This window comes from Paenibacillus sp. P36 (assembly GCF_045866505.1).
GTDB classification, from domain to species: domain Bacteria; phylum Bacillota; class Bacilli; order Paenibacillales; family NBRC-103111; genus Paenibacillus_E; species Paenibacillus_E chondroitinus.
Window position 1 is genome coordinate 7,117,137 of record NZ_AP038372.1, and the last position, 57,671, is coordinate 7,174,807.

General features: G+C 48.9%; 45 protein-coding genes (2 of these 45 cut by a window edge). 2 read left to right on the top strand and 43 right to left on the bottom strand.

Annotation, left to right across the window (positions count from 1 at the left end; all coding sequences use genetic code 11):
* From ACKTT9_RS31195 to ACKTT9_RS31275, 17 genes are all read right to left on the bottom strand, one after another.
* A protein-coding gene (locus ACKTT9_RS31195; RefSeq protein WP_407869070.1) for a family 78 glycoside hydrolase catalytic domain crosses the window boundary here: on the bottom strand, positions 1 to 64 show its 5' portion. It extends 2,129 nt beyond the left edge of the window; 64 of the gene's 2,193 nt are visible here — the first part of the coding sequence; its start codon is at positions 62 to 64; its stop codon lies off the left edge, out of view.
* Positions 65 to 109: 45 nt separating this feature from the next.
* A complete protein-coding gene (locus ACKTT9_RS31200; protein ID WP_407869071.1) occupies positions 110 to 2,335 on the bottom strand; it encodes a helix-turn-helix domain-containing protein in 2,226 nt (741 codons plus the stop codon).
* Between the two features lie 106 nt (positions 2,336 to 2,441).
* The gene (locus tag ACKTT9_RS31205) at positions 2,442 to 4,082 is read right to left on the bottom strand and encodes an extracellular solute-binding protein (RefSeq protein ID WP_407869072.1); all 1,641 of its coding nucleotides are present in this window, start codon (positions 4,080 to 4,082) and stop codon (positions 2,442 to 2,444) included.
* Between the two features lie 82 nt (positions 4,083 to 4,164).
* Positions 4,165 to 5,040, bottom strand: coding sequence for a carbohydrate ABC transporter permease (locus ACKTT9_RS31210; RefSeq protein ID WP_407873151.1), 876 nt, complete (start codon positions 5,038 to 5,040; stop codon positions 4,165 to 4,167).
* Between the two features lie 17 nt (positions 5,041 to 5,057).
* Positions 5,058 to 6,017, bottom strand: coding sequence for an ABC transporter permease (locus ACKTT9_RS31215; RefSeq protein ID WP_407869073.1), 960 nt, complete (start codon positions 6,015 to 6,017; stop codon positions 5,058 to 5,060).
* Positions 6,018 to 6,313: 296 nt separating this feature from the next.
* Positions 6,314 to 8,482 carry a glycoside hydrolase family 105 protein gene (locus ACKTT9_RS31220; protein WP_407869074.1) on the bottom strand — a complete coding sequence of 723 codons (2,169 nt, stop codon included), beginning with the start codon at positions 8,480 to 8,482 and terminating at the stop codon, positions 6,314 to 6,316.
* A 68-nt stretch (positions 8,483 to 8,550) separates the two neighbouring features.
* Positions 8,551 to 10,113 (bottom strand): ABC transporter substrate-binding protein, encoded by a 1,563-nt coding sequence (locus tag ACKTT9_RS31225; protein ID WP_407869075.1) that lies wholly within the window; start codon positions 10,111 to 10,113, stop codon positions 8,551 to 8,553.
* Positions 10,114 to 10,285: 172 nt separating this feature from the next.
* The gene (locus tag ACKTT9_RS31230) at positions 10,286 to 12,649 is read right to left on the bottom strand and encodes a helix-turn-helix domain-containing protein (RefSeq protein ID WP_407869076.1); all 2,364 of its coding nucleotides are present in this window, start codon (positions 12,647 to 12,649) and stop codon (positions 10,286 to 10,288) included.
* A 73-nt stretch (positions 12,650 to 12,722) separates the two neighbouring features.
* Positions 12,723 to 13,589: a carbohydrate ABC transporter permease gene (locus tag ACKTT9_RS31235; RefSeq protein WP_407869077.1), complete on the bottom strand. Its 867-nt coding sequence runs from the start codon at positions 13,587 to 13,589 to the stop codon at positions 12,723 to 12,725.
* Between the two features lie 54 nt (positions 13,590 to 13,643).
* Positions 13,644 to 14,612: an ABC transporter permease gene (locus tag ACKTT9_RS31240; protein ID WP_407869078.1), complete on the bottom strand. Its 969-nt coding sequence runs from the start codon at positions 14,610 to 14,612 to the stop codon at positions 13,644 to 13,646.
* Positions 14,613 to 14,868: 256 nt separating this feature from the next.
* Positions 14,869 to 16,401: a sulfatase gene (locus tag ACKTT9_RS31245; protein ID WP_407869079.1), complete on the bottom strand. Its 1,533-nt coding sequence runs from the start codon at positions 16,399 to 16,401 to the stop codon at positions 14,869 to 14,871.
* Between the two features lie 7 nt (positions 16,402 to 16,408).
* The gene (locus tag ACKTT9_RS31250) at positions 16,409 to 19,714 is read right to left on the bottom strand and encodes a glycosyl hydrolase (RefSeq protein ID WP_407869080.1); all 3,306 of its coding nucleotides are present in this window, start codon (positions 19,712 to 19,714) and stop codon (positions 16,409 to 16,411) included.
* A 244-nt stretch (positions 19,715 to 19,958) separates the two neighbouring features.
* The gene (locus ACKTT9_RS31255; protein ID WP_407873152.1) at positions 19,959 to 21,449 is read right to left on the bottom strand and encodes an extracellular solute-binding protein; all 1,491 of its coding nucleotides are present in this window, start codon (positions 21,447 to 21,449) and stop codon (positions 19,959 to 19,961) included.
* Between the two features lie 116 nt (positions 21,450 to 21,565).
* Positions 21,566 to 22,438 (bottom strand): carbohydrate ABC transporter permease, encoded by an 873-nt coding sequence (locus ACKTT9_RS31260; RefSeq protein ID WP_407869081.1) that lies wholly within the window; start codon positions 22,436 to 22,438, stop codon positions 21,566 to 21,568.
* Positions 22,439 to 22,450: 12 nt separating this feature from the next.
* Entirely contained in the window at positions 22,451 to 23,293 is an 843-nt protein-coding gene (locus tag ACKTT9_RS31265) for an ABC transporter permease (RefSeq protein ID WP_407873153.1), read from the bottom strand.
* A 326-nt stretch (positions 23,294 to 23,619) separates the two neighbouring features.
* Entirely contained in the window at positions 23,620 to 25,872 is a 2,253-nt protein-coding gene (locus tag ACKTT9_RS31270; protein ID WP_407869082.1) for a helix-turn-helix domain-containing protein, read from the bottom strand.
* 181 nt (positions 25,873 to 26,053) lie between these two features.
* A complete protein-coding gene (locus tag ACKTT9_RS31275) occupies positions 26,054 to 26,884 on the bottom strand; it encodes a phytanoyl-CoA dioxygenase family protein (RefSeq protein WP_407869083.1) in 831 nt (276 codons plus the stop codon).
* 193 nt (positions 26,885 to 27,077) lie between these two features.
* Here ACKTT9_RS31275 and ACKTT9_RS31280 point away from each other — a divergent pair, with 193 nt between their 5' ends.
* On the top strand, positions 27,078 to 27,917 hold the full coding sequence (locus ACKTT9_RS31280) for an AraC family transcriptional regulator (RefSeq protein WP_407869084.1): 840 nt from the start codon (positions 27,078 to 27,080) through the stop codon (positions 27,915 to 27,917).
* A 505-nt stretch (positions 27,918 to 28,422) separates the two neighbouring features.
* Here the strand turns inward: ACKTT9_RS31280 and hisD are convergent.
* The 20 genes from hisD to ACKTT9_RS31380 all read right to left on the bottom strand — a co-directional run bounded on the left by hisD (position 28,423) and on the right by ACKTT9_RS31380 (position 49,988).
* Positions 28,423 to 29,697 carry a histidinol dehydrogenase gene (gene hisD, locus ACKTT9_RS31285; protein WP_407869085.1) on the bottom strand — a complete coding sequence of 425 codons (1,275 nt, stop codon included), beginning with the start codon at positions 29,695 to 29,697 and terminating at the stop codon, positions 28,423 to 28,425.
* A 43-nt stretch (positions 29,698 to 29,740) separates the two neighbouring features.
* Positions 29,741 to 30,700 (bottom strand): aldo/keto reductase, encoded by a 960-nt coding sequence (locus ACKTT9_RS31290; RefSeq protein WP_407869086.1) that lies wholly within the window; start codon positions 30,698 to 30,700, stop codon positions 29,741 to 29,743.
* Between the two features lie 28 nt (positions 30,701 to 30,728).
* Positions 30,729 to 31,520 (bottom strand): phytanoyl-CoA dioxygenase family protein, encoded by a 792-nt coding sequence (locus ACKTT9_RS31295; protein WP_407869087.1) that lies wholly within the window; start codon positions 31,518 to 31,520, stop codon positions 30,729 to 30,731.
* Positions 31,521 to 31,562: 42 nt separating this feature from the next.
* Positions 31,563 to 32,579, bottom strand: a complete 1,017-nt coding sequence (locus ACKTT9_RS31300) for a Gfo/Idh/MocA family protein (protein ID WP_407869088.1) — start codon at positions 32,577 to 32,579, stop codon at positions 31,563 to 31,565.
* A gap of 32 nt (positions 32,580 to 32,611) precedes the next feature.
* The gene (locus ACKTT9_RS31305; protein ID WP_407869089.1) at positions 32,612 to 33,442 is read right to left on the bottom strand and encodes a carbohydrate ABC transporter permease; all 831 of its coding nucleotides are present in this window, start codon (positions 33,440 to 33,442) and stop codon (positions 32,612 to 32,614) included.
* Positions 33,443 to 33,459: 17 nt separating this feature from the next.
* On the bottom strand, positions 33,460 to 34,347 hold the full coding sequence (locus ACKTT9_RS31310; protein WP_407869090.1) for a carbohydrate ABC transporter permease: 888 nt from the start codon (positions 34,345 to 34,347) through the stop codon (positions 33,460 to 33,462).
* A 93-nt stretch (positions 34,348 to 34,440) separates the two neighbouring features.
* Positions 34,441 to 35,880 (bottom strand): extracellular solute-binding protein, encoded by a 1,440-nt coding sequence (locus tag ACKTT9_RS31315; RefSeq protein ID WP_407869091.1) that lies wholly within the window; start codon positions 35,878 to 35,880, stop codon positions 34,441 to 34,443.
* Between the two features lie 57 nt (positions 35,881 to 35,937).
* A complete protein-coding gene (locus ACKTT9_RS31320; protein ID WP_157319100.1) occupies positions 35,938 to 36,780 on the bottom strand; it encodes a PIG-L deacetylase family protein in 843 nt (280 codons plus the stop codon).
* Positions 36,781 to 37,002: 222 nt separating this feature from the next.
* Complete coding sequence (locus ACKTT9_RS31325) at positions 37,003 to 39,246, bottom strand: helix-turn-helix domain-containing protein (protein ID WP_407869092.1); 2,244 nt, start codon at positions 39,244 to 39,246, stop codon at positions 37,003 to 37,005.
* Positions 39,247 to 39,348: 102 nt separating this feature from the next.
* Positions 39,349 to 40,137, bottom strand: a complete 789-nt coding sequence (locus ACKTT9_RS31330) for an SDR family NAD(P)-dependent oxidoreductase (protein ID WP_407869093.1) — start codon at positions 40,135 to 40,137, stop codon at positions 39,349 to 39,351.
* Positions 40,138 to 40,201: 64 nt separating this feature from the next.
* Positions 40,202 to 40,993 carry an SDR family oxidoreductase gene (locus ACKTT9_RS31335; RefSeq protein WP_407869094.1) on the bottom strand — a complete coding sequence of 264 codons (792 nt, stop codon included), beginning with the start codon at positions 40,991 to 40,993 and terminating at the stop codon, positions 40,202 to 40,204.
* Positions 40,994 to 41,004: 11 nt separating this feature from the next.
* Positions 41,005 to 41,835, bottom strand: a complete 831-nt coding sequence (locus ACKTT9_RS31340; RefSeq protein WP_407869095.1) for an HpcH/HpaI aldolase family protein — start codon at positions 41,833 to 41,835, stop codon at positions 41,005 to 41,007.
* Positions 41,836 to 41,884: 49 nt separating this feature from the next.
* Positions 41,885 to 42,826 (bottom strand): Gfo/Idh/MocA family oxidoreductase, encoded by a 942-nt coding sequence (locus ACKTT9_RS31345; RefSeq protein WP_407869096.1) that lies wholly within the window; start codon positions 42,824 to 42,826, stop codon positions 41,885 to 41,887.
* Positions 42,827 to 42,840: 14 nt separating this feature from the next.
* Positions 42,841 to 43,650: an IclR family transcriptional regulator gene (locus ACKTT9_RS31350; protein WP_407869097.1), complete on the bottom strand. Its 810-nt coding sequence runs from the start codon at positions 43,648 to 43,650 to the stop codon at positions 42,841 to 42,843.
* A 21-nt stretch (positions 43,651 to 43,671) separates the two neighbouring features.
* Positions 43,672 to 44,430: an SDR family NAD(P)-dependent oxidoreductase gene (locus ACKTT9_RS31355; RefSeq protein ID WP_407869098.1), complete on the bottom strand. Its 759-nt coding sequence runs from the start codon at positions 44,428 to 44,430 to the stop codon at positions 43,672 to 43,674.
* A gap of 12 nt (positions 44,431 to 44,442) precedes the next feature.
* Positions 44,443 to 45,759: an aspartate aminotransferase family protein gene (locus ACKTT9_RS31360; protein WP_407869099.1), complete on the bottom strand. Its 1,317-nt coding sequence runs from the start codon at positions 45,757 to 45,759 to the stop codon at positions 44,443 to 44,445.
* A gap of 23 nt (positions 45,760 to 45,782) precedes the next feature.
* On the bottom strand, positions 45,783 to 47,279 hold the full coding sequence (locus ACKTT9_RS31365) for a M81 family metallopeptidase (RefSeq protein WP_407869100.1): 1,497 nt from the start codon (positions 47,277 to 47,279) through the stop codon (positions 45,783 to 45,785).
* On the bottom strand, positions 47,272 to 47,676 hold the full coding sequence (locus ACKTT9_RS31370) for a RidA family protein (RefSeq protein WP_157319109.1): 405 nt from the start codon (positions 47,674 to 47,676) through the stop codon (positions 47,272 to 47,274). Before ACKTT9_RS31370 ends, ACKTT9_RS31365 begins: the two co-directional genes overlap by 8 nt.
* A gap of 44 nt (positions 47,677 to 47,720) precedes the next feature.
* Positions 47,721 to 48,821: an alanine racemase gene (locus tag ACKTT9_RS31375; protein WP_407869101.1), complete on the bottom strand. Its 1,101-nt coding sequence runs from the start codon at positions 48,819 to 48,821 to the stop codon at positions 47,721 to 47,723.
* A gap of 12 nt (positions 48,822 to 48,833) precedes the next feature.
* Positions 48,834 to 49,988, bottom strand: coding sequence for an N-acetylglucosamine-6-phosphate deacetylase (locus ACKTT9_RS31380; protein ID WP_407869102.1), 1,155 nt, complete (start codon positions 49,986 to 49,988; stop codon positions 48,834 to 48,836).
* A 472-nt stretch (positions 49,989 to 50,460) separates the two neighbouring features.
* Between ACKTT9_RS31380 and ACKTT9_RS31385 the strand changes: the two genes are divergently transcribed.
* The gene (locus tag ACKTT9_RS31385; protein ID WP_407869103.1) at positions 50,461 to 51,984 is read left to right on the top strand and encodes a GMC oxidoreductase; all 1,524 of its coding nucleotides are present in this window, start codon (positions 50,461 to 50,463) and stop codon (positions 51,982 to 51,984) included.
* Positions 51,985 to 51,987: 3 nt separating this feature from the next.
* On the opposite strand, the gene ACKTT9_RS31390 is transcribed toward ACKTT9_RS31385, so the two are convergent.
* From ACKTT9_RS31390 to ACKTT9_RS31415, 6 genes are all read right to left on the bottom strand, one after another.
* On the bottom strand, positions 51,988 to 53,007 hold the full coding sequence (locus ACKTT9_RS31390) for a LacI family DNA-binding transcriptional regulator (protein ID WP_407869104.1): 1,020 nt from the start codon (positions 53,005 to 53,007) through the stop codon (positions 51,988 to 51,990).
* A 24-nt stretch (positions 53,008 to 53,031) separates the two neighbouring features.
* A complete protein-coding gene (locus tag ACKTT9_RS31395; protein ID WP_407869105.1) occupies positions 53,032 to 53,790 on the bottom strand; it encodes an SDR family oxidoreductase in 759 nt (252 codons plus the stop codon).
* Positions 53,791 to 53,814: 24 nt separating this feature from the next.
* A complete protein-coding gene (locus tag ACKTT9_RS31400) occupies positions 53,815 to 54,642 on the bottom strand; it encodes a phytanoyl-CoA dioxygenase family protein (RefSeq protein WP_407869106.1) in 828 nt (275 codons plus the stop codon).
* A gap of 126 nt (positions 54,643 to 54,768) precedes the next feature.
* Complete coding sequence (locus ACKTT9_RS31405; protein WP_407869107.1) at positions 54,769 to 56,307, bottom strand: extracellular solute-binding protein; 1,539 nt, start codon at positions 56,305 to 56,307, stop codon at positions 54,769 to 54,771.
* Between the two features lie 91 nt (positions 56,308 to 56,398).
* A complete protein-coding gene (locus tag ACKTT9_RS31410; protein ID WP_157319117.1) occupies positions 56,399 to 57,259 on the bottom strand; it encodes a carbohydrate ABC transporter permease in 861 nt (286 codons plus the stop codon).
* On the bottom strand, positions 57,253 to 57,671 hold the 3' end of the coding sequence (locus ACKTT9_RS31415; protein WP_397369575.1) for an ABC transporter permease. Its footprint extends 442 nt past the window's final position; the window shows 419 of its 861 coding nt (coding positions 443-861); its start codon lies off the right edge, out of view; its stop codon occupies positions 57,253 to 57,255. Before ACKTT9_RS31415 ends, ACKTT9_RS31410 begins: the two co-directional genes overlap by 7 nt.

Consider the following 57,671-nt stretch of genomic DNA (forward strand, 5'->3'; position numbering starts at 1 on the left):
CAGACTTTTTTACATTTATAAATGAATGATCAGTCAACCAATCTGCCTGCCACTTTGCTGACAACCGAACCATCTCCTCTTTAATCATAAGTACACGCCAGACTCCGTATTACAGTATTTTGTCAGTGAAACGTTTCTTCCGAAAATCGCTCGGCGGGAAGCCGGTCAACTTCTTAAACGCTCGGTTAAACGAAAAGTAGTGCTCATAACCAACGAGCCCAGCGATATCTTGTATCGAAGTGCCCGTTTCTTCCAAAAGCTGCTTCGAATGAAAGATGCGCAGCGCCGTTAAATAATCGATAAAATTTTCACCTGTTTCCTCTTTAAATAAGCGGCTGACGTAATTTTTACTTAATGAAAATTGTTCGGCAAGCAGCTGCAGAGACAAGTCTGCATTTGCGTAATGGGCATCAATATAGGCTTTCACATCGTGAATCAGCAGCCTGTGATTTTTAGTTTCACGCAGCTGCTTCCATAGCTCGGCAACGGTGCTGAGCCGTTCCAGAAGAATCTTTCTGATATCGTCCATCGTTTCGAATCGGTCAATTGCCTGGGAAATAGGAACGAGTCCCTCCACTCGCCATGACTCGGTATATTCACTGGGAAATTCAGACAATTCACGTGTAAACGTAAAGGTCATATAGTAAAGCAGGTTTTTCAACTCGTCCCGGGTATACAACTCGCGATTGATCGCTTTGAATAGAAAATCGAATTGGTTATACCATTCATCGTTTCCGCTTTTATACAACTGAACGATCGTGCGGATTAACTGTAAAATATCAAATATCTCAGTTTCCGTCTGCCGCGCAATGACCTCATAATGAATAACGCGATTATTTCCCAATGCGGAGCGGTACTGCACAGCCTTAACAGCCTGCTCGTAGGATTCGCCGATATCCTCCGAACACTCCGTCTTTTTCCCTACGCCGATCGTTACCGTGAAGGCAAGATTGGCTTCAACCCACGCCCGCATACTCTCACAAATGGCGCTAATATCGCTCATCGAAAGTTCGCCGTCCGCGCCAAACAGAATACTCATTTTATCCACAGATATCCATTCACTCCAAATACCTATTCCATACTGTTCAGCGGTTTCTTTCAACACATTCGACAAGACAAATTTCAGGAGCACCTGATCTCGCGTAGAGTAGCTTTCTGTAAAATCACTAATTCTATCGATCTCCAATTTAGCCGTATTGAAAGAATGCCAATTGCAAGGGAAGCCAAAGTTATGCATCTCTTCGATCAATTCGTCTTGGCTGATGGGACGATCCCCTGTCAGAAGTTCTTGGAAAAAATATTTCTGGCGATAAGGCAAATTTAAATTACTCTCCGACTGATAACGATCAGCGAAATCAATGATTTTATCTACAGCCGCATCGACAACCGAAATCAATTCTCCACCTGGCTGCCTGACGTTTAAATAATCGGATATTCGGCTCATACTCGCATCAATCGGTCTTGCATAGCGTTTGGACAGGTAGATAATTAAGGCTGAGGCAATCAGAACCATCACAACTCCGATAATGATCCAACTATAATAGAGCTCGGAAAAAAAGCCATAATGGTAGGATTCTTTTATCCCACTGTTGAACGTCCACCCTGTCTCCTCAAACTTCAAGTTAAGGATGTCCTTATTCGCTTTCACTTTACTTTGCCCGATTAATTGTCCTGCCTGATCGACTAAGGTAATTGAACTAATTGAGCTTACAGAGATGCTTTGCAGCCAAGAGGCCAGACTCGAAACATCGATATTCACGATAAGGATGCCGCTTGGCTCCGTCAGAAAAGGGACCTTTTTCACGAGGGATACAACTTGAGCGTCATAAGGTTGAGAAGGAAGAACTTTGTAGGTTCTTACATTCGTCCAAATGCTTGGAAGCGGCTGCTTCATCTGCTCCTGAACGAAATCGCGATCACCAAACTCTGCAAGTGGCAAGTACATTTCTGTGCCGAGCACCGTCATATCGATATTGCGATAAAAGTAAATGGATTGAATGAAGGGAAAACCCGCCTGGACCTGCCTGAAAAGCTCCGCCACCTTACTGCGCAGCAAATACGGGTTAACATCAGAATCGTGAAGCTGAAACATATACTGATTAAACTCCCTGTTATTCACGGTTGCCGCATTCACATTCTGATCGATGTTGCCAAGAATCGAGTTAAGCTGAAGCATGGTGTATCGCGTAAATGCTTCATTGGCACTCACAGTTTGCGTTTGGGACTGCTTATTCATTGTCATGAAGAAAACAAAAAACAAGATGAATACAAGCAAATAGACAATTGGCAGGTAGGTCGTGACCAAACGGTAAAACCAAGAATGTTTCTTTAACATGGCATGCTCTCCTCGGGCATCGAAATGAAACGGAGAAACCGTCTATTAGGGACGGTACGAACAAGGCTGTCGGCAGACATCCACCGACAGCATTCTTCGTACTCTTTTAGTTAAAATTCATAGAAAGTAAGTCGTTCTGGCTAACCATCGTATCCTTATTTTTCGTATACCAATCCTGATACCAGGCCTCCAGCTTATCGCCATCCGATTTTTTCCAAAGATTGATCGCATCCTGTTTGGCTTGAGCCGAAGTATACGAAGATCCGCTTACAATCGCTTTATTCCATAAGTCTCCAATCGGGTTGCTGGTGGAATCAAGCAAGTTCTTGGAGATGAACTGCATGTCAGCAGGAAGCGTGGGCATGAACCCGCCAAGCGTGATGCTGGCTAACGGGCGGTCCTTTGTAATGTTCAAGCTGAAAACGTCCTTGCCAAGATCGTAAAATTCCTTCTGAAGCGGAATGCTTTGATCAAAACCCTTCATCGTCGTATCAAACTCGTTATAAACATATTGGCCGCCTAACATACGGAAGTCGCCTAACCAATCAAGTTCCTTCTTATTTTTCTCCGCATTAATCGGAACTTCTTTGTTATTTTCAACTTTGTAATGTGTGCCTTCAATGCCGCTATAGGTGGTTTTGACCCACTCCGGTGAGCTCAAATAATCAATCATTTTGATGGCCGCTTCAGGATCTTTCGTTTTGGCGTTCAACACACCCGTCAACTGCACCGGTGGATTGAAATCAGGCGAAAAGCTGCCAAATTGGCTGGAAGGTAGTGCGATGGCCACCAGCTTGGCATCCGGGACATTTTTACGCAAGGTTTCGTATTGAGAAGTAAACACTTTGTATGAGCCTGCAGCTGTATAGATCCCTATTTTACCTGTAACAAAATCCTGCTCGGCTTTCTTTCCATTCTTATCAGTCAGAAAATCTTTATCGACGATGCCTTCATCAAAAAGCTTCTTGCGGAAAGCGTTCGCAGCCTCAGCCCGATCCCAATCCTTCACCCACTTGCCGTCTTTGAGAATCCAGGTCACATTCTGGAACATAGGGTCAATTAAGCTGCCACCTCCGGCCATATTCAAGCCGTATGTATCCTTCTTGCCGTTACCGTCAGGATCTTGCGTTGCAAACGCTTTCGCAACTTGAAACAATTCATCCGCCGTTTTTGGCACCGATAGTTTCATCTTATCGAGCCAATCCTGCCTAATCACCGTATAACTGTATGGCACATAGCCAAGAATACGGCCCAGGTCATAAATTTTCCCGTCATCCCTCGTGCTCAGCTTTTTGAGTAGAGGAAATTTATTCAGCAGCTGCTTGTAAGTTGTGCTATTTTTTTCAATCAAATCTCCGATGGGCATGATCTGTTTTTGTAAATACAGTTGATTGCGGAAGCCCACATCGTATTCTAAAATAACATCCGGCGCTGACCCTGACGCGACAAGGGTATTCAGCTTGTTAACGGATTCTGCACGCGGGACAGGGGATATCTTTAAATTGATTCCGGTTTTATCCTGGATGAATTTCGTCCAAATGTTGTTTTCGGCAGTCCCGAGATCAGGTGCAATCGTTCCCCGATCATAAAACGACATCGAGAGGGACATGGCACGCGCAGATGCCGAAGTAGCAGGTGTGGTTGATGTTTGTTGAGCTTCTCCCGTCTTACTGTCGGAGCAGCCTGCCAGTGACGTTGCCGTAAGCGTCAACGCAACCGTGGAGATGACTAGCGCTTTTTTGTTCATATAAGAACCCTCCTGTTTAGTATTGTATACAAGCATTCTTCTTTTAGGAAGAGCAGACTTGTCAAAAAATCAGATGTTCAACCTATCCTTTGACTGAACCAATCATGACGCCTTTCACAAAATACTTTTGCAGAAAAGGATATAAGATCAGCATTGGTACGATCATGACAAATACCCCTGCCGCTTTAATCGACTCCGGTGTGATGGATGTAAGATCTTCCGAAGACGTGTTTGCAATTTCCTGTAGCAGCTGCTGGCTGGAAATCATTTGCTGAATAAGTACAGCAAGCGTATTTTTACTGGAATCGTTGATGTAAATCATGACACTGAAAAAGGAGTTCCAGTAGCCAACACCGTAGAAAAGCGTAAGTGCGGCGAGTACCGGCAAGGAAAGCGGCAAAATAATCTGAAGCATCAGCCTGATCTCTCCACAGCCATCAATGCGGGCGGCTTCTTCAATCTCCTCTGGAAAGCCGTTAAAGAAGGAGCGCATGACCAGCATGTTATAAACGCTTATCAATCCAGGCAGCCAAAGTGCGCCATAGGTGTTGATCAATCCAAGTGATTTGATGACAAGATAAGTGGGAATTAATCCTCCATTGAAAATCATTGTAAACACAATCAGCATGGTGAAAAACTTGCGGCCGTACATAAATTTTTTCGATAAGGGGTATGCCCCTAATAAGGTGAAGAGCATGCTGAGGAACGTTCCGACCACTGTCACCTCGACACTATTCCGAGCCGCTTGCAAAATGCGTGTGCCTGTAAAAAGCTTATGGTACGTCTCGAAATTCCATCCGATCGGCCATAAGCTGACAAATCCGGATAAGATGGCATCATTGGTACTGAGAGACAAAGCGAGCATATGCAGCATGGGGAGTAGGCAGCTGACAGCGATAACGCCAAGAAGGACATAATTGATCAAGTAGAAGATCTTTTCTGTAGACGAAGCTTTAATGAGAATACCCTCCTTTTCTACCAAAGACTATTGCCTGTTCGTTTGGCAATTACGTTGGCTGCAATGACGAGCAATAAGGCCACCATCGACTCGAAAAAGCCCATTGCCGTAGCCAGACTAAACTGGCCGCCGTTAATGCCCACCCGAAAATTCCAGGTGGAGATGACATCCGAGACTGCGGATACCGCCGAATTTTGCAGCACATAAATTTGGTCGAAGCTGACCTCCATGAAGTGGCCAACCGATAGCACAAACATGATCGCAATGGTCGGCAATATGGCCGGTAGTGTAATGCTCCAAATTTGCCTTAACTTGCCTGCCCCATCCATGCTGGCCGCTTCATACAGCGACGGGTCAACAGCAGCAAGAGCGGCCAAATAAATGATGGCGTTCCAACCTGCTTCTTTCCATATCCCACTGCCTACAAATATCGCGATCCAACTGTTCTCTTTGTACAAAAAAGGATAAGGTGTATCTGACCACTGGGTAACAAAGTGATTCAGAAACCCTTTTTCCTGGGCAAACACGAGGGCAATAATTCCGCCAATGATGACCCAGTTCAGAAAGTGAGGCAAATACACAAGGGTTTGCACCAGTTTTTTAAACCACAACTTCCTCGCTTCGTTCAATAGAATGGCTAAGAAAATGGGGAACGGAAACCCGACAACAATTTGTAGGAAGCTCAGAATAATCGTATTGCGGATAATTCGCAGCATTTGAGGTTGCGAGAACAGAATCTCGAAGTTTTTGAAGCCTACCCAGGGACTTCCGAATACACCATCGCCAAAATTGTACTCTTTAAAGGCAATAACCAGGCCCCCGATAGGGGCATATCGAAAGATAAGAAAAAAGGCTAGCGCCGGTAAAAACATAAGCATAATGGGAACGTTTTGCCGGAAACGCATGCGATCGAATCCCCGTCTTCTATGGAGCTTTCCAGATACTGTCGTATTGAGCAGCTTTTCTATTTGTCTCACCTTCCTCAAAATTTGATATCCGTTCAATAACCTTGAACCGCTTTCCAAACTCTGGATTTATCTTATCTCGTGTTCTCCGCCCTCACAATTCACACATTTCCGAGTAGATCACATTTCTTACATAGCCATCTGATCTCACCTTTTTCACTTACCTCAACTTTTTCAATGTGGGAAAAGCTACAAAGACCAAAAACCCCCTCCATGTCTCACCTGGAGGGGGTTTGATACGAGAGAACGCTTCAAGAACGCTACCCGTTACTGGAAAAGAACGCTATAATACCGCTTCAAGAACGCTGTCAAGATGAGCCCAAATGGCGCTCCAGCTGCAGCACTTCAATGCCGGCAAGCAGCACAATACCGATGCCGTGCGTATCATTAAGCAGCCAGGAGAGATCATCTTTATAGTAGCCGACGCTATACGAATATCCCGAACCGCGGCACACACCGTACACGTTGCCGAATTTATCGATGGAGATGCGGGCCATTCCGTTCCAGCCCTTATGAATCGCTGCGATATACTTCTCCGTTTCTGTCACCCAGCCAAATCTGACGCCGCGAGCAAATGCATACAAGAACATGGAGGTACACGAGGTCTCCTCATACGAAGCAGGTTCTGTCAGCACTTGGTGCCACAGGCCGTTCTCCCCTTGCAGGCGCAAGTAACCTTCGCTCAGTTCATTGAAGAACTCCAGCAGCTCGTTGCGCTGTGCGTGGTCGTCAGGCAGCACAGCCAGTAATTCGGACAGGGAGAAAATGACCCAGCCATTGCCGCGGCCCCAAGCGATTTTCGTAGGTTTATCGATCCCGAAGTCATAGACGTGAGACATGATTTGCAGCTCAGGGATGTACAATTTCTTCTTAAATTGGATGAATTGATTAGCTGCATCTTCCAGGTAACGGATCTCACCCGTCCGCTGGTAGCTGCGGCACATGTACGGCACGCTCATGTACAAATCGTCGCACCACAACGTCGCGTTCGGGAAATCCACATGCTTCGGCTTGCGGTACAGCGATCCATCAGGCAGTCGATCCTGCTGATTGCTAATATAATTCGCAATCACATCGGCAATCCGCTCAGCGCCCTGAAGCGGCTGATTTTGCAGCGCCAGCAGCATCGTTGCTCCAAACGAGCCGCAATCATCCAAACTGTCCAGTGTCGCCAGCGTGTTCAGCACACCCGAGGCGCCGTACTGGGCTTTATCCCAGCCCGCATAGGTATAGAGCCGCGTGCAGGTTTCAATATGCTTGTAGACATATTGCAGCAAATCGTCGCGGCCGAGCAGCTTACCTGTCTGCAGCATCCCGTACAACGTCACGCCAAGCGGATAGTTCCACTTGCCGAACAAGGCATTCTCCGTGAACGGCCGCACCCACGTGTTTGGCTGATCCAGACGCCAGAACGTTCCACCCTCCTGCGTCTCCACCAAGGCAAACAGCGAAGCTTCAACATCAGGCATCACGTCCTCTGCACCGAACGGCCCTAGATACAGCCACTCGTCCTTCGCCCCATGTACAGGATAAGGCTCTACGAGCTCGATGCCAGACGAAAGCGGATCCAGACGAAAGCCTGCGCTCCCGTTCGCACCATAACATTGAATGACGAGGTTATGCTCACCGTACGCTAACTTCACCACGGCATGAAAAGCGCCTGTTTTGTCAATGCTGGCTTGCAGTTTCCCATCCACATAAATCGCAAGGCTTCCTTCCGCATGACCGCTCAACTCAACCTGCCGGGGTTCTGCCGAAAAGGAGCGAAGCTTCGTCCACGCGAGCACATACCCCTCGTTCAGTTCGCCGAAGATGCGGGCTACCGGGTTTTTCGCCTGCTCGGCAGCACTCCATGCCAGCTCCGGAAACCAAGCGACACCGTGATCCCCTTCCGTGCTTCCTTCGCCCGGGAGCTCGCTCCACACATGATCCTGCGGGGAGGTGTAGATCCAGCCTTCGTGGCCGAATCGCTCGGGTGAAGGTGCGAGGAAATGGATCGGGTTACTCTTATAGGAACCTGGCCCCAGAGAACCTCCACAGCCCGCTTCCGTTTTAGTAAACTGGAACACCAAGTGATTCCAGCCTTTCTTCATCTGAATCGTCACGACCGTTCTGCGTTTGGGATTCAGTTCATCGGCGATATTCGCTTTATATATGGGTTGCCCATTCGCATACAAAATGAGCGGACCATAGCAGTGCAAGATGAAATTGAGCGGTGTCTCCACGTCACTCCAATATTGCGACCATGCGTAAACGATCTGTCCGTTCTGAATCTCGGGAAACCGGTTTACAAAATGAAAGTCATAACTATAATCGTGATTCTTCAATATGCCATTAGCACAAAAAGCTCGGTATGCCATCGGATGAGGCGGGTTGTTGCCTACATATCTGTCGGCTACTGTAGCTAATATTTCGCTTACGCGGTCTCCACATTTCGTATAAATGCTCTCATTGATGTCAATATAACGCTCAGCCATGGTCTCTTCCTCTCCCATTCCAATGCAGAAAGGGGCGAAGTTTCCCCGCCCCTTGCCAGATTTAATTTTTATTTAGCCGCTGCGCCAGCGCTGCGTTTTTGGTACGCATCCGTCATCTCTTGGCTCATTTTCACCAAATCAGCATCTGTTTTAGCTTTTGTCACGAAATCGTCCCAAGCGGTAATTGGCTCACGGCCCAGAATGATTTTTGTTTTCAAATCTTGTACTTTTTTCTCAAACTCAGGCAGCAGCTTTTGCGCTGTTGGCGAGTACAGACCGATACTGATATCGGCTACGCTTGTTTTGGCACGATCATCTTGAATCTTCATAAACAGATCGTTTGCTTCTTTCGGGAAGTATACCTTCGTAGAGCTCGCATATGGATCGGCTACATAGACAATTTGGTTAAAGTCAGGACCATTATCTTTGGCCAGCTGCTCGGTGTTGATCACTTTTTGGCCATCTTTCACCGTGTAATCCACACCTTCGATGCCGTATTGCTGAATAGCGAATACATCGTCATTCATCCACGTATCGACCATTTTCAAGATGCGTTTCATTTTTGCTTCAGGCACGGATTTCGGGATTGAAATCATACCGGAGAAGCCAGGGCCTTTCGGATTGTATCCATTCATATTGGTCAACGGATAGAAATCCGTTGGCTTCATGTTCGGATCGATTTTCTTCAACAATTCGTAGTGATCGTTCATCGTGCCCGCTTTATCCATAATGATGCCCGCTTTACCGCCATTGAACAGGTCCGCTGCCTGTGACAGCTTGTAGGAGGCGAAATCTTCCGGCAGCAGCTTATCTTTGTACATTTTAGTCAAGTATTCAATGGAAGTGCGAGTTTCAGGCAGCAGCGCGGTATTGACGATTTTGCCGTCGACCAGCTTCCATTTATCGTTTTTCACGTTCGCGCCTGTGAAGCTGTTCTCAATCATCGCAAGCGTTCCCATATCGGCCGGAGGCGTCATGAAGGCCGCGAGTGCGGTTGTATCGTTTTTGCCGTTTTTATCCGGATCTTTCTCCGCAAAGGCTTTCATAACTGTGTACAGCTCGTCGGTTGTTGTTGGCACCTGCATCCCGAGATTGTCGAGCCAATCCTTGCGAATAATGAAGAAGGAATCGGCTTCAGCTGGGCGAGGACGCGGGATCCCGTAGTTTTTGCCATCCTGCATTTTCGTCAGGTCCCAAGCCGTTTTGGAGATTTTGGAATTCAAGTTCGGATAATCTTTGATGTAAGGAGTCAAATCCCAGAAAGCGCCTTGGGATACGGAATTACGGAAAACTGATGTGAACGGATCGTTAATCGTAATCAAATCAGGAATATCGCCGGATGCTAATGTCACATTCAACTTATCCGTATAGTTGTTACCTGACACCCATTGAATTTTCATTTTGGAGTTTGTCGCTTTTTCAATCGCCTGTTTGATTTTGTTATCATCTGCGGCCGGAGACGGCGTAAGCAAGATCGTCATGATGTTCACTTCAAGCGGTGCTTCCGTTCCGCCTGCGGCATTACTTTTTCCCGTATCCGCTTTGTTCCCGCATGCAGCCACGACACTGGATAATGCCAGCATCAGTATCATTGAGCCCAAGACAACTTTTTTGCTTTTTCTTACTTTCATTTTGTGATCCTCCCTTGTTATGAACTTCTGTGTATCGAACGCCTTAACAGAGCACAAGGTTGACAATAGTACATTCCACTTTGATCGACAATCGGACTTTTTTGTACCGCCATTTCAGCCATTCTAGGACTATCTTGCAGCTTGCACTTCGATGCACAAAGGCTCTAATCCCTTATTCCGTGCGGTTTACCTCGCGAAATTGACTTGGTGTAATGCCTTCGTACTTTTTGAAAAGCCGATTAAAATAACTATGCTGATAGCCGATCGCATCGGCGACTTCGTTGATCTTCATATCCGTTTCGACGAGCAAAGACTTGGCGTTGCTAATCCGAATATTCGTCAGGAAATCAATAAAATTAATCCCGGTTATCTGCTTAAAAGCCCTGCTTAACGTATATGGACTTGTGCCGAATAAATCGGCGCACGATTCAAGCGATAATTGCGTCATGTACTGCTCGCGTAAATGAGCGATGACTTGCTCGATGATCTGCTTGAAATGATAATCCTGACGGGAGATCATCTCCTGCACGAAAACCGCAATCACTTTGTGCTGAAACCACTTGAGCATTTGCTCAGGCTCTTTGATTTGCGCAAGCTGCTCGAACAAGTTCACACTGCCGAACAGCTGCACGGGATTCATCCCGGATTGCAAGGACGCATACCGAATGCTGCCCAAGAGCTGCAGCATGCCTTGCTGAAGCATAAATTCGGTCGAGCCGTTCGCCGCCAATTCCTTCATAAATTGACCGATCAAATCAACAGCGTCTGACTCCTGACCGTTGCGAATCGCATGAATAATTTCTTTATCCAAGGTGAACGGGTAGCCGGTTTCCTTGAAGACATTGAGCTTGGAAAGCTGCTCCGTCTTAATAATCTGATTTTCGTCAAGCAGATCTCGATATACCAACGCTTGCTTCACTTCCTCGAACAAATGTGGAATTTGTTTCACGTTGTGAACCCATTTGCTGACCGATATCGTAACCTGCATTTTCAGAATTCGGTTTATCGCGAGAATGACTTCTTGACACGCCTGCTCCAAATCATCCTCTAACCAGGTTAACGGGTGAGCTGCGGGAAAGGATAGCAGAACCCCAATCGAAAAGTTATGGAAATTCATGATTTCCGCTTGTTCATATTGGCTTGTGAACAACTCATCGATAATGTTGGCGGCGGCGAACGTCACAAGACTTTCATCGCCTTGCGAGAACCTTCCCTCAAGGTTGGCAAAACCCGTCAATTGAATCACAAGCGCTACAAATTGACGCTGCTCCGTTTCCCAGCCATAGCGCTTCATCCGCTCCTTCAAGTCGCTCTCTTGCAGAGAAATCAAGTAACCTTGCGCCAGCTGGAGGAAAAAACCCTCCCGCAATAGCGGCATTTGCTCTTTAAGTTTGTGCCGCATCGTCTCCGTTTCCTTGGACATATGCTGCCAGTGCTTCTCGATCATGGCGAATTCGTCCTTCACCTCAGCATTCTTTTCACCGGACAGCAGGGTCAGCAGCCGCTGTACGGGATGATAGATGCGGCGGGACACGAACCAAGAGAGCAGCAGCGCAATGAGCAAGCCAGAGAAACTGAGAATTAATATCCACTTGGAAATGGAAACGACCGGGGCTGTAATGGAAGATAGCGGCGCGGCGGAGATATACACCCACTTCTGGCCCAGCCGGTTAAAATGGCCGTACGAAACCGAATACGAAACCTTCTGATAGTCAAATAACAGCGATTCAGGCTTCGCGTCGTTCACCGCTGCTTCCCCTAAATCCGCTTGATGCTTCATGTAGGCTTGTTTAAGCGCTTGATCGAGTTTTGATCCTTCCGCCCCGCTGCTGCTGGATAAATTCCAGTTGTCCTCCTCATTGAACAGCATCGTAACGCCCTCATCATAAGGAGTTAGCGTTTTTAGCACCTTTAACAAGTTATCCTGATTCAATGTGGCAACAAGAGCACCGAAGGGTTCGGTGCTGTCGCCGGGAATTTTATTCACAATCGTAAGCTCCTGCTTGCTCGTTCCTTGTATCTTCGGAAACGTCCAGAACATCGACTTATCATGCTTAAGCAAGGTCTCGTAATTCTCGACATCCGCCGAATCACTTAGAAATTTGTAGCGTTCCGTTGTGAAGACAAGCGGACGCGGCTTGTCCAGAAACAGCTCTACTTTCTGCAGAAAAGGATGTGAGCTCTCAAGAGATAACAAGGTCCGGTACATATCCTGAACCGTCTCGTAATTATAGGCAAAATTAAGCGTCTTCAATTTATCGTCAAACTTGGAGTCGAACGCCCAATGCGATACCGTCATTTCGAGAAAAGCAAGCTGGTCGTCGATATTCGCCGCCCGATTGCTAATCTGATTCTGGTGAAGTCCCTGAAGCTCTTCCTCCACATTGTTCGTGGCGATCCAATAAATACTGAGACCGGTAATGAGCCCGGGAATGCTTGCCATAATGAGAATCATCGCAAGGCTTTTCCAGAAGAAGCGATTATTATATTTATATTTTTGAAAATAGCCGAGTAACGCGCCCCAAATTCCAGTCAAGATGCTCACCTTCCAATACCTATTTTTTTACACGATTCGACATCTAGAGCTGGAATCCCTCCCCTTCGGGTCGTTACCCTTTGACTGATCCTACCATGGCACCTTTGGCAAAATGCTTTTGCAAGAAAGGATATACCACCAAAATAGGAACCGTTGCAACAATGACTGCAGCCATTTTTAATGTTTCAGAAGGAGGCGGTACCGTGGAAACATCCATCCGCAGATCCGTGTTATTCGCATTGAGCAAAATGTTTTGCAGCATCACTTGCAGCGGCCATTTGCTGGCATCATTAATATAAATCAGGGCATTAAAGAACTGGTTCCAGTAAGCGACCGCATAAAACAACCCGAATGCAGCCAGCGAAGGAAGCGACAATGGCAATATAATTCGGAAAAAGGTCGACAAGTCGTTGCACCCGTCCATTGAAGCGGATTCCTCCAGCTCGGCGGGGATACTGTCGAAAAAGCCTTTCATCAAGATGACGTTCCAACCGCTCGCAAGTGCCGGTAAAATGAGCGACCACAGGCTATCGATGAGGTGCAAATTACGTACCAGCATATAGTTCGGGATCATACCAGGATTAAACAATATAGTGATTAGAATCGCGATCAAGGCGAATCGTCTGCCGCGTAGCCTTTTTCTAGATAACGTATACGCCAAGGAAGCGGTGAAGATCAAGCTGAGTGCTGTACCGACTAGAGTTACGTAGACGCTAACACCGATCGATTTCGGAAAAGCGCCTGTCGCCATCAGAAATTTATACGATTCAAGCGACCACACCTTCGGAAAGAGCACGAAACTTTCCTTCAAATATTCCGTGGGATCGGTAAAGGAAACGACAAACACATAATACAGCGGGAAAAAGGTGATGATGCCGACAAGACCCAGCAATACGATATTCCCTATGTTAAACAACCGGTTTCCCAATCCTTCTTTCATATAATTCCCTCCTAAGGACATTGCTATAGCTATGTCTCTCCATAGATATGGACGCTAGTAAACCCCTTCTTCGCCCATTTTTTTCGAAATCCAGTTTGCCACTACGACCAACACCAAGCCTACAATCGATTTGAACAAACCGGCAGCGGTACTGTAGCTAAACTCGCCTTGTTGAATACCGACCCGGTACACATACGTATCGAATACTTCTGCCACATGGGAAACAGCGCCATTGTACATCAGGAATACCTGCTCAAAACCAACATCGAGCATATGACCGAGGCGCAAAATGAGCAGTGTAATGATCACGTTGCGGATCGCCGGCAGGGTAATATGCCACATTTGGCGAAGTCGGTTTGCCCCATCAATTTTAGCGGCTTCATAAACACCTGGGTCAATGCTTGCCATCGCGGCCAGAAACAGAATCGTCCCCCAACCGCATTCCTTCCAGATCGATTGCAAGGTCAACATGCCCCAGAACGTATCTGGATTCGTTAAAAAATCAATCCTGGCCAAGCCCAGTCCTTCCAGAACTTTATTGACCAACCCTTCACCTTTGGCAAACATGAGGAACGTCAAGCCGGAAATAATGACCCATGACAAAAAGTGCGGCATGTAGACGATCGATTGAATGACCCGCTGATACACCACGCTGCGAAGCTCATTCAAGAGCAATGAAAGCACAATGGGCAGCGGGAAAAAGAGCACGAGGTTCAGCAAATTAATGGCCATCGTATTTCGGAAAAGCAGCATAAAGTCCGGATTGGTAAAAAATCGTTCGAAATGCTCGAACCCCACCCATTCACTGCCGGTGATGCCGGCAAACGGCGAAAAGTTCTGAAATGAAATGACGACGCCCCACATCGGGGCAAATTTGAATATCAGAAAAAACAATGCGCCTGGCAGGCCAAGCAAATACAAATATTTATCCCGCCTTAGATCTCTTATAATGCCCCTCTTATGCCATTCTCGGGACTTCGCTAATTGGTCAGATGCCGTAGATTCCGGTTGCATGAGTGCCATCCTCGCCATTCCCCTTTCTCATTTTTTTCTCGTATGCTTAACAACTTAGAATAAAATCTTACCGTTTACAATCAGACAATATTGTTCGGGTTTAAGGCAATTTTGTCGCAACCGGAATGGAAGGTGAGACTATTTTGCCGATTGAGACAATCTTGTGCAAGGGGTTAAAAAGCGCGCCACGTCAGGGATTACGTTCCGATATGCGCAAAAAGGGGCAGCCCCTGGTCAGTCATGACACTTGGGCCGCCCCTCATTGTTATTCCATTGCCGCAAGCCCATGCCGGTCATAAAAGACCGGGCCGCGGGACCAGACGCATGCCAAATGCATCAGAAGCTCCCCCGTCATGCGCTCACGAATTCTCGCATATTGTTCATTGTCATACACGTTATGCCATTCGTTAGGATCCACTGCCAGATCATACAGCTCTCCTTGAAACTCGCCGATTCGGCCAATCGCCTCTCCGAGCTTGCCAGGCATGTACAGGATTAGTTTATAATCCTGTTTTCTCCACATTAAGGCAGGCGCCGAATGGTGCGGCTGCGCTCCTTTGCCATGGAATTCGCAGAAGGTCCCAAGACGCTGCGTCTCGCCCAGTAGATCGAGCCCGGGCAACTGCGGATTTACCGGCAATCCCGCTACCTTAGATAAGGTCGGTACAAGATCCACCAACTCGGCAGGACGGTCGTCGACAGACCCCCGCAGCCCTGGTGTCAAATAACTTCCGGCTAAGATCATCGGCACACGGACACTGCTATCATACAAACAATATTTGCTGAAGCGGTGCTGTCTCTCGCCCATCATCTCGCCATGGTCGGAGACGAAGACGATCAAGGCATTGTCCAGCCTCCCTTGCCGCTCCAACCGCTCCAAAGCCTTACCCAAGTAATCGTCAAGCCAGGAGCAATTCGCCCAATAGCGAAGTGTGGTCCGCTTGCGCTCCTCCGGCGTCATCGCTTCCCAGACATGCCGCTTCTCCCAATAGTTGCTCTGGCTGCTCTCATTCACAGCGTCGGTCGCGGCCAGATGCGTATTCTGCTCAAGCTCCCATGGCGGCTGAGCGATATGTGGAATCTCGTTGATATCGTATAAATCCTCGAATTCCTTCGGAACGTTGAAGCCGGCATGCGGTTTCAAGAAGGAAAGATAAAGAAACAGCGGGCGCGACGCGTCAAGCCCCTCATCAATAAAATTCAAACATTGTTCCGCCACCCATCCGTCACGGTGCCAATGATTCGGTATTTGACTCGTGCAGCCGATATAACCTTTTGAATTCTCCTCGCCGCCACCGTAGTCTTTCGTTTCTTCATAATAAGCGGCGAGCCCCTCCGGCTCGGCATCCCCCATCATGACAGCGCCATCCTCATAATGTCCGCTGTCATGTGACAATCCGACAGCCCGTACTTCGAAGCCGCGTGCTGAGGGAACCGGATTTTTCACACCGTGATTCCAATGGGTTTTCCCGAAGCCTGCGGTTTGGTACCCTGCTTTTCGCATCAATTCCGGAAGCGGATCGCTCGGCAGCTTGTCTTCGTCGTACAAGCCGCCGTGATTGGTTCGCACACCGAGCTGCGAAGGATAATAGCCGAACATCATCGAGGTGCGGCTAGGCACGCACATTGGCGCCTGACATACCGCCTGACTGTATGTGATTCCCTGCGCCGTCAGTTTATCGATGTTCGGTGTATGGATATGCTCGTTGTAGGCACCGATACAATCCCAGCGCTGCTGATCCGTCATGAAGAAGATAATATTGGGTTTGTTCGTTGCTTGTTCTGTGTTGTTTGGCATGAACGTCTTACTCTCCTTCCGGGTTCTGGTAGGACTGCACCCGCTTGGCTGTGTAAGCCGGCTTCAATTCGTGCTTCGCATAATCAAAATATTTCCCTTCCAGCAAGCCGATTAGCGTGTTAGTCACGCGAACTTCAATACGGTTTGTACCTTCCGTCAGTATGGAGGCAGGGCCGCTGAAGCGGTACGGCATCCAAGTACGGGCGCCAAGTGACACCTTGTTCACCAGCACTTCCGCCACGTCGTGGAACTCACGATCCAGTCCTTCAAATGTAAGCTCGAAGATATCCCCATCGGGCAATTGGCCAAGCTGAAGCTCACGGCTGAAGGTCATCGTTCCGGCAAAATGCGGATAACCCGCATATGGACTTGCCGCGAGCGGATGCTGCTGGACGACCGGACGTTTCAAGACAGGACGCTGTTCGGCGTCAAAGCCGGCTTGGAAGCTGCCCGTTAGATACAGCGCATCGATCAAACCATGCCAATCCTGCTCAATCGTCACCTCAGCTGAAATTTCATTGACGCCAGGCTGCAGATACGCTGTAATTTCACAACCTACGTTCATGTAGTCATACAAAACGTGTCTCGCGAAATCCACTTTCTGAAGACGATGGCCGTTAATCAAAATCGAGCCTTCTCCGGAAAGCGCTCCTTGATCCATCACGAGAAACACCCGATCCAGTTGGTTGTCCACGACGATGGTTGTGGAATACCGGGCTTGAAGCGGATAGGCCATACTGATGCGCATCGGCGTTCCGAACAATTGGCTCATCTGTACTGGCAGCTTCGTCGAAGCCGTCAAGTCCGCACATTGGTCAATGAAAGTTTTGACCTGAACCACGGGCGCGTCCTCCTCCGCTCCCGATGCCAAGCTGTTCACACCAGGAATCGAGAGGTGAAACGCATCGAGCCGAACCGCGTTATCCTCATCGGTTTGCATGGTCCATAACGTAGACTCCGACGCATCGACGGTGAGCTGCCAAGGTCGGTCTGGCAAGGCTTGCACAGCTGTACTCCGCGTGATACGGAAAAGTCTGGACTCGTAGGCACCCAGGAAAACCGGCAGCGTCCAGCCGCTATCCGTACGTTCAGCCTGCGCAGGCGCCTCGTCGCCGCGATCCAAGGATAGCTCTGTAAACAGAGCCGCATGATCCACATTTTCCTCCCAGAGAGCGGTTGAAATTTGCAAAGACAAATCACGCTCAGCCTCTTCTTGATTGCTTATGAAAACAAGGAAACTGTCCGCATCGATTTGGCGAGTTTGCAGGAGAATACTGCGTCCGCCATATGCCGGTTCAAGCTTCACCGCCAGCGGATGAAGCTCCTCAAGCAGCATAGACAGACTGCCCAGCACTGCAGCTTCGTCAGCGGATGCTGCGAATGGCAAATGATACGCGCTCGCAGCGCCTTTGGACCACACCGGCGCTGATACCGCGCCTTCGCTCCAGAAATGCTCTCCGCTTGGCTGCTGCAAACCGAACACGCTCGCTGAGGAAGCCGCGTCCAAGCCATTCGTTTCAATCGCTTGATACGGCAATTGTCCCATGCTGATGACCGTTCCACCTTGTGCCAGGAACAGTTCCAGCTTCGCCCATGCGCCACTTTCCAGATTCGTCATTGGCGGCACGATCACATTGGTATAGCTGGCATTGCCCAGCCTAATCTTACCGTCCTCCACCACCGCTTCTGCGAGCAGCCCTGTATCCAAATGATCATAATCTCTGCCACTGTAAGTCAGTTCGTTGCAAATGCGCGTCCACCAGGCCTTCAAGTCGTCAAGCTTGCGCTTCTCATCCGTGTTCTTACCGCCATAATCAAAATGGTGGAAGGGATTGCCCATGTAGGCCCACAGCGATGTTGTCGGCTGAAGCACCGCTGTACGAATATCCGCTTCGCCGCAGCTCATGACATAGCTGATCCGGCCGACGTAATCGCCGAGCTGCCTGAAATGCGTCCAATACGGATTTTGCAGGAACTGAGAAGGCGGCGCGTCATGCTTCATCAGCGCATCGAGCGTGTAGAAAAAAGCATGGAAGTTAAAAAAGTTCGTGCCTTGCGCAGCCATACGATCAATCATCCACTTCGCGTCCTGGAGCGTCATTGACCATCCGACACTATGGAAGCACTCAATCAAGTTGCGCTCGCGGCCGAACTGGCGGGCAATGGAACTGACCATTTTGGCGCTGGAACGAAAGCTTTCCGCCTGATTATTCAAAATCCAATCCAGCGAACGCCCGAGCTTTTCATGCGCGGTATCTCCACCTGGCACATGGCTGTACCGCTGTGTCGTATGCCTTACGGACGGCACTTCAGTCACGTATTGAAGCCCAAACCGTTCACACCAATCATGCACCTGCTTATGATAGGAGCTGAGCAGAAGCTCGTGAATCGCTTGATAGTAATCATAACGGATACGAGCCGACTGCTCCCCTTCTTCATACAAAAGGGCATGCAGATGTTCCCGTAGATCATAGCCGTTTTGCTCCATGAAAAAAGCCGGCAGCTGCGGCGACCACGGCAGCTTGCCCAAGAGCCCGATCTCGTCGGTAAACATGCCCTTGATCGTACCGCCGAAGTATTCGCCCAAGTGCTGCGCATACTTGTCGTGCGTTAATCGAATAAACGTGGCCATTGCCTCATGATGGCAAGGATCGACGAACGTCCCGTAATATTTGAAATCTTCGATTTCCTTCTCCTGCATGATCAGTACTTCCCAATCACCGGGAGGCGCCGTCCACTCCATCTTCTGAATCGTGCGGTACGTAAAGAAGCGCTTTTGGTTATAACTCGTCAAGCCCGCTTTCTGAAAAATCGGCTCCGCCTGAAAGTTCCCAATGGATGAACGGACATCCACCGCCTCGGCCCAAAGCTTCTCACCTTTCGAGTTGACAGGAATCGCTTTTGCATACAAAATACGCGCCCACGGCAGCTCCATGGACACATGCTCTCCGCCCTGCACCCGCTCGGCCCGATGCTCGAGTGTATAGTGCTTGGCCTCCGGATGCTCCAGCGTCACCTCGCCGCCGGCGATCCCGCTCGGATACGGGTACTCGTCGTAGAGCCACACCTGCAAATTGCGGCGTTCGGCCGCTTCGACTGCTACGCGTACTTTTTGAAACCAGGCATCGGATAAGTAAGGAATCTCCAGCCCCTGCCTCGCACAGACGAAAAATCCCCCCAACCCCTTGTCCGCCATTTCATCAATCTGATAACGAATCTGTTCGTCGTCCATTTCCCCATTCCAAAACCAAAACGGATGAATGCGATATTCCGCTTCCGGCTGTGCAAAAGACTGCGTATTAAACTGGGCCATGTAAGTTCATCTCCTCGGCATGTACGTATATGAAAATATTGCTTCCATCTATTGATCACTATAAAGGAAGTAACTTTGCCCTAACAATCGCACTATTTTGACGTGCCTAATTCGCTCTGCAACTATCTTGCCCGGTTTGCACATCCTTGCGAAATCAATGAATTCAAGCTAAACTTACCGCCCACATACGCAATAAGGCTGCCAAAAATTCCTGGCAGCCTTGTAGTATTCGTTTACACAGCAATTACTTCTTTTTCATTTCCTGATACACTTTCTTCTGTTCGTCCATGACCTCTTTACCGCCGGTTTTCATATAATCCGCAACCATATCGTCGTACAGTTTATCGAAATCCGCCGGTTTTGCCGTTACCGTCTTCACAAAAATCTCAATGGCTTTATCACCCAACGTTTGATTGTATTTAATTTGGGCTTCAATCGGTCTGTCAAAACGCGCCGGCAGCTGCCCGTCCTGATCGCCAACCTTAATACTATTCATCGTGAAATCCTTATATTTGGGATCAGCTGCGTTTGCTTTTAACGTTTTTTCCTGATCGCCCATATCTTTACCATTGATGAGCATGCTGTAATCCAAATAATTGTACATGACCTTTTTCGCATCATCAGAGTCCAAAATAACCGGAATGCCGTCATCGCCCTTCTTGTAAGTAACCCCTTCCGTTCCGTTCTGCAAGTCGAAGATCACCTTATAATCCGACATCCAGTTCAGAAACTTAATGGCTTCAACGGATCTTTTGCTAGCTTTCGGTATCATGAGATGAGCAGACAGCGGATGGTAAATCTGCTTCACATGTTTGCCTTCATAGTTCGTGAACGGATCTACAGGCAGCAGCGTAGCACTCGGAACATTCTTCTGCAGAGTGGAGTAATAAGACTGATAGACAGGTTCGTTCGTATTGGTGATTGCGAATCCGATTAATCCGTTCACCAGATCAGCCTGAAACTTTTTACCATCTTTATCCAGGGCAAAATCAGGGCTAATCAAACCTTCGTTATACAGCTTGTTCAAAAACTTATACCCTTCTTTATTGCCCGGTTTCATCAAATCTGGAAGCGAGTAATATTCTTCTTCCGTCATTTTCTTCCAAAACGTACGAACCAGAGGATCAAGGTTATTGTTATAGCGAATACCGTAAGGAATAACCTTACCACCCGTATTGCCAGGATCTTTCTCCTTAAATGCTTTCAACACAGCGTAGAATTCATCGGTCGTTGCAGGTGGTTTCATCCCCAGCTTGTCAAGCCAGTCCTGGCGGATGATTGGCGTCGAGCTGGCGATAATAATTCTTTTGGCCGGGATGGTGTACTGCTTGCCATCAAAATTACCATAGCTGAGAAGCTTATCTCCGAGATACTTTTTCAAATTCGCACCGTGCTGGTTGAGCAAATCACTAAGCTCGGTCAGCCCCCCCTGCTTCACCCAATTCTGAACTGCTGGATCACTATAGGTAAAAATAATATCAGGCGCCTCATTAGCCGACATCAGCACGTTCAGTTTCGGCACTTCCTCTGTGCGCGGAACGGTGACAAACTGCAGCTTAATATTATTTGGATCGCCGAACTTTTCCTGCATGTATTTAACAAAGTAACTTTCCGTAAGCGGCGGCGCGCCAGGCGGCGTATTGCCACGGTCGAAAAGCTCTATTTTCAGCGTTACGGGATCTCCCTTAGCCCCGCTTTCCTTTGCACCATCCGAGCTGGAGCAAGCTGTCATCATACCTGCCAATAAAACGGCTGCGAGTGAACTGTTAATTGTCCGGATCAGCGATTTTCGATTGCGCAAATCATTCATCTCCCTTTTTCATGTAAAATGGGACTCATCGTTAGAATCTTTCAACCCTTCACTGCGCCAATCATAATCCCGGAAATAAAGTACCGTTGAAGCCAAGGATATACGAGTAAAATCGGAATCGTCGCAAACATAATGCTTGCCGCTTTCAGACTCTCGGGAATCGGAGCCAAAGCGTTCATCCCTTCCGTTGCCGTCGCATCGCTCATTTGATTGCTGATGACCAATTGGTACAGCTTCAGCTGAATCGGATATAAATCTTGATTGGTAATATAAAAGAGCGCATCCATGAACCCGTTCCAACGCCCCACCGCATAGAACAAGCTTAAAGTCGCCAATACAGGCAATGAAAGCGGTAACACGATGCGAAATAACGTTCCGAAATGCGAGCTTCCGTCAATCCGTGCAGACTCTTCCAGTTCTTCGGGAATGGAGCTGAAGAAGGACTTCAGGATGATCAGATAAAAAGCGTTAATCATGCCGGGCAGTACTAACGCCCAGATGGTGTTCGTCAGCTTTAATGATTTTACAAGCAAATATTCCGGAATTAATCCCCCGCTGAAAAACATCGTAAATACGATGATAATCAAAAAGAAGTCCCGGCCTTTCAGCTTTTTCTTCGTCAGCGGATAGGCTGCGCAAATCGTCATGATCATGCACACTACTGTAAAAACAACCACAAGTATAATTGTAAAAAATAACGAGCTGATCATCTTGGCATCCTTGAAAACCGATTCATAAGCCAGTGTGTTCCACTCTACCGGGAATACCGTCACCTTATTTGATAAAATCGCCGCGTTGGAACTTAACGAGACGGCAATCAAGTGAAGGATAGGAACAAGGCAAATAAAGGACGCCACGGTTACAAGCAGGATGATAAAGCTATCGATAATCTTGTCGCTTGCACTAACTCTCATTTGACGCCCTCCTTACCAAATGCCTTGGTCGGTCACTTTTTTGGAAATATAGTTTGATGACAACAGGAAGATCAGTCCGACGACAGCCTGGAATAATCCAATGGCCGTAGCGATTGTAAAACGGGCTGAATTTATCCCGACCTTATAAACGAAGGTACTTATAACATCCGACACGTCAGTAACTAACGGATTTCCCAGAACATAGGGACGTTCAAAACCGATGCTCGCCATGTGCCCAATATTGATGATTAGCAAAATCATTATCGTTGGTTTGATTCCGGGAAGCGTGATGTTCCATATCTTAAGCAGACGCCCTGCTCCATCCACCTCCGCGGCTTCATATAACTCTTTATTAATGCCCGCTAAAGCCGCCAAATAAATGATGGTTCCCCAACCGGCATTTTGCCACACGCCTGATCCCACATAAGTGATCACCCAATAGACGGGGTCCGTCAGAAATGGAATCGCTTTCAAACCTGAGGACTTCAATAATATGTTTACCAGCCCTGTATTCGTGGAAAGCAGCTGATAAACCATCCCCCCGATAATGACCCATGAGATAAAATGTGGCAGATATAAGATCGTTTGTGCACCCTTTTTAAACCATTTGATGCGAATTTCGTTCAATAACACAGCCAAAACGATAGGTGCCGGGAAGGATACTAACAGATCCAATAGATTAAGCAGCACCGTGTTTCGTAGCACCTTGTAGAAATCCTTCATAAGAAATATTTCCCGAAAAGCATCCAGGCCTACCCAAGGACTCTTCCATACTCCCTGGAACATATTAAATTCTTTGAAAGCGATCGTTACCCCATACATTGGGATGTACTTGAAGATTAGGAAATACAGCATGGGCAAAAATAGCAGCGCGTACAACTGCCAATCCTGACTCGCGATAAACCTTTTGCTTTTCTTCAAGACTGACGAGCGAATAGTGTACTGAGCGACCAGCGTCTTATCCATTGCAGGTTCGTTACCAGGCATATGATCCCTCCTTTGCGTCATTGTCTTCCCACAATAATCCAAGTTTGGACAACGTTCAATTAACATGAATCGCCGCTTATCGAAATGTAAGAAAAGTGATTTTTCCTAAGTCCTAACCTTTTCTCACACCTTAACATTTCCGAATAAATGGGTGAAAGCGCTTGCTATTTTCTGTTTTAACGTGTCCAATCCGCTTATCCCTTGCTATTTACCTCCGTTTTTTTACGAAAGTCCCCTGGTGGAATGCCGAGCGCATTTTTGAAAGCCCGGTGAAAGGAAATGACATGAACATAGCCAACCCGTTCAGCAATCGTTTGTACCGGTAAATCGGTCATCAGGAGTAATCTTTGAGCTTCCTCCAAACGAATCCGCACCAAATAATCAATAAATTTCTCCCCAAACTCCTCTTTAAACAGCTTGCTTAAATACCGGGGATTCATTTCAAAATGGTCGCTTATCCTGTTTAAGGATAAATCGCAGTCGTAATAATTCGTTTCGATATACACTTTGACTTGGCAGATGAGTTCATGATTGTTCCTTGCGTAGCGGGCTGCTCGCACTCGGGGCTCAAGCTCGGAAAGCAGCATAACCAACCGTTCATGCCATTCTTCCAGCTTTTCAGAATGCTCCACCAAGGCTTCAAGCACCGGCTTATACTCCGTGGTCCACAGTTCCTGTGCCTCTCCGGTCATTTCCATGAGCTCTTTATTCAAATGATAAATCAAATAATTGGAAATATGGTTGATATCCCCTTGGGAGAACCGGCCCTTCTTTAGCGCATGAAAAAGCGAAATCATATGCGTCTGCCATTGCCCGTCGTCCGTCCGGAACGATTTGACGATGGTGCGAACCGATTGCAGATGAGGGAAAATCCGGCCTTCCGTTTTGGCATGTACATCTCTGCTTCCAATCAGTGAACCTAAGCCAAAAACCGGCTTGTAAGACAAATGTTTTTTGGCTTCCGCATAGCTTTGGGGTATGCCTCCAAGTGTCTGGGTCTCCGGCCCGATGCCAACGGACACCGTAAATTCAAGATTGGCCAGAATCCAATCCTGCAGTTTTTTCATGAAATCATAGACCTTATCGCCGTCATGTTCCTGGCTATCATTCAAGTAAAACATGACAGCCATTTGCTGTGGCTCCACCCATTCATTCCAAACAAAGATCCCTTCGTTCTGGGCAACCTCCTGAAGAACATTGCTAACGACAAATTTAAGCAAATACTGGTCACTCGAGCTATAGTCACTGATAAAATGAGCATAGCGATCGATTTCCATCACCGCCACCGCCAGTCTATCGAACTGGGAGGGGAGCTGTAATCTCGTTGTTTCTTTCCTCCACTCCGTTTCGTTCATCAGCCTATGGCCTTCCAACCAATCGACCAGCACTTGCCTTCTACGAATCAGTAGATCATCTTTATGCAGTTTTTCGTACTGGCTCGTCCTTTCCAACAAGTTATCGATGGCCAATTCGATAAATTTCAGCTCGTTGACCCCTGCCAGCTCACTGCTTTTTCGTTTCGTGTAATCATTGATCCTTACCGCGATAGACTGAATAGGCTTGTAATGTCGGTGGGTAATAAATGTAAACCAAAACACGCCTATGATGATCGTCGCTATGCCCACTATGATCCAAAGATCACTAAATTGGGACATCAACGATAATTTCTGATCTCTTTGTCCGCCTGGCATATACAGCCACCCTGTATAGTCAGAAAAAATTCGTTCCCTCTTTAGCTCTTGTACGGAAGTGCTTTGGCTCTGCAGCGCCATGTTTCGATCAAAAGGCTCCAGGTTAGCAGTAAGCAATCGAATGAAACCGGCATCGTATCGCGTCAAATCTTTGATAAACCCAACCAATGCCCTAACGCGGATGTTTACCACGACAGCTCCCTGTTTGATATCATCTAATGGGAAAAATTTGACTAATGACACCACTTGTTCCTCACTTGAATCATGAATGAATTCGCGATAGCTTCTCGGACTCGTCCACCCAGCCGGCGCCGTCTTCGAATGATAGGCAGCAAGAAGAAAGTCACGGTCCCCAAACTGATCCAAGTCGGATAACCCGTTTCTGGATAAAATTTTTCCGGATTGCTCATTGTACATATAAATGGAGCTGGAAAAAGGCAGCAAGGAAGAGAAATCATCCAGCTTATGCGAAATGACAAAGTAATCAAAAAGCGTTTTATCACCGGTCGTATACGTATAGAAATCTTTTAACTTCTCATCTGTAAAAATTTCTTTGATCGTCATTTGTTCGGAAGCCTTCAGATTCGCGTCGACGGCCTGCATCACCTTTCTCGCAATAGAGTCATCCGTCATCGCGATTTGTTTTTGTGCGGAGTTGTTTAATATCGAGAAAAAAGAAAAGATTAAGACGGAAATGACAACGAAAAATAGAGGAGCGTAAGACAACAGCATGCGATGATACCAGCTCATTTTCATCAAAATCAGTCCTCCTGCACCTATAACTTGATTGACAACAAGCAGAATACGATACTTTTCCGCCAATTTCCATCTATTTAGCATAGTCGATTAGAGTGAAAATTGTTGTCGAATCCTGTTTGGAACACCATGGACGAGACGCAAAAAAACACCGGAAGTTGATCCGATGTTTTTACGTGAATTAACATTCTGCTGAAGTCATCTCATTTGTAAAAATCCGCTTATACTCCCCGGCTGACATCTTCTCTGCCGATTTAGGGGCGTAGTGAAACTGCAGCGACCGACGGCGTTTCGAAGAATGATTATTCGGTGTGCCATGATATAACAGGCCATGAAAGAATAAAATTCCGCCCGGCTGGAGTGGAACGGCCACGTCCTTCTCTACCGGCACGTTCGCATCACAGATTTGCCAATCTCGCACCGCGTAATGCGGTGTGGCTCCATCCATATGAGAGCGTGGGATGACGTGCATGCAGCCGTTGTCGAGTCCCGCCTCGTCGAGTGCGATCCAAACGCCAACCACCGGCTTTTTCCATGTCAAGTTGTTGTAAGCCATATCTTGGTGCCATGGCTTTTCCGCTCCCCCGAAGGGTGGCTTGAGCAAAGCCTGGTCCTGCACAAGATTAGCTTCTTCGCCCAGCAAGCGTTCTACAACGGAAAGAATAGCCGGATGATAGGCGATCGATCGCAGCGACTCATCAAACTCCACGAAGTTGAAAAGCTTTCTTACCGCAAACTCTCGTTCCTCATCGGTCTTTAGCTCACTCTGCGGTTTGGTGAATTGCAGCTTAACCTTCGTATCACGGTTATGAATATTTTCCATAACAGCAGCAATCGACTGCCCAACTTCTTGGTCCGTTAATATTTGCTCTATGGCAATGAATCCAGCTTTCTTATACTGTTTGACTTGCTCGTCCGTAAAATCATTGATCGAAGCTAATGGCTGATGCACATTGTCAAACCGGTACATACGTTGGTTAATGTCTTCTGAATTTTGTACATTTGTACTCATTGAAACCCTCCTTCAAGAGTGATAAATCTACATCCATTACCCTAACAATACCGTTTTTCTTCTTGAATGAAAATGGACCTAGGAGCGACTTTTTTGTACAAATCTGCATGCATCAGACATTCATAAATTCGTTGCTAACAGCCTGTGCTTATGATTAAATGGAAACCAAACGTCACTTGAAGGAGGGTTTGCGATGATCACTTTCATTTACAATGGCTCCGTTGGAAAATCTCGTTGTGAGCCAGGTTGGGAATGGTCTCGTCTAACCCCCATGCCCGATTACGACCTATGGTATGCCATAGAAGGAAAAGGGCAAATGACAATCAACGGAGTCAGCTACCCGATCGCTAAAGGCTCCTGCTTCTTAATCCGGCCTGGCGATCAAGTGAAGGCCACTCAGGAACTCGAACATCGACTAACCGTCATTTTCATCCATTTTATCATCCAACCGGGTCTGGAAGTTGAGCTTCCCGAAAGACATGTGCGATTAGAGGACACGATTGTACCGGAAACATGCCTGCAGCGCATTGTTGAACTGCAGCTTCGGGAGGAAGACCAGCAGCAAGAAGAATTCGACCTGCTCGTGCGTCTTGTTCTACTGCATATGCTGCGCCAGCAAAAAAGCGGTGCTTCGTCGCCGGTCTCCCATATGCACAAACAGCTCATCCACAAAGTAATGGATGAGCTCCGCGACCAAATCGGCGAGAAGGCCATCACCGTAGCGAGCCTCGCCGAAAACGTCAATGTTTCTCCGCGCTATTTGAGCCAACTGTTCATGAAATACACTGGGTTTTCCTTAAGGGAGTACATAACCCGAGTCCGCATGGATCGGGCGCGATTTCTCCTGTCCGAGACCTCGATGAATATTACCGAGGTTGCAAGCGCACTCGGTTTCACCGACGTTTACCATTTCAGCAAAATGTTCAAGTCTCACAATGGCGCGCCTCCGTCCAGTTTTCGCTATAAAGGGCGGCCGGCGAAAAGTAATTATGGGGATTTAAAGATTCGGCAGGATATTGATTTTGTTGAATGACTGTGTTCCAAGCTCTCGTCCGTCACTGTTCCTGCTAGCAGCAGAATCGGCGTATTTGACAAGTAGTCAGTCTCATTCACGGTAAGAAAACATCGAAGCCTCCTACTGCGGAGACTTAATTAGCGGGCCCCCGCCTAACTGCTCACTCCAAGGGAACTAGCGTCCTCTATTTGAAGAAAAACGAGCATTTTCCTCGCCGAGCGGAACTACAGGCCCTTATTTGTTTCCACGGCGCCTTTTTCAGGTCAAATTGGTAAAATAGCGGACCGTAGTTCCCCTTCACGTGGAAAATGTGCTTTATCCAGGCGATAGCGGACTGTAGTTCCCTTCCAGCTGATAAAAACCAAAAAAAGCCCTCCCCAGTAGAAATAATCTACTTGAGTGAGAGCTCCTCGCGATAATCGACATAATCCTATGCCCCGCTTTTCACCGAAAAACTGAATCTGCGCAGCACTTCGCTTTGCTTATAATAAGACTCGACGCTTGCGCCTTCCTCAGGAGGACTTCATCCGTAACGCCGCACACGCAGATCGGCCTGTTCCTTATGGCCCATGAAGTTCTCAATGTCACACAGCCTGGAGACATATTCGCCAACCAGTTTGCTGGCGTCCTTCGTACAGCGTTGATACGTGCACGTTTTCAAAAATTTGCCCACCCAAAGCCCGCCCGTATATCTGGCAGCCCCTTTGGTCGGCAACGTATGATTCGTGCCAATGGCTTTATCCCCATAAGCCACATTCGTTTCGGGACCGAGAAATAATGCTCCGAAGTTTGTCATATTCGCCAAGAAGTAGTCCGGCTGTTCCGTCAGTACCTCCACATGCTCGTAAGCGAGCTTATCAGCTTCGATGAGCGCTTCCTCTATGCTGTCAACGACCAGCACGGTACCGTAATCCCGCCATGCGACACCTGCGATGTCTGCTGTAGGGAGTACCTGAAGCTGCCGTTCGATCTCAAGCAGCGTCTCCCTGGCTAGTGACTCGGAAGTCGTGATCAAGGCAGCCGGCGACGTAGGGCCATGCTCCGCCTGACCAAGCAAATCCACGGCGACCATTTCCGCATCCGCCGTATGGTCGGCGATGACGAGAACTTCCGTCGGACCGGCAATCAGGTCGATGCCGACTTTCCCGAACAACTGGCGTTTGGCTTCAGCCACGTAAGCATTCCCAGGTCCTACAAGCATATCGACGGGGCGAATCGTTTCTGTCCCGAGAGCCATTGCCGCCATAGCCTGAATCCCGCCAAGGACGTAGATTTCGTCGGCTCCGGCGAATGCCATCGCGCAAATCGTTGCTGCCGGTATTTCGCCTTTAATCGGCGGCGTGCAAGCAATAACTCGCTTGACTCCGGCAACTTTAGCTGTGAGGATACTCATATGCGCAGAAGCAACCATGGGATAACGGCCGCCAGGAACATAACAGCCCACGCTGGCAACAGGAATATGTTTATGACCAAGAATTACGCCGGGCAAGGTTTCTACTTCCAGGTCCTGCATCGTTGCTAATTGTTTTTCGGCAAAATTTCGAATTTGCTGCTGTGCGAATCGAATATCTTCTTGCACTTGCTCTGGTACACGAGCGATGATGTCCCCAATTTGCTCCTCACTCAATCGGAAATGCTCAGGCGACCAATGATCGAACTTTTCCGATATGGTTCGGACCGCTTCGTCTTGGCCAATCGCAATGTCCTGAATAACTTCTTTCACGGTACGGTAGACAGCCTCTTCACTCGCGATATAAGATGTCTGGCCGACATCCCCTTTTTTCAAATAAATACCCACGCCGCTCTCCTCCATGTTTCGAATTCAATTGAATGTCAAGCTGTTACTTGCCTTCCCACAGGTTAGGCGTGATTACGTATTCAGGTACTTGTGAAAATGCTTGCGCCAGCTCATGCAGTGTCTTCTCACGGATGGCAGGCGTGTTCAACAGCGCAATATTTGCATTAACCTGCTCCGGCGTTTCAGCGCCAAAGACGATGCTCGCAATACCAGGCATGTAGTGAATGTAGGAAAAAGCAAATTCAGCCACAGACATGCCTTCCTGCTCAGCGAAGTCCTGCAACCGAGCAAGCCATGGCTCTGCCGGCTTCAGCCGATCTTGCAGCGCCTCCGGCTTCATGAAGAACAAGCCTTGCAAATAAATGCTTCTTGCAAACAGCTTTTTATTCGAGCGAATGAGCTGGTCGAAGGTCCCGTTCGCAAACATTCGGCGATCCATGACATTGATGGGCACCTGGACAAGCTGGTAACAATCATCCTGCAGTTCCCGCCAATTCTCCGCGAATTCCTGCGCATCAAAGGAAAGCAGTGAAGCACCGATGGTGCCGATATTCCCCCGCTTGACCTGCCTCAACAGCAGCTCTGTCACTTGGCGGCCGAATTGGCCCAGCACATTCGGCCGATGCAGCAGCACAGCAGGCAGACAATCCACCTGAAGGCGCTCCATGGAACGGTTCACACTGTCTTCGATTTGCGCTTCCAAGTCGGACAACGTTGTTTCACGATTTACTTGTAAAGTGAACTTCGTGATGATCGTGGCTGCACGCGTTTGCTGTTGAAAATAACGGCCGAGCACCTGCTCCGCACTCCCGTAGGCACTCGCTGTGTCGAGGCAAGTAATGCCTCCGTTCATGGCAGCATTCAAAATGCGACCCGCCATTTCCTCATCCGGCTGCCCCAGCCGGTTCGCAATGCCATAGGGCATGCCCAATTGGACGGTGCCCAGCGTCAACGGAGAGATTGCAGCCGTCCACTGTTCATTGTCGGTTCGAATAAGACTCATCTCTCTTTCTCCTAGGCGATGTTTCCTATTATTCACGTTTACGAATCCGTTTCGCATAAGGCGGACGCCCAAAAGCTTCCACAGGCAAGTCCCCCTGCGGATGGTACCCGTATTCGTCTTTTCCTCTCATCATATACATTTCAAAATCAGGATAGGTTTGCGGATCCCACTGCACCATCGTCTTGGAGTAGCGAATAACGAAGCCGATGCGCCAGCGATCGGAAATGTTAGGACCTGAACCGTGTATGAGCGTATCGACATGCATGGAAATACCGCCTGCGGGAATGATCATCGAGACCGCGTCCTTTTCGCTGAAGGTCCCCTGATCGAGTTCGAAGGACAAAATCGCGTCATCGCCGGCAATTTTATGCTGAATCACGCCTGCTGTATGCGTCCCCGGGATCACTTTCATAGCTCCGTTAGCCTCATCTACATCTGTGAAAGCCAGCCACACCGTGACGGTGTTGTTTAGCGCCGTAGACCAATAATAGGAGTCCTGATGCCACGGCACCACTTTGTCCGAATGAGGAGATTTTGTAATAAACTCGCTCGCTGCCAAATAAAAGTCGCTGCCCAACACGCCTTCAACATAATGGATAATCTGCGGATGAGCACAAATGTCATACAGCCACCGGCACGTCTTATGCCAACCCATGATGTCCGACGGATTTTCGTCCCCCTGCAATAAAGCCGTTAGCTGCTCATAACCCTGTTGCAGTTCCTTCACTTCTTCGCTTGAAAAAACAACGGGAAGCCCTAATAAATACCCGTGATCTTCATAGAATTTCTGCTGCTCGGCGGTTAATTGACTCAATCCCATCCGAAGCACTCCCTTCTCCCAGGAAAAATGAACGGTCCCCCGTCAGTGACAACGCACTCTCACCGATTTGCCGCTAGCATAGGAGTGGTTTAGCGCCTCTGCTACATAAAGCGGATCCATACCATCCGCCAGTGAGCATATTGGCTCCACGCCTGCTTTTAGAATATGAACAAGGTGGTCAACCGCATTTTGCATATTGCTCGATTTACTGAGCATGCCCGTCTCCGTTCGTTCATGCACCAACTGCCTGATTCCCGGTTGCACGGGATGCGGTTCGGTCGTGGAATAGCGGATTTCATCTCCGCCTTTGACCATCTCGATCACCCCTTTTTCCAAATACAGCACAATGTCAAAAAGGTTATAAAGCCGGTCATCGAACGCCTCCGCATACCCTGTAATTGAACCTCCATCTGCCGTAAAAAAGAAGGAATAGGTCCAATCCTCCACAGCATCCAAGTTGGTCGCAACCCGCTCAACCACTTGCACGTGCTCGATCGCCCCGGCCAAATACCGTACCATATCGAACAGATGCGAACCTGTATTGTAGATGCCACGGCTGTATCGCAAATGGATCTTTTTCACCTTCCCGTACGTCCCGTTGCTTACGGCTTCTCGGACCTGCATCGCTCCTTCGCTCCATCTTCTGGACAAGTTGACAACGACTGTCCGATCGCTATGCTGCTTGCACAAGGACATGATCCGCTCCGCTTCCTCCACACAATTCGCAACGGGTTTTTCAAGAAAGATGAGCCTGCTGCTGGATTGCTCCAGCACGGTTTGCAGCAGTTCATACCGAACAGTAGGCGGTGTGCAAATGCTGATGAGATCCAAATGCTGCTGACTCAGCATGGCAGACAAGTCCGAATCTAAATAAAACTTCGTCTTCGGAGCAACTTTAGCCAGTTGTTCCGCCTGTGCCTGCCTTCTACCGACAGCAGCTGCCAGCTCAATCTCCGGATGCAAAAGATAGGCCATGGAATGGCTGTGCGCTCTTCCTTGAAAAGGGATGTCAAAGGTTAATCCAATTTTGCCAAGTCCGATTACGGCTGCCTGAAACACCAGGAATCCCCTCTTTCTGTCTCATCCCACCATCAACCCTTTAAAGCGCCTAAGGTAATGCCTTCCGTAAAGTACTTTTGGAAATAGAGAAAAATGATCAGCACAGGAAGCGTAGCGAACATCGCCCCGGCCATTGCAATGCCATAATTCGTTTCGAGCTCCGATATTTTCTGGGCAACCTTGATGCCTACCGGCAAGGTAAACATTTTCTCCCCGTTCAGCACGATGACTTGCCACACATAGTCGTTCCACGTGTTCACAAATGTAAAGATGGCAAGCACGCCAATGCCAGGTTTGGCAAGCGGCAGGATGATGTGCCAGAACGTCTGCCATTCGCCGGAGCCGTCGATTTTCGCAGCTTCTGTCAATTCCGTCGGCAGCGAAGCCATGAACTGCTTCAACAAGAACACACCGTACGGCCAGCCAACGACCGGCAGTAAAACTCCCCACCGTGTATTAATGAGACTGAAATCATTTAACAATTGAAATAGCGGGATGAATAACACCGTGTGCGGAATCGTCATGGCGGCGATCATCACCGTAAACAACCATTTCGAGCCTGTAAATGGGATTTTGGCTAACGCGAAAGCGGATAAGGAGCTAACCGCAATCACAAGCAATGTGGCAATTAGCGAGATGAACATGCTGTTATAGAACCAGGTGAACACCGGGCTGTTCTTGAATAGCGATGCATAATTTTGCAAAGTAGGATGAACTGGTATCCATTCTGGCGGGATTTGCAGGGCAACCTTCAGATTTTTGAAGGAGCCGCTGACCATCCAATAAAAGGGCCAGAGGAAGAACAAAGTGAGTACCCAGAGGAAAACATGGCCTCCCCACAGCGATGATTTTTTATTCGGCATCTTCGTCTCCCCCTTCCCTAGTACTCAATATCCGATTTAAGAAATTTGAACTGCACGTAGGCAATCAAGCTGATTAGGACGCACAAAACAATCCCCATCGCATTCGCAATCCCAAAATTCATGTTCACGAACGCCTGTTGATAAATCAGCATCATTATCGTCGTTGTCCGGTAGGCCGGCCCTCCACCTGTCATGATCAAAATAATCGCAAATACTTGGAAAGCACCGATTGTTCCCGTTACCACGACATATAGCAAGGTCGGCTTAAGCATTGGAAGTGTAATCTGGAGGAACATTTTCCCCGGCTTTGCACCATCCAGTGCAGCAGATTCATAATAATCCTTGGGAATTCCGCCGAGCGCAGCAGAAAAGACAACAACCGCTGACCCCACAGAGATCGTAAGCACAATTAAAGATAACGCCAGCGTCGCCGAATGGACTCCCAGCCAATTCACTGGCTGCAGACCGACTCGGCCGAGGATATAATTGCCAAGGCCAAACTGTCCATTGTAGATGTACTGCCACACTAAAGTCAGGGAGACAATTGAGGTAACGCCTGGAATATAGAAGGCGGCCTTGAAAAACGATTGCATTTTCTTCGGATAGGCATGTAATGTAACCGCTATCATCAGGGCAATCACGGTAATGGATGGAACCAGATACAAGACAAATTCCAACGTATTAAGAATAGACTTCCAAAAGAGAGGATCTGTGAAAATCGTGCGGTAATTATCGAGCCCGGTCCAATAGTACTTGGTATAATCAAAGCCGTAAAAGCTGCTTTTGATCGCTTTGAGAATGGGATACACAACAAATAGCAGAAAAAACAACAACATGGGCAGGACGAATAGCCAACCGCTGATTTCTCTGCGCAAACGGATGCTGCTGAATGTACTCGGTTTCATTGGCTGCTCCTTCCTTTTACCGCTAAGAGGATAAGGAAATGACGACAGGTGACTACAACGTGACTATAGCCATCCTGCCGCATCGTTCATCTTTTACTTATTGTATTTGGCGATGGTGTCGTTAAATTTCTTCGAAATGGTATCAATCGTTTGCTTAGGCGTCGACATACCGATAAATAGCTTTTGAATTTCAGGGAACATCGCGGCTCTCATCTCCGGATACCCTTTGATTCCCCAACCTGGGTCAATTACCGGCCATTCCTTCGTTTTCGTTGCCAGCTTGGCAAGGAACTGCAGCTCAGGGTCGCTTTCTGTCCATGCAGGCGCTTTGCCGAGCGGGTTGAAGGATTTCATGGCTGTTTGGAAAATGGTATTATCCTTCATCGTCCAATAGAGGAATTTTTTCGCCCATTCTTCTTTGACGGCATCCGCATTTTTGAACACGACTCCGAAACCGACTTCCGACTTTAACGCCGCTTGCCCTGGGGTTGTCGAAGGAAAATTGACGTACATGTACTCATGCGGTCCGCTGACGCTTCCGTCTTTCAAACCGTTTTTGATAATATCCGAGTGGGCTGCCGAGGCTACGACCATCCCGTTTTTCCGCTGCTTCCAATAGTCCAATGCGTTCGTAGAGGTCAACGTTTCCGGATGCGGTGTGACAAGCCCTTCATCAACCAACGATTTGAAGAACGTTAACGCTTTTTCCGACTCCGGGCTTTCCCCTGCCGTATATTTCGTGTAATCCGCATTAAACAATTTGACCCCGTAGCCGGAGATAATGTTGTTATAAATCTGATCGCCTTGTTCGTTCAGAGCGAACAGCGTCAGTCCGTATACGCCCTTCTCTTTGTTCGCCACGGCTTTCAATGCCGCTTTGAATTGGTCCGGCGTCCATGTCCTGTACTCATCTTGCGGAAGCAGGTTTTCAGCGCCGGCCTCTTTCCACAAGGATTTATCCAGGATCAATCCGAGCTGAGTCGAGTAGTAGGGCATCGTCACGACGGTGCCGCCTACCGAAACCATTTTCATCATATCCGCACTCTTCTTCACTTGAGCCAGATCATCTGCAGGAATAATATCCTCCAGGGAAGCTAGCGCACCCATCTGACCATAGGCCAAAGTACGTCCCGGATAGTCCAGGAAGACGTTAGGCGCCGACTTGGAAGCAATCGCTGTCGTGACTTTCTCGTTAATGCCGTCGAAAGGGATGAGCTCGATGTTGACCTTGACGTTCGGGTGAATTTTGTTCCATTCCGGAAGCAAATCCTCCTTGAACCAGTCACCGGCCTTCTGCCCCGGCTTGTAGGTACCGTTCGGCGCTGCCCAGACCGTCAGTTCAATCTTCGGATCTTCCTTCGGGGCTTGCGACGCTGCTGCTGCCGGACTCGCGCTGCCTGCGGGAGCCGTTGTCGGCGACGGTTTGCTGGAACCCCCATCTGTACTGCACCCTACGGTCGTCGCCATGAGAAGCGATACACCTGCTGCTACAAACCATGATTTAAATGAATAATTATTCATTTTACGGATCATTCCGTCGGCCCCCTTCTCCTATGTAAAGCGAATTGGATTGATATGCGGATAACGAAGTTAAGTAAGGGGAAACATCTCACGAATACTCATGGTTGAATAAGAGAGATGCCTCATTAACAAATCACTTTTTTGCGCAGCTTCCGTTAATGGCAAATGCGAATGCGTTTCGTTATAGACACGGTAAAAGCCTTCTGCGAAATTAACGCCTGCCGCCCGTCCATACTCGCCGTTGTAGGATTCGAGCAGCTTGCGGGCGAATAATCCGCTGTAGCCTTGGCTTTTGAATTCATCCATCGCTTTAATCTTCTCGCCTACAACAGAACTGATATCGATAAACACGTCATTGCGCATCCCGTACAAGCTAAGGCCATCAATTGGGCTAACCGGCAGCGAGGTTAAAAAGATTTGTTTCACTTGATATTCTGCTTGGCCGTCCAGGTTTTTCAAGAAAAGCGAAACCTTGCTTAGACCGGCAAACGCCATCTGGGTCGCGATCGTATGCGGATTATGGAAGGCCGTATTCATCGGAAAATCGCAAATCACGATATCCGGCCTTTCCTTGGACACTTCTTCCGCGATCCGATCTACGATTTCTTCATTCACAACCGAGTAGTTGTCATCATAATCAAGTAAAATGAGCTTGGATATGCCGATCGTTTGAGCGGCCCGCTCCAATTCACGCCTTTTATTCAGCGCAATTTCTTCCAGGCCCGCATGTAGAAGGCTCTCGTCGGGATTGTCTTTACGCCATTCCTCGGCGTATTTGTTGGGATGCAGCCGTCCTCCATGTGTCAAAATCAGAGCAACGACTTCATCCCCGCGCTTCGCGTGAAGCGCCAGCGTACCTCCGCAATTCGTAATCGTATCGGCGGGGTGCGCATAAATCGTCATCACTTTCATAGAGCCCTCCTTGTGTGATCAGATTGTTGAACCCCTCTGTGAATCCATCTGCACAGCGCTGTCAACATCGATAGTGTGATCTACCAACAAGGTAGCATAGGCCCTCTAACATTGCGTAGGTGAAATTCATTAGATAACCTTAAATTTCGTTAGTCTCACAAGCAAATATAAGGAATTCGACCTGTTTCTTAAAATAACAAAGGTGTATAGGCGGCTGTATGATTAACCGATTTGCCCTAAAAGCTGCTTGCGATACTGCGAAGGCGACAGTCCGGTATTGTCTTTGAACCAAATACTGAAATAGTGCGGATTCATAAATCCGACCTGCAGCGCGATATCTTTGATTTTGTTGGCCGGTTCCTCCAAAAGCCGTTTGGCGTGTTCCATGCGCACTTGCCCAACGTAGTCCGTAAACCCGACACCAACTTCCTTTTTGAATAATTGGCTGAAATAGTTGGCGTTCAGACCGATTTGCTCGACCACCGAATCAATCCCCAGTCCCACATCGCTGTATTGCTCGTTAATGATTTGCAGTGATTTGAGAATGCTTCTGCTAGGCTTTTTCTCTTCCTGAACATTCGGGCTTAAGTGTTCTCTGACAAGCGCGATGAACTGCCTGCCGTTTTTCTCCAGCGGCTGCGACAACAGCTTTTCCTGCACATCGCCGAACCAGCTTTTACTCAGTACTGCGGATTGGCCTGATTTAATGAGCAGTTTATACAAGTGATTGTAGAGCGAGGCCATTAACGCATACAGCACGTGCGGCACAAGATGGCTGGCTCTCGCATAGACAATCAGCTCTTCCATCACAGCTGAACAGTTATCGATATCACGCTGCTCCATGTAATAAAGGAGCTTATTTTCGTACGCTTCAGGGTACTGCAGCTTCCAGGCATCTCCGACGAAGAAGACATTGGTCTGTTCATCCATTCTTTCGCCAACCAGATAATTCAGCAGTGTCTTGGCTTCCTCGAACGAGGTTTTGATCAAGTTAACATGTTCATATTGATTGCCGACGAACGCATACATGTGCAGGCCAAGCCTTTCTTTCAACACGGCAATCAGCACATTGATTTTATTAAACACTTCGTCATTGGTACCGTTAAAAATTAAACAATATTGTTCGCTCGACAAATAAATGCTGATCATCTCATGCCAATTTTCGAATTCATGGATGATCGATTCCGCCCGATCCAGCATTTCTTTCTCATTACCTCCGTGTACGTGCAAGAGAACAACGCGAAACGAAGTGCTGCTGAGGCGGAAACCGAGCCGTTCTTCGAACATCTGCGCTTCCGTCTCCGTCATGCTTCCTTCGATGAGGGAACGGACCAGCTTCTCCCGCATGAGCGGCTCGCCCTCGCGAACTTTATCAATCATGTGATTGAACGCACGGCCAAGATCACCCAGTTCATCTTTATATAAAGGTTGAAATTTCAAATTCAAATTGCCCTGCTCGACATGCCGGAGCATGCGAATCATTTTGCGCATCGGCATGGAAATCGTCCTGGAGATGAAGACGGAAACAATGACCATGAGCGCAAGGGATAAGCCTAGAAAAGTAATCCATAAATTGTTGATTTGCTTCAAATCCTTAAGCAGCAAACTTTCTGGAATCGTATGAACAAACGTCCAGTTCGTCAACGGGTGCTTGGAATAAGCGACAACATAGTGATTGCTCTCTTCGGTATAATGCCCTTTCGTACCCGTCATTCGGGCGATATCAATGGGAGGATTCTCTGCTCCGCTCCCGGCGGAAAAGATAAAACCGTTAGAGTCGACGATACTGTTCGTACCTTCGTCCAGATTTGATGAGGCCAAATAATTGTTAAGAATGGTTGGAGAAATCGAAATGATGAGATAACCGAGGATTTGCAAATTATTTTTATCGTAAATCGTTTTGAACATGACAATCGATGTTTGCTTATCGCGCCATTTAATGAACGACCATAACGAATTGCTGCTGTTATTGTTGGCCATTTTGTCATACCAGCCTTGTTTGACGAACTCATCGCTAACCAAATAACTCGGCGTGAAATTCATCCCGACACCGCTGTCGTATACATTCTGATATTTATCCACCAAATAAATCGCTTCGATCCCATAAAACCTGTCAGATAACTGCCGTAATTGATCATAGATGTAATTGAAAGCCTGTATGCGATTCATCCCATTCAAATTCGATGCATTAGCGCTTAACGGTTCTTGAATATTTTCATTGTAGACGAGGAGCTGGGAAGACTTTTCAATACTTTGAATGTAGCTATCCATGCTGCCGGTGAAATACTCGATTTTTTGCAGCATCGCATTGCCTTCCCGGTCTGTCATGAATCGTTTGATAAACGTCGAAGACAGCACAGCAAAGATAATGAGCGCGATGAGTGTAACCAGTGAGAACGATAACCACAGCTTTTTTACCAATTTCAGATCGTGAAAAACCCGGAACCCATGAACAGAGCTTCTCATAACCTTCACCCCCAATAATATCTATTTTTCTAATCTAAAATTGACATAACCGCGGGTACGCGAAAACGGCACCATGCGTCGATGCCGTTTGTGTATGGATGTTTACTTCGCTGTGTAACCCCCGTCTACCGGGAGGTTCGTGCCGGTTACGTACTGGGAAGCATCGGAGGCTAAGAAGACGATCGGCCCCCAAATGTCATCCGACTTCGCCATGCGGCCTAACATCGTTCTGTCGTTATAGCGATGAACGAATTCAGGAAGATTTTTCTCCGTTTGGAAGCCTCCCGGCGAGAGGCAGTTGCACCTGACCTGACGCGCGCCATAATAGCTGGCGATGAATCGGGTAAAGTTGACCATGCCGCCTTTGTGGAAGAAGTAGTCCGGGACCAGGCCATTCAAAGGAAGCCCCTCATACAGGGTGGGGTCCGGTCCAACCATCCCTTGAATCGAGCCGATGTTAATGATTGAACCCGATCCTTTCTCGGCCATCCAATCTCCGATCACCCGTGTGATCTCGAACAACCCGGTCGCGTTAACCGCCATGCTGCGGGCGAAGCTTTCGAGCGAATCGTTGTAGTGCGACATCGTGCGGGCAACCGCATTGTTGATGAGGACATCGCACTTCCCTTCCCGCTCTTCAAGCTTATCACGGATCGCAGCAATCGAGGACAGATTTTCTTGGTCGAATTGGAGGGCATGCACCGTACAACCCTCTTGTCTGAACTTCTCCTCAATCGCTTCAAGACGCGATTCATCCCGTGACGTCACGTACACGCTGCCTCCGGCCTGCGCACAAGCGATTGCAATTTGCGTGCCGTACAGCCCTGCTCCTCCTGTCAGTAAGACCGTCTTGCCGGCTAACGAGAAACTTTGCATCACATGCGAATTCAAATCGAATTCCTCCTGTCCCTTGTGGCCCTTGCAGCCCCTTGTGGAAGCATCGCCTTTCCTATCGTTACCAAGCCGTCCATCCGCCGTCTACCATCAGGTTCGATCCCGTCATATAACTGGATGCATCCGAGGCCAGCATGATGACGGCACCCGTCATTTCTTCAGGCTTCCCTACCCTGCCTAGCATGGTTTTAGCCTGCAGCTTCTGAACGAAATCTTCATTCTGACCGATGACGGTGTTCGGAAAAGGTCCCGGAGATACGCTGTTGCAGCGTATCCCGTATTTCGCCAAATGAGCAGCGCAGTAACGGGTCAGTTGGACGACGCCCGCTTTGCCAACGCCGTAATTCGGCGGGTTGTTCGCACCGCTGTCGCCATAGATGGAAGGATCGGGCGAAACGACGCCGTACATCGAGGCAAAGTTGATAATCGAGCCGCCGCCGCTTTCTCTTAAGTGCGGAATAGCTTCCCGAATACAGCGGAACGCTGTTCCTGCCGCACCGTCCACACCTTTTTGCCACACTTCATCTGTCATGAATTCCAGCTCTGCTCCTTTGCCATAACCGGCCCCATAGGTAGCACAGTTGACCAGTACGTTCAACCGCCCGCTGGCTGCGACGTGCATCTGCATCATATTCCGGATCGAATCCGTATCCGAAACATCGCAGACGATATGGCGCAGACGGCCTTCCTGAGTGGCGGCTTCCAGCGTTGCATTTGTACGGAACGTCAAATCCGCCACCGTGACATCAGCGCCAAAGGCCAACATCGCTTCCGTGAGCGCCGATCCGAGATAACCGGACCCTCCCGTGATCACAATGCTTTTTTGCTGTAAAGAAAATAGCTCTGTATACATCCCCGGCCTCCTTAACTGCTCTTCGTCGAGCCGTAGACAGAATCCGTGCCGGTTCCGGACACGCGGTTAATACTGGAGGCAATTCCGCTCAAATATTGGCCGAACCCAACGACATCCGCTCCCACACTGACAAATTGGTAGCCCATTGCCGTCAACTCGTGCAGATTGCCCGGACTGCCTACTGTTCCTGCAAATTTGCCGTGTTTCTGAGCAAGACGCGCAACCGATTGGCGTGTTTCCAGCAGCAGCGGGTGGTCCCACTTGCCGGGTGCGCCAATGCCTTGGCTGAAATCGCCGGGACCGAAGAAGATCATGTCCAGTCCAGGCAGTGCAATCATCTCTTCGAGCTCGGCAAGCGGCTCCGGATCTTCAATCTGCAGCACATTGAAGCGCTGATCATTGGCCTGAGAGATGTAATCAGCCAAGTCTAAATTACAGAAAGCGCCATCGGCATTTCCGCCATCGAGCGGGCGGCGGCCAAGCGGATGAAACTTCGTATGATGGATGATTTGCTTGGCATCCGCCAGACTCATCACGTGAGGTATCATGATCCCCGCTGCATCCATTTCCAATGGGCGAATCAAATCGCTATAACTGCCCCTCGCCACGCGCACAAGCACATCCACATCATAAGCTTTCGCAGCCCATATTTGCCGCTCGATCACAGACCAATCATTGGGGACATGCTCCATGTCCGTCCAAAGGCAATCCACACCGGAAATCCTGGCAGCCATCTCCGTAATTCGCGGGTCGGCGAGATTTAGCTTTAGCGCAATCACCGTTTCCCCCGATCTAAGCTTGCGTAAAACGCGACTCGGACGCATATGAAATTGTGTTGTCATCCTTTCAACCTCCTTCAGGTGTATGCGAAATGCGGACTTGACTTCATCATTAATCCGCAGCGATTTCTTCCAGAGGGACTACTCTTCCGCCCTCTTCCCGGCTTCGAATACCAGCAATGACCATACGCATTAATTCTTCAGTTTCACTGAACGGAAAAGGACGCTCTCCTGTATGTAAATAACCGATGAAGGCTTCAAGCTGAGTTTTAAAGGAATAAAACGTATCTTGGAAACTGACGGTAGCACTGGCACTCGTGCCGCATAGCTGTAAGAGACCGTGCGAACCATATAGATCTTCAATCGCAATCACAGCAACATCGCCATGTATGCGATGCTTAAATAACACGATATTTCGTTCCTTGGTTCCTACGTTTTGTGCAGAAAGAAAACCGGGGCCTAGAATGGGGTAAATGGACTCCAAAGCATGGATGCCGTAACGCTCCCAGCTTTTGCAAGTCGTGATGCTTGAATAACGAAGCTGTCCTAAAGAATGTATCGAAGTGCGGTAAGGCATGAATTCTTTGCTATAGCGCATGCAGCTGGATGACATAATTCTGGCGCCATCCCGTACCCAACGCTGGAACTGTCTAAGATCTGGCTCATTATCGACCAACGGTTTATCGACAAAAATGGGAATACCCGCTTCGACGAACGGCCGGCAGCGTTCCACATGCTCGTGACCCTTGTCCGTCGTGATCATCACAGCGTCCACATGCCCGATGACATCCTCCGGCCTGCTCACGATATGAGGAATGAGAGACGCTTTTGCCACAAGTTCCGCGTCTTTGGGATCATCGGTCCAAATGTGCGTCACCGACGCGCCTGGAATTTGCAGCTTTTCTTTCGGTTCTTTTGCAAGATAAGCCGGAATGGCAGGATAAGGACAATGGGCCATCGCTGCTTGATCATAGTTATTGAACATGGCACTCCAGGAGTAAGGATGACCATTCCCATCCACCATCCCGAGAACCGCAATTCGTAAGGGTTGCATGAGGAGCTCTCCTCTCATTTATCGTCCATAACGGTTGGTGCATAGGGGTATCCCAGCTTTCGGGAGATCTGAAACGCAGCCGTCTTGACGCTTTCCGCCATTTCAGGCACAACGTCCGGAGCAAACCGGTGCATCGCCCCTGACAGGCTGACTGCACCCTCGATGGTCCCGTACATATTAAAGATTGGAGCTGCCAAACAACGCGCACCCTCTACAATTTCTTGATCATCCAATGAAAATCCTTGCTGCCTGACCTGATTTAATTCAGCAAAAAGCGATTCAGGTGAAATCAGGGTATGTTTGGTCTTCGCCGGCAGTCCATGACGTGCAATCAGCTCCCTGACATGGTCCTCCGGCAAGTAAGCGGTCATCGCTTTTCCCATGGCTGTGGCATGAAAGGGGGATTTGGAGCCAACGGTATCCGTCATGCGGAGCGGCTGTGTGCTCTCAATGATGTCCACATATAGCACCTCACCATCCACTAAAACACCTAAATTAATCGTATCTCCATAACGCTCTGAGAGCTTCTTCATTTCTTGCATCGCAGAGGCTCTTAATGTGTTGCGTTCCAACAATCCTCGCGTCAGCATTAATTGCTTGTAGCCGAGGCAATACTTGCCGTTGTCATCGCTTCTACTGATGAAAGCCCGCTGCTCCAACGTCAAGACGATTCGGTACGTAGATGATTTGGGTTGATCGAGCAGATCTGTCAGCTCCAGCAAATTCAGGGAACCATGTTCAGCCAGCAGCTCCAACAAATCCAACGCTTTGTCAATCGTTTGGATGGTGTAGCGTTCCTGCTTCTGACTTATATCCATGCTCATAGGTAGGTTCGCTCTCCTTCGTTAAGATAGCTTTATGAGCTGCCCGCCATCCACCACAAGGCAATGGCCTGTCATATAACGCGAATCGTTCGTCGCCATAAATAGCGCAGCGTCTGCAATCTCTTCGGGTATCCCGGCGCGTCCCATCGGAATCGTTTGCAGATACGGCCCGAAAGCGGCCGGGTTGTCGATCAGCGGCTTTGTGAGCCTTGTCTCGATAAAGCCCGGGCACAGCGCGTTGACGCGAATACCAAGCGGTGCAAGCTCAATGGCCATGGACATGGTGAGCAAGTTGATGCCGCCTTTGGTTGCATTATAGTGCGCTTGATCCTTCTCTGCTGCGAGACCGTTCACGCTGGACATATTAATAATCGAGCCGCCTTTGACCTGCTTGGCGAGCACTTTCGCAACGGCTTGCCCGGCAAGAAACGTGCCTTTCAAATTGATCGCCATGTGTCGATCCCACTCCGCTTCCTCGATCTCCAGGAAGGAGGCCGGGCTGCAAATTCCCGCATTGTTGACCAATACGTCAATCGTGCCCCAATGCTCTAGCACCGTATCTACCATCCGGTCAACATCCGCTTTGAACTGCACATCGCCATCGATCCAAATCACCTGCCCGCCTTGTTCGGCGATTTCCGCAGCGGCTGCTTGAAGCGCCCCCTTCTCTCTGCCTGTGATAGCCACCTTGGCTCCTTCAGCGGCAAAACGGTCGGCCGTCGCCTTCCCGATGCCGGTTGAGCCGCCGGTAATAAGCGCAACCTGATCTCTCATTCTCATCCGGTTTCCCCCTTATAAGCGAGCCAGCGCTCGATCGACAGCCGCTAATGTCTCTTCAATCTCCTGTACGCCATGTGCAGCAGAAAGGTACCACAGTCCGTTCGATCGGACCAGCACACCCTCCTCCAGCATATAACCCGAAAACTCGGTATACTTCGCCGCATCCCGCTTCGTGAAAGAAGCGAAATCGTCTACTTTCGGCTCCTGCGTAAACATCATATGGAAGACTGGCCCAATGTGGTTAATGAGGCCAGGAATCGCATGTTTCGCGAGTAAGCTGCGAATTCCTTCGACCAGCTTGCTTGCGTTTGCTTCCATTTTCGCAAAAACCGCTCCTTCCTCCTGCGAAAGTTCCGCGATGGTCGCCAAAGCAGCAGCCGTTGCAACACCATTCCCGTTCAGCGTACCCAGATGGCTGACCGTCCCATTCTCAATGAGCGCCATGATTTCCTTCCTGCCGGCCACCGCACTGATGGCGATCCCTCCGCCCAACGCTTTGCCGACCGTGACCAAATCCGGTTTCAGCCCGAATCTCCCATGCGCCCCGCTAATGCCAAGCCGGAAACCGGTAATTACTTCGTCCAAGATCATCACGATGCCAAGCTCTTGAGTCAGCTCCTGCATGCGCTCCAGATAGCCCGGCTTCGGCAGCACGCAGCCCGAATTGCACATCACGGGCTCGGAAATGACCGCCGCAATGTCATCCTTATGCTCGCGGAGCGCAGCTTCCAGCAGAGCAGCATCGTTCCATGGCAGCAGAATAATTTCCTCCAGCGCATGCTCGCTCTGCCCGCCGGTGCCTGCGACAATCGGCTTATCCTCCGCCAGGCCAGCTGCTGCATCGGACTTGCGCATATCCGAGCTTGGGAACGAGGTGAAAATCGTATCTGACCACCCGTGATAATGGCCGTGAAACCGGACGATTTTGCGCTTGCCTGTGTGCGCCCTAGCTAAACGGAGCGCCAGCATAACCGCTTCTGTGCCTGACCCGCTTAACACCACCTTGTCCGCGCAAGGTAAAATCTCCGTCAATCGGCGGGCTAACGCGATCTCTCCCTCATGCTGAAGTCCGAAAGTAATCCCGCGCTGCATGGCTTCATAGACACGTGAGGCGGTTGCTTCGTGTGCATGGCCCAGAATCAACGGCCCATAGCCGAGCAAGTAATCAATAAATTCGTTGCCGTCCACATCTCGAATTCTCGGACCCGATCCCGCAGCTGCGAACAAAGGTGTAGGCTTCATCGCGCTTCTTAAGGAGCTTGCCACTCCGCCAGCCAAGTAAGCTTGTGATTCCGTATATTTTTGCCTCGAATTCTCAACTTGCTTCATCGTGAATCCTCCCTTTTCATGGCCTACTCATACGTTCCGAACCTAGGTGCCGGCGTTTCAACAAACGGATAAACAGGGCGCAAGACCCGCTGATAGTCAAAATGCGCCAGATTTGCGTTGCAGCACCCCGGTGAATCCACGTTAATGACATGCTTGGCGAACGATCCGAAAGCCGTCTGCCAAGCGAGCGCCGACTTGGCTACGATGATGTGATAATCAGCCGGCCATAACCCGACCGAGCGTACATGACCGACGTCCCACGGAGCCACCCGTTTTTCCGTCAATATCAGCGTCAGCTGTCCGCATTCGACGACAGCTGTTAAGCCCATTTCCGCACGCTGCCCTGTCATATAAGGCCCGACATGCCGATAATGCCCGTCGAACAGCAGCCGTACTTTCCCTTTAACCCGGACCGGCTTGCCGTGCAGCGTATCGCTTTTCCCGCCGACCCGGCCTTCGAATGCGCCTCCGATGCCGGCCTGTCTGGCAGCTTCCACCGCCTCCTGATCGCGGATCACGATCAACGCTTTTTGCGGCGAGTTTACCAGCTCCGCTAATACATGGGTCGCATCGGCCGGAGCACCTCCTCCAACATTATCGGAACCTTCCGCGATAATGACGGGTCCTTCCGGCTGAGCGAGAGCTTCGGCTACTGCTTCGCGTGGTGTCAGACAGGAAACATTAAACGACGCTTTATGGTCGATAGCCATTTGCGCAAGTTCGGCCGCACAGCGATTCGCCAAGTCTGAATCACCGTCCGTTGTCACAACAAACGACATGCCTGCATCCGGCACATCGCTGTATGGGAAGCCTCCAGCCACTGTCACGTTTAGAACACCGGGTATACGCTCCATGCTGAATGCAAGCTCCATGAGCTGCTTCATGCTGCCTTTATCGGTCAGCATGCCTTGCGGCACGACCAGCATTCCCGTATGCGCCAAAGCCCGTACGGGACGAATATCCCCTCGGATTTTACGGATCAGCAAATCAACAGCCTCGACAGCCCGTTCGTACATATCCACATGCGGGTAGGTATCGTACCCGACGATCAGATCGGCATGACGTACCATGTCCTGACTAATATTGCCGTGCAGATCAAGCGTCATGGCGATCGGAAACTCCGGCCCCAATTTCGCTCGAAGCCGCTTTAGACATTCACCTTCATAGTCTGGATAGTGCTCAGCTACCATGGCACCGTGCAGGATGATGACAAGTCCTTCCGCCCTGCTGTCGATACTGTCCACAAGTTCATCGATAAGCGCATCTCCTGCGGCCGCCTCCACCATTCCACTTGGCGTCGCCGCTGCATACAGGCCTGGAATCAAATCGACGCCATGGCTCGCTGCCGCTGCGATGACCCCGCCCATGGAGGTCCTTGTTCCCGCATACCGTGCGGTGAATGCCTCCAAGCCAACTGTCCACTGATCCCGAAAATGGGACAGATCCGTTATCCCCGGCGCGAATGTATTCGTCTCATGCAAAATGCCGGCTACCGCAATCCGCAGCTGACGATTACTCATCTTCCCGGCTTTCTCCGCGACGAGAAGCGGCGTAAGCGATGGCGTCAATCTCGACTAAATAGCTGCCGATGGAGCATCCGATCGAAGTTCTGGTAGGAAAAGGCTTTTTCATGACGTTCTCATAAGCCCTGTTATAGCCTGGAAAATCTTCTTGTCTGGAAAGGAAGGCATTGATTTTTACAATATGATCAAGCGAAAGTCCCGCCGCCTCCAGAATGGTCTCAATATTGCGCAGGCATTGAACCGTTTGTTCTTCAATCGTTTCGCCAACGACTTCACGAGTAGCGGGATTTACGCCAACTTGGCCTGACACATAGACAAAATCGCCAGCTCGGAGCGCTTGGGAAAAAGGAAGTGGAAATTCAGGCGCAAGGTTTGTATGAATAGGCTGTGACATGCGTATCATTCTCCTTCATATGGATATTTCAAAGTTTGTTCCTGCTACTTCACTTTGCCTCTTGCATCTACCGGGATGATTCGCTCCAGTTGACCATTCCGCACGCCCAACAGCTGATCATGCAAATTGGTAACGGCGCAGCAATGATTCGGGATGATGGCTACCACGTCACCAATTTGTAAATGAACCCCCTCCGGAACGGACAAAATGCCATGCTCCTCGCTGAGTCTCTCCACGAAAATATCAGGGAATTCCGTGATCATCCCGAAGCCTTTGCGATGAGCACTGCTATCATTCGACAGTGTCTTTGAACCGGCATCGATGATCACGGTGCCGGATCTCGGCGTGCTGACAACCGTCGCATAGATGCGCATTGCGCATTCCTCTTCGCCGATCAGCCCCGTGTACAGCTGAGAGCCGTCGCCGAATACGTAAGCGCCGGGACGAATCTCGGTGACACCGCTGCCTGCGAGTGCGCCAATGAACTTCGACGTCGGGGTTGAACCGACGCTAATGTCGGGCACCTCGATGCCGAGCTTTCTCAGTGCACGCTGCGATTCCAGCAGCGCTTCCGCCTCGGCCAAGGCGACTGCCAAACAATCGTCGGCACGGCTCTTGGCATACGCTTGACCTGCATGCGTCATCAAAGCGGCGAGCCGGATGCCAGGCAGCTTCGCTATTTCTGCCGCCAGCTCGGCCGTCTCTTGCCCAGGCTCTTTCCCGCAGCGGTTCAAGCCGCTGTTGACATCCAAATAGAGCGGAACCCGCAGCTTCAAATGTTCGCCTAATTCAGACAGCCCTTTAGCCACTTCATAGCTGTCTACGCTGACAGATACTTTGACTTGCTGCAGCAAGCGCCCAAGTCGCTCGAGCTTGAGGCGCCCGACAATGGGATAGGCGATCAGGATATCGTCTATCCCACCGTCCGCCATAACCTCGGCTTCGCCTAGCTTGGCTACGGTTATGCCCGAAGCCCCGTGCCGCAGCTGCTCTTGCGCGATCCATATGCTCTTATGCGTCTTCGTATGCGGCCTCAAGCGCACGGCTGCATGGGAAGCTAATGCCGCCGTGCGTCTCAGATTGGCATCCAGCCGATCCAGATCAATCACAATTGCCGGTGTATCCATGATCTCCTCGAATTGCATTTTTTCACCGCCTTAGAAATTTACGGTTTGGCCTTGTAAAATAACCTGCTGAATACGGATTTCTTCATCTACTAGAAGAAGATTGGCCCGTTTGCCTACCGCAATGCTTCCCATCTGATCCTCCATGTGGATGACCTTTGCCGGGTTAAGCGCAGCCATCCGAAAAGCATCCACCATGCCGATTCCCGCATGCACCATCATATTGCGCACGGCTTTGTCCATCGTCAGCCGGCTTCCGGCCAAGTGACCAAGATGATTCCAATTCACGTCGGACGAATCTTCCTTGTCCACGCCGGCATCCGGCATCGCATCCGTAATAATGATGACGCGATCCGTTCCTTTTGTTTTGTGAATCAGCTTCAGCATCAAAGGGCGAACGTGAATACCCTCGCGGTCAGGAATCACTTCGGCGTAAATATCGTCATGAACAAGAACTGCCTCATCGACGCCAACTTCACGCGTTCCCCCATAACGGGATGGTGAAGGCGTTATGCCCGAAGCATTTGTGCAGTGACAACCGATTCTCAAACCATGAGGGACAAAACGGAATATTTGCTCCGCAGTCGCCTCGGAATGACCGACAGATAAGGAAATATGATATTTGGCCGCTTCAGTTACAAAAACATCCTGGCCATCGAGCTCAGGCGCCAGCGTCCAAACCTTGATCCGCTCTCCGGCAACCCGCAATATTTCCCCATATTCCTGCGGATCAACCGGACGGATCGGGGACGTGATGGCCCCGTATTTTTTATTAATATACGGACCCTCCATATGTATGCCCACGATCGCTTCCACAAATGGCTTACTCGACTCCATCGTCGCCAAAATGGTTTGAAGTCCGTCCCGCACTTGCTCCCGACTCTCGTTATATGTAAAAGTAGGAAGAATCGCTGTCGTTCCATGCTTCAGATGGCTAAGGGCAAATTCATAGGGTTGTTCCCACGACCACACCCCGCCTCCGCCATGGCAATGGATATCGACGAAGCCGGGAGCGATATAGGCTCCTTTCGCGTCCAGCACCTCACTCCCCAACGGCACTTCCATGCTGCCCGCTTCTCCTACTCCGACGATCCACCCGTTCTCCATATGAACGAGCCCATTCGGGATCAACCTGTCTGCTGTCACAATGGTGCCGTTTTGAATCACGCTACTGCCTTTTGCCGACATCCAGCCACCCCTCAACTTAAATTGAAACCACAGTTTCACTGATGAGTATAGCAACTCGCCAATGGGCCTAAAAGATTAAAAAACTCAGATTGCACCTGCCTAAGAAAAGTGACCATCACCTGATTGGAAACGCATACAAATGTAGCAAAACCAATAAAATTCTACTATGATCAGAGGAATTTAACCTTTTCTGTGCAGCCCCACACATGCTATAAATAACGCCGATTACTACATCTAATTCCCTTAACTTTCCCCCTTTTCGTCCAACCAGCTGGATTTTCTACCGTTCATATTCACAAAACTAGGGGATTTCGCTGGGCTTCGAATGTTTTAGCTGGAGCTTCTCCTGCTATCCCGCTCCCAGCCGCTGAGCCGCATAGATTAGCCGTATATTTTCCATTTACCCCATCCTCATAAATACAACTCCTACTCATAAGCTATATACATCTCTGCAGATTGGATGTGACCTGTTATGGATTCCTATCCTGCACAATCAAAAAGAATGATCCACCTTCCCATCGCCGCTCCTCAGCCTCCCGAAACCGATCTCAAACAATGGATTCCTTTAACTTCATTAGAAAAAATGTCAGAAACCGAATACGATGTGCTGATTGTTGGCGCCGGGGCAGCAGGTCCTGCCGTTCTTTGGAGGTTATGCCAGCAATGGGGACAAAGCGGCAAACGTATTGGCATCGTCGAAAGAGGAGATCTCCTGATTCCCACGCACAGCATGAATATCGCTACCTTGAATGCATCTCGCAAACGGGATTTTTACAAAAATATCTCGTATCCGCTTGGCAAATCCCAACCCGAATACCCCGGGGCCTCTCAAGTTTTCGCGCTAGGAGGCAAAACCTTATTCTGGTCAACCGCTTCGCCCCGAATGGATCCCAGCGACATGCAGGAATGGCCGATTTCCTACGAAGAATTGACCCCTTATTATAATATTGCTGAGCGGATCATGAATGTCTCCAAAGGATATACGCAAGATTCCACGCTTACAACGATCATGCTCGACATCCTTAGAGGAAGCGGTTTTCCTGAAGTTACAGAGCTCCCCACAGCTATTGATCTGTCGGCAACGAAGTTTGGTCAGGTCCATTCCAATGCTTTATTCAGTTCCATTGCCTTTCTGGGTTCAGCTTTAAATCTAAGACCTTTTGATTTAGCTGTTAATGCTAGAGCTGTACAAATCTTATCCGAAAATGGAAGCGCAACAGGTCTGCGGGTAATGACTCCCGATAAGAAATCCTATCACATCCGGGCAAAAACCATTGTCGTGTCCGCAAGTACTTGGGAAACCCCGCGCCTTCTCTTGCATTCCGGCATTCAAGGAAAGGCGATCGGCCATTATTTAATGAACCACTCCAAAATCGTTGCTACCGTTAAAATAGATCGCAGCTACTTCCCTGAAGTGTTGGGAACGCTTTTTATTTGGAAGCCTCGAACCGCTGTTCAGCCCTATCAAATGATCATTTATGGTCCGGATCTAGAAAGATATCTGTGGTACCCGGTTTTTGAAAATAAAGAAATTCTTCCAGAATTTGATATCGGAATTGAAACTTTGGGGGTTGTAGAGCCGCAGTTTGAAAATTATATTTCATTAAACCACTCGAAATTGGACGCGTATGGGGTCCCGGAGATACAGGTTCATTTCTCTTACAGCGAGAACGATAAGACCGTCATTGGCCAAATGCTGCAAACGACAAACCATATGATCGCCAGCCTGCAAGCGACCATCGCTGCAAAAAACCGCCAGCCTGACTTATCTTTTTACGCACCGGGAGAAGATTATCACGAAATGGGAAGCTGTCGGATGGGCAATGATCCATCTACTTCGGCTACCAATCCCTATGGCCGCGTTCATGGCATGTCAAACCTTTATGTGGCTGACAATAGCGTTATCCCCTACAGCGGTGCCGCCAATCCAACATTGACGACGGTTGCCTTAGCGATCCGCACGGCAGATCATATCGTCCATCAATTAACAAAATAAGCTCTACCGGACAATCCCGGTAGAGCGATCAGTTTCTGAAACTTCTGTAGAGCGCCGAACAACCAGCTCCCCTGAGAAGAAAGGCGTTTCAACTGTATGTCCTTCTATCGTATCCAGCAGCAATCGCATCGCAGCTTCGCCGATTTGCGGACGAGGATAATGGATGGCCGTAAGCGGCGGGTCCGTTTGCGAGGACATCAAGATATCCTCGCAACCAGCCACAGCCAGCTGCTGCGGCACCTGGACACCGGCCTTTCGGCAAGCGGCGAGGCAGCCGGCGGCCATTAAATCATTGGCGCAGACCAGCGCAGTAAAGAGGGCGGACTGATGAGTCAACGCAGCATGAAGCACCCGTTCGGCCGTTTCGAACCTGCCTTCCCCATCCAATAGATCCTCCGAATGCCACGTGCAGCCCGTTTCCCCCAGCGCATGTATGAACGCCTGCAACCTGACTCCATAATGCTGCGCCGTTTCACCGCCGCCCATAAAGCCAATCCGGGTATGCCCTTGCTGCTGCAAATGGCGGACTACCTTCACCATTTCATCTTCCCAGTCGACATCCACATAAGGGACTCTCAACTCCGCCCCCTCCGGTTTCAAAACAGAGACAATCGGCATGCCAAGCGTCTGAAAATGCGCCACCACCTGCGGTTTCAGCGACTGCCCGAGCAGTAAAATCCCATCCACTCTGCCCATGAACAAGCCCTTGAGCTCATCTTCTTCCTCTTGTTTATAGGTTTGGAAAAACACAAAGTACCCTCTGTCCTTCGCATGCTGCTCGATATTGATTAATAGACCGGCCTCAAAAGGGTTCCCGAGGTAGTTGATCAGCACGGCAATCTGCCGCGATTTTTTCGTTTTAAGACTTTGCGCTAATAAATTCGGTTGATAGCCAAGCTCGCGAATAGCTTCCAGTACTTTCTGCCTCGTCTCTTCCTTCACAATCTCCCGATTATTCAACACATAAGAAACGACCGCAGAGGAAACTCCTGCGCGGTCGGCTACATCCTTTCTAGTTACCATTCGCTATCTCCCTAACAAACGTTATCAAATCCCAAACGTATTGCCCCCGTTAACCGAGAGGCATTGCCCAGTAACAAAGCCCGACTCTGACGAGGCCAAGAAAACCACAGCATTCGCAATATCTGCCGGTTCCCCGACTCGCCCAAGCGGTACGCCGGTTCGATAACCTTCCGTGCTGACGCCCTCATGCCGCTCGACAGGTATCCAACCTGGTGCGACCAGATTGACCCGGATACCGTGAGGTCCCAGCTCGCTCGCCCAAGAGCGCGTCATCCCCACCATGGATGACTTGGCCGTAACATAGCTGGAGAAGTTCGCATTCCCAATTTGCACGACCTCGCTGCCGATGTGGATAATGCTTCCTTCTTTCTTCAACTTCATCCCCGGAAGCACTGCTTTCGCAAGCAGCAAGGGGGCTTTCACGAAAAACTCCAGCTGATCCAAGTAAGTCTGCCATGTACTCTCTTCAATCGAAAGCATCGGTTGAGGGCCTGTCGCGTTGTTGACCAGAATATCAATACTCCTGCCAAAATGCTGCTCCACTCGCTCAATAAGCTCGTTAACTTCCTCTTCGCTTGTGATGTCAGCGCGAAAAGCAGTGGCGCTGCCGCCAGCGACGGTAATCAGCCGAACCGTCTCCTCCGCATCCTGAGTACTATACGCATAATTGACTGCGACATTCGCTCCCGCTGCCGCAAGCGCAGCTGCAATATGACGTCCCAGTCCGCGTGATGCTCCGGTAACAAGCGCGATTTTTCCCTCTAACCTTGTTGATGAACCCAAGATATCCACCTCTTCCAAGTGAGCTTATTTGTAGACGCTTTTGCCAGCATCCTGATTGTACAGCTCCTTTAATGGTACCATAGATTCGGAAGGAACATAATATTTAAACGGATTCTCATCAATGACACCCAGAAGCTGCTTCCGGTAAGGCGATGCGTTTTCTAACAAGCGATCGGATGCCGTGCGGTAGTCAATCGGTCTCATCCAAATTGGACTGTAACCAAGAAACAACTGCCGGCGTGTAAATTCAGAACGGTTAGGCGCTCCGGCGTGCCACAAATTCTGCGGGAAAATGAATACGTCGCCCGGTTTACCGCAGACTTGCACTTCTCCGTCCACTAGACCATTCACATCCTGGCTCTCCGGGTGAAACGGTTTGTTATGCGAGCCAGGGACGACTTTGGTATTCCCACGGTCTGGCTGGGACATATCGCTCAAGATATAACATGTTTTAATATAATAGGTTGAAGTGATGCCATCTTGCTTCGGAAACTGTGGATGCGGACCGTCTTGATGCCAGTTAATGAAGCTGTGCGACTCGGTTTTCACATCGTTGGGATTCGGTTTACGTACAGTTAAATGTGAAATGTGCAGCTGAATGTTAAAGCCAAGCAGATTAACCATGAGAGGAAGCAGTGTCGGTTCATCGATCAGCGATGCTATTTCATCGTCTCTTTCTATGCTGTTATAAACGTTATAAGCTAATGATTCCGGTTCTTCGGCAACAATTCGGTCGATCGCAGCGTTCAAACGGTTCACTTTCTCTTCTGACAAAATCCCCGGCAGGATCAAGTAACCATTCTCGTTAAATTGCTCAATAAGTGCAGGAATATCAAGTTTTGTTTGTGTCATTTGAATACACTCCTCATTTTTTAAATTCATTTATGGTAAGTATAACCAATAAATTTACACGTGTAAATAATGTTTTTAAAAGAAAAGGAAGCCCATTTCTCCTTCCTTTTCCGCACACTTCTACGTTTACTTCACGTAGCCAAGCTCTTTAATCCTTTTATCAGCAGCATCTAAATACGCTTTATAATTCATGGAGCCTTCCAATGTCTTAAGGAAGCTGTCGTATTCACTCAGTGGACGCTTGCCATATATAAATTTGGAAAACTCTTCTTCAATGTAGCGAGTCGCATCTGCAGCGTTATAGCCATTCGGCATATCCACGAATCCAGCCAAACCGTCAATGTGCGGCTGTTTGCTCGCGTATTCCATATACTTAGCCTGCGGACCGAATTTCACCGTCAAATACTCCATCTCCGGGCGTCCTGCGAATTGGTACAGCCAGAAATAACCGCCCTCTTTGCCCATCAAATCAGTTGGGACCACTTTATTGCCATCGAGGTTGAAGTGTTTGCCTTTGACCCCGTATTGCACCAACAAAGACCCATCCTTCGAAGAAACATAGTTCAGCAAGTCGATGACTTTCTGCAGCTTCTCAGGGTTTTTCTCAAGTGACTTCGGAACAGCATACATCGCTGCTGCCTTCCCGATGTCATAGGCGCTGGCAAATTTGCCACCAGGTCCTTTTAAAGCATCCACTTGCACCCAATTGGCATTCGGATTCACAGCCTTAATTTGCTCAACAAATTGTTCCTTCGTCACATTCGGCCAATCCAGATAGACGATACCCGCTTGCCCTTTAATCGCTTTTTGCTGATGTTGAAGGCCGGAGTTAGCCAATAGCTCGGGATCTACGGAACCGGAAGCAATCATTTTCTGGATAAAAGCAAGAGCATCCTTCATCCCAGGATCATATAACGAATTCACCACTTTATTATCCTTCACGTAAACAGTCGGTGTGCCACCATCCATACCAACACCATAGGCTCCAAAAATGGTATCAAAAGCTCCCAGTTTACCGCCGGTGAGGCCATACGTATCCTTTTTCCCATTACCATCCGGGTCTTTCTCGGTAAACGCTTTAGCTACCTCAAGCATTTCCTCCGGTGTAGTCGGGATTTTCAGATTCAGTTTGTCGAGCCAATCCTGACGAATCCAGTATGTGTTGTAGGGAACTTGCGGTGACTTCGCGATCGCATACGTTTTGCCGTTCAGCATCCCTTTCTTCAAACTGTCAGCTCCAATGAAGTCTTGTACGGGCTTAAGCTTATCCAAATAAGGCGTGAGATCAAGCAGAAGTCCTTGGTCTGTAAATTGCTTTAACTGCTGGCGGTCGACAGCGAATAAATCCGGGAAGTTCGCCGATGACATGCGTACGTTTAACTGATTTTTGTAATCGTCGCCAGAGGCATACACGGTCAGATTGAGGTCCGTGCCCAGCGCTTTATCCAGCTCCTGCTTAATGGTGTCTTGATCAGGAGAAGGAAGTCCGCTGCCCGTTTCGATAATATCAAGCTTCACTGGCTTGGCACTGGCAGCCGGTTTGCCGCTTTCCGCAGCTTTGTCAGCAGGTTTATTCGCAGCAGGTGCTCCACCGCAACCGGCAATCAGCGTTCCACCGGCGAATGTCATGGCGAGAAGAATTGGTACAAGCAATTTCTTTTTCATAGATACCCCTTCTTTCTTTTAAAATAAAAGTTGCTTCTATTGTCGCCGTTACAGAACGAATCAGGCTGCAGTCCTGATGCATTCAACGGGGTCAACCTTTGACAGAGCCCACTAACATTCCTTTGGTGAAATGCTTTTGAATGAACGGATACACGATAATGATCGGTAAGCTTGCAGCAACAACAGATGCCATTTGCATCGTTTCGGTAGGAAGCATATTTTCGGCATTTTCCAGCGGTTGCTGGGTCAGCATGAGAATTTCGCGAATAACAACCTGCAAGGGAAAAAGGTTCCGATCCGTCACATACATAATCGCCTGGAAAAATTCATTCCAATGGCCGACCATGTAGAACAACCCAATCGTGAGCATAGACGGTATAGAAAGCGGCAATACGATTTGCCAGAGAATCCTGAATTCCTTCGCTCCATCCATTCGAGCTGATTCGAACAACTCTTCGGGAAGGTTTTCAAAAAAACTTTTCATAATCAAAATGTTAAAGGCCCAAATCGCATTCGGCAGAATCATCGACCAGACGGAATCCAAAAGCCCTAAGGCTTTCACAACTAAATAAGTCGGAATTAGCCCTCCGCTGAACAACATCGTAAACACAACCATAAGAAGGAAGAAGCTTCTGCCCGGGAGATTGCGACGGCTAAGCGGATAAGCCATCAGCAAAGTCAATATCAGGTTTACAATCGTACCTACAACGGTGATGAAGATTGTCACCCAGAAAGCTTTCGGAATATTCGTTTCGGTAAACAACTTGTGATAAGCGCTAAAAGTGACGGACTTCGGAATGAGGATGAATCCTCCATTCTTCAGTACCTCGGAGAAAGGTGTGATGGAAACGGCAATTACATACATCAGCGGTACGATCGCCGCCAAAGCAGCAAGTCCGAGGATGACGACGACAATCGTGTTTACGATCCGGTCTTCCCAGCCTCTTACCATATGCCATCACCCCATTTCTTGGATAAATGATTCGAACCTAGTACCAAGATAAGCCCTATGACGGATTTGAATAATCCTACGGCGGCTCCCAGTGAGAAGTTCATCTGCTGCAGCCCTGTCCGGAATACCCAAGTATCCAGGATATCGGCAACTTGATACACTTGAATGTTGTACAAAATATAAATTTGATCGAATCCGGCATCCATAATATGGCCCAGCTTTAAGATGAGCAGAAGGATAATGACATTTCGAATGCCTGGCAGCGTAATGTGCCAAATCATCCGCAGGCGGCTTGCTCCATCCACACGGGCTGCTTCGTATAACGTCGGATCAATCGCCGTCATCGCAGCCAAGTAGATAATTGCGCCCCAGCCGAGATCCTTCCAAACTTCCGAGCTTACCAGAATCGTTC

Excerpts from the sequence above, each read along its gene's own strand:
- ACKTT9_RS31240 (WP_407869078.1), bottom strand. The coding sequence starts at position 14,612 with ATGGCACTCATGCAACCGGAATCTACGGCATCTGACCAATTAGCGAAG.
- ACKTT9_RS31390 (WP_407869104.1), bottom strand. The coding sequence starts at position 53,007 with ATGGTAACTAGAAAGGATGTAGCCGACCGCGCAGGAGTTTCCTCTGCG.
- ACKTT9_RS31220 (WP_407869074.1), bottom strand. The coding sequence starts at position 8,482 with ATGGCTGAGCGTTATATTGACATCAATGAGAGCATTTATACGAAATGT.
- ACKTT9_RS31280 (WP_407869084.1), top strand. The coding sequence starts at position 27,078 with ATGATCACTTTCATTTACAATGGCTCCGTTGGAAAATCTCGTTGTGAG.
- ACKTT9_RS31400 (WP_407869106.1), bottom strand. The coding sequence starts at position 54,642 with ATGACACAAACAAAACTTGATATTCCTGCACTTATTGAGCAATTTAAC.
- ACKTT9_RS31305 (WP_407869089.1), bottom strand. The coding sequence starts at position 33,442 with ATGCCGAATAAAAAATCATCGCTGTGGGGAGGCCATGTTTTCCTCTGG.
- ACKTT9_RS31365 (WP_407869100.1), bottom strand. The coding sequence starts at position 47,279 with ATGAGTAATCGTCAGCTGCGGATTGCGGTAGCCGGCATTTTGCATGAG.
- ACKTT9_RS31340 (WP_407869095.1), bottom strand. The coding sequence starts at position 41,835 with ATGACAACACAATTTCATATGCGTCCGAGTCGCGTTTTACGCAAGCTT.
- ACKTT9_RS31410 (WP_157319117.1), bottom strand. The coding sequence starts at position 57,259 with ATGGTAAGAGGCTGGGAAGACCGGATCGTAAACACGATTGTCGTCGTC.
- ACKTT9_RS31350 (WP_407869097.1), bottom strand. The coding sequence starts at position 43,650 with ATGAGCATGGATATAAGTCAGAAGCAGGAACGCTACACCATCCAAACG.
- ACKTT9_RS31405 (WP_407869107.1), bottom strand. The coding sequence starts at position 56,307 with ATGAAAAAGAAATTGCTTGTACCAATTCTTCTCGCCATGACATTCGCC.
- ACKTT9_RS31245 (WP_407869079.1), bottom strand. The coding sequence starts at position 16,401 with ATGCCAAACAACACAGAACAAGCAACGAACAAACCCAATATTATCTTC.
- ACKTT9_RS31360 (WP_407869099.1), bottom strand. The coding sequence starts at position 45,759 with ATGAAGCAAGTTGAGAATTCGAGGCAAAAATATACGGAATCACAAGCT.
- ACKTT9_RS31205 (WP_407869072.1), bottom strand. The coding sequence starts at position 4,082 with ATGAACAAAAAAGCGCTAGTCATCTCCACGGTTGCGTTGACGCTTACG.
- ACKTT9_RS31295 (WP_407869087.1), bottom strand. The coding sequence starts at position 31,520 with ATGGGATTGAGTCAATTAACCGCCGAGCAGCAGAAATTCTATGAAGAT.
- ACKTT9_RS31315 (WP_407869091.1), bottom strand. The coding sequence starts at position 35,880 with ATGATCCGTAAAATGAATAATTATTCATTTAAATCATGGTTTGTAGCA.
- ACKTT9_RS31270 (WP_407869082.1), bottom strand. The coding sequence starts at position 25,872 with ATGAAAATGAGCTGGTATCATCGCATGCTGTTGTCTTACGCTCCTCTA.
- ACKTT9_RS31255 (WP_407873152.1), bottom strand. The coding sequence starts at position 21,449 with ATGATGACAGCTTGCTCCAGCTCGGATGGTGCAAAGGAAAGCGGGGCT.
- ACKTT9_RS31200 (WP_407869071.1), bottom strand. The coding sequence starts at position 2,335 with ATGTTAAAGAAACATTCTTGGTTTTACCGTTTGGTCACGACCTACCTG.
- ACKTT9_RS31325 (WP_407869092.1), bottom strand. The coding sequence starts at position 39,246 with ATGAGAAGCTCTGTTCATGGGTTCCGGGTTTTTCACGATCTGAAATTG.
- ACKTT9_RS31335 (WP_407869094.1), bottom strand. The coding sequence starts at position 40,993 with ATGTATACAGAGCTATTTTCTTTACAGCAAAAAAGCATTGTGATCACG.
- ACKTT9_RS31380 (WP_407869102.1), bottom strand. The coding sequence starts at position 49,988 with ATGTCGGCAAAAGGCAGTAGCGTGATTCAAAACGGCACCATTGTGACA.
- ACKTT9_RS31355 (WP_407869098.1), bottom strand. The coding sequence starts at position 44,430 with ATGAGAATGAGAGATCAGGTTGCGCTTATTACCGGCGGCTCAACCGGC.
- ACKTT9_RS31235 (WP_407869077.1), bottom strand. The coding sequence starts at position 13,589 with ATGAAAGAAGGATTGGGAAACCGGTTGTTTAACATAGGGAATATCGTA.
- ACKTT9_RS31225 (WP_407869075.1), bottom strand. The coding sequence starts at position 10,113 with ATGAAAGTAAGAAAAAGCAAAAAAGTTGTCTTGGGCTCAATGATACTG.
- ACKTT9_RS31345 (WP_407869096.1), bottom strand. The coding sequence starts at position 42,826 with ATGCAACCCTTACGAATTGCGGTTCTCGGGATGGTGGATGGGAATGGT.
- ACKTT9_RS31320 (WP_157319100.1), bottom strand. The coding sequence starts at position 36,780 with ATGAAAGTGATGACGATTTATGCGCACCCCGCCGATACGATTACGAAT.
- ACKTT9_RS31275 (WP_407869083.1), bottom strand. The coding sequence starts at position 26,884 with ATGAGTACAAATGTACAAAATTCAGAAGACATTAACCAACGTATGTAC.
- ACKTT9_RS31250 (WP_407869080.1), bottom strand. The coding sequence starts at position 19,714 with ATGGCCCAGTTTAATACGCAGTCTTTTGCACAGCCGGAAGCGGAATAT.
- ACKTT9_RS31265 (WP_407873153.1), bottom strand. The coding sequence starts at position 23,293 with ATGCTGTATTTCCTAATCTTCAAGTACATCCCAATGTATGGGGTAACG.
- ACKTT9_RS31290 (WP_407869086.1), bottom strand. The coding sequence starts at position 30,700 with ATGAGTCTTATTCGAACCGACAATGAACAGTGGACGGCTGCAATCTCT.
- ACKTT9_RS31385 (WP_407869103.1), top strand. The coding sequence starts at position 50,461 with ATGGATTCCTATCCTGCACAATCAAAAAGAATGATCCACCTTCCCATC.
- ACKTT9_RS31370 (WP_157319109.1), bottom strand. The coding sequence starts at position 47,676 with ATGTCACAGCCTATTCATACAAACCTTGCGCCTGAATTTCCACTTCCT.
- ACKTT9_RS31375 (WP_407869101.1), bottom strand. The coding sequence starts at position 48,821 with ATGCAATTCGAGGAGATCATGGATACACCGGCAATTGTGATTGATCTG.
- ACKTT9_RS31260 (WP_407869081.1), bottom strand. The coding sequence starts at position 22,438 with ATGAGAGTTAGTGCAAGCGACAAGATTATCGATAGCTTTATCATCCTG.
- ACKTT9_RS31310 (WP_407869090.1), bottom strand. The coding sequence starts at position 34,347 with ATGAAACCGAGTACATTCAGCAGCATCCGTTTGCGCAGAGAAATCAGC.